Source organism: Actinomadura napierensis (assembly GCF_039529375.1).
Lineage (GTDB): Bacteria > Actinomycetota > Actinomycetes > Streptosporangiales > Streptosporangiaceae > Spirillospora > Spirillospora napierensis.
Genome location: NZ_BAAAMR010000074.1, coordinates 1 through 51640, shown reverse-complemented (window position 1 = coordinate 51640; position 51640 = coordinate 1). Strand labels below are relative to the sequence as shown.

Annotated in this window: 55 protein-coding genes, 1 tRNA gene, 1 pseudogene and 2 riboswitches; of the genes and pseudogenes, 30 read left to right on the top strand and 27 right to left on the bottom strand. The window is 72.9% G+C overall.

Annotated elements, in window-relative coordinates; all coding sequences use genetic code 11:
• A pseudogene (locus ABD296_RS33315) lies at window positions 1-788 on the bottom strand (hypothetical protein); the annotation flags it as partial.
• A 756-nt stretch (window positions 789-1544) separates the two neighbouring features.
• On the opposite strand from ABD296_RS33315, the gene ABD296_RS33310 reads away from it, so the two are divergent.
• Window positions 1545-2348 carry an NAD-dependent epimerase/dehydratase family protein gene (locus ABD296_RS33310; RefSeq protein WP_344276441.1) on the top strand — a complete coding sequence of 268 codons (804 nt, stop codon included), beginning with the start codon at window positions 1545-1547 and terminating at the stop codon, window positions 2346-2348.
• A gap of 80 nt (window positions 2349-2428) precedes the next feature.
• A complete protein-coding gene (locus ABD296_RS33305) occupies window positions 2429-3076 on the top strand; it encodes a TetR/AcrR family transcriptional regulator (protein WP_344276439.1) in 648 nt (215 codons plus the stop codon).
• A 4-nt stretch (window positions 3077-3080) separates the two neighbouring features.
• Here ABD296_RS33305 and ABD296_RS33300 read toward each other — a convergent pair whose 3' ends face one another.
• On the bottom strand, window positions 3081-3461 hold the full coding sequence (locus tag ABD296_RS33300) for a nitroreductase family deazaflavin-dependent oxidoreductase (RefSeq protein ID WP_344276436.1): 381 nt from the start codon (window positions 3459-3461) through the stop codon (window positions 3081-3083).
• A 50-nt stretch (window positions 3462-3511) separates the two neighbouring features.
• Window positions 3512-4975, bottom strand: a complete 1464-nt coding sequence (locus ABD296_RS33295) for a flavin-containing monooxygenase (protein ID WP_344276433.1) — start codon at window positions 4973-4975, stop codon at window positions 3512-3514.
• Window positions 4976-5059: 84 nt separating this feature from the next.
• Here ABD296_RS33295 and ABD296_RS33290 point away from each other — a divergent pair, with 84 nt between their 5' ends.
• Complete coding sequence (locus ABD296_RS33290; RefSeq protein WP_344276430.1) at window positions 5060-5677, top strand: TetR/AcrR family transcriptional regulator; 618 nt, start codon at window positions 5060-5062, stop codon at window positions 5675-5677.
• A 21-nt stretch (window positions 5678-5698) separates the two neighbouring features.
• Here the strand turns inward: ABD296_RS33290 and ABD296_RS33285 are convergent, their stop codons facing one another.
• Window positions 5699-6373, bottom strand: a complete 675-nt coding sequence (locus ABD296_RS33285; protein ID WP_344276427.1) for a TetR/AcrR family transcriptional regulator — start codon at window positions 6371-6373, stop codon at window positions 5699-5701.
• A 108-nt stretch (window positions 6374-6481) separates the two neighbouring features.
• Here ABD296_RS33285 and ABD296_RS33280 point away from each other — a divergent pair, with 108 nt between their 5' ends.
• From ABD296_RS33280 to ABD296_RS33270, 3 genes are all read left to right on the top strand, one after another.
• Complete coding sequence (locus ABD296_RS33280) at window positions 6482-7588, top strand: ferritin-like domain-containing protein (RefSeq protein WP_344276424.1); 1107 nt, start codon at window positions 6482-6484, stop codon at window positions 7586-7588.
• 44 nt (window positions 7589-7632) lie between these two features.
• Window positions 7633-8490 (top strand): SDR family NAD(P)-dependent oxidoreductase, encoded by an 858-nt coding sequence (locus ABD296_RS33275; RefSeq protein ID WP_344276421.1) that lies wholly within the window; start codon window positions 7633-7635, stop codon window positions 8488-8490.
• A 71-nt stretch (window positions 8491-8561) separates the two neighbouring features.
• Window positions 8562-9527, top strand: a complete 966-nt coding sequence (locus ABD296_RS33270; RefSeq protein ID WP_344276418.1) for an AurF N-oxygenase family protein — start codon at window positions 8562-8564, stop codon at window positions 9525-9527.
• A 355-nt stretch (window positions 9528-9882) separates the two neighbouring features.
• On the opposite strand, the gene ABD296_RS33265 is transcribed toward ABD296_RS33270, so the two are convergent.
• Window positions 9883-10641, bottom strand: a complete 759-nt coding sequence (locus ABD296_RS33265; protein ID WP_344276415.1) for a hypothetical protein — start codon at window positions 10639-10641, stop codon at window positions 9883-9885.
• 122 nt (window positions 10642-10763) lie between these two features.
• Here ABD296_RS33265 and ABD296_RS33260 point away from each other — a divergent pair, with 122 nt between their 5' ends.
• Entirely contained in the window at window positions 10764-12287 is a 1524-nt protein-coding gene (locus ABD296_RS33260) for an ATP-dependent DNA ligase (RefSeq protein ID WP_344276413.1), read from the top strand.
• On the opposite strand, the gene ABD296_RS33255 is transcribed toward ABD296_RS33260, so the two are convergent.
• On the bottom strand, window positions 12284-13330 hold the full coding sequence (locus ABD296_RS33255) for a hypothetical protein (protein ID WP_344276410.1): 1047 nt from the start codon (window positions 13328-13330) through the stop codon (window positions 12284-12286). The two genes, ABD296_RS33260 and ABD296_RS33255, sit on opposite strands and share 4 nt — an antisense overlap.
• Before the next feature lie 89 nt (window positions 13331-13419).
• On the opposite strand from ABD296_RS33255, the gene ABD296_RS33250 reads away from it, so the two are divergent.
• Window positions 13420-14517 (top strand): L-cysteine desulfhydrase Cds1, encoded by a 1098-nt coding sequence (locus tag ABD296_RS33250; protein WP_344276407.1) that lies wholly within the window; start codon window positions 13420-13422, stop codon window positions 14515-14517.
• 18 nt (window positions 14518-14535) lie between these two features.
• On the opposite strand, the gene ABD296_RS33245 is transcribed toward ABD296_RS33250, so the two are convergent.
• A complete protein-coding gene (locus ABD296_RS33245) occupies window positions 14536-15834 on the bottom strand; it encodes a M50 family metallopeptidase (protein WP_344276404.1) in 1299 nt (432 codons plus the stop codon).
• Between the two features lie 91 nt (window positions 15835-15925).
• On the bottom strand, window positions 15926-16672 hold the full coding sequence (locus ABD296_RS33240) for a FadR/GntR family transcriptional regulator (RefSeq protein ID WP_344276401.1): 747 nt from the start codon (window positions 16670-16672) through the stop codon (window positions 15926-15928).
• A gap of 193 nt (window positions 16673-16865) precedes the next feature.
• Here ABD296_RS33240 and ABD296_RS33235 point away from each other — a divergent pair, with 193 nt between their 5' ends.
• From ABD296_RS33235 to ABD296_RS33195, 9 genes are all read left to right on the top strand, one after another.
• The gene (locus tag ABD296_RS33235) at window positions 16866-18359 is read left to right on the top strand and encodes an amino acid permease (RefSeq protein ID WP_344276398.1); all 1494 of its coding nucleotides are present in this window, start codon (window positions 16866-16868) and stop codon (window positions 18357-18359) included.
• A 22-nt stretch (window positions 18360-18381) separates the two neighbouring features.
• Window positions 18382-19737: a glutamine synthetase family protein gene (locus ABD296_RS33230; RefSeq protein WP_344276395.1), complete on the top strand. Its 1356-nt coding sequence runs from the start codon at window positions 18382-18384 to the stop codon at window positions 19735-19737.
• A 115-nt stretch (window positions 19738-19852) separates the two neighbouring features.
• Window positions 19853-21217 (top strand): aldehyde dehydrogenase family protein, encoded by a 1365-nt coding sequence (locus tag ABD296_RS33225; protein ID WP_344276392.1) that lies wholly within the window; start codon window positions 19853-19855, stop codon window positions 21215-21217.
• Between the two features lie 39 nt (window positions 21218-21256).
• Window positions 21257-22021: a 3-oxoacyl-ACP reductase gene (locus tag ABD296_RS33220; protein ID WP_344276389.1), complete on the top strand. Its 765-nt coding sequence runs from the start codon at window positions 21257-21259 to the stop codon at window positions 22019-22021.
• 125 nt (window positions 22022-22146) lie between these two features.
• Window positions 22147-22521: a hypothetical protein gene (locus ABD296_RS33215; RefSeq protein WP_344276386.1), complete on the top strand. Its 375-nt coding sequence runs from the start codon at window positions 22147-22149 to the stop codon at window positions 22519-22521.
• A 192-nt stretch (window positions 22522-22713) separates the two neighbouring features.
• A riboswitch (glycine riboswitch) is annotated at window positions 22714-22809 on the top strand.
• A 4-nt stretch (window positions 22810-22813) separates the two neighbouring features.
• Window positions 22814-22914: riboswitch (glycine riboswitch) on the top strand.
• Window positions 22915-22987: 73 nt separating this feature from the next.
• On the top strand, window positions 22988-24091 hold the full coding sequence (gene gcvT, locus ABD296_RS33210; RefSeq protein ID WP_344276383.1) for a glycine cleavage system aminomethyltransferase GcvT: 1104 nt from the start codon (window positions 22988-22990) through the stop codon (window positions 24089-24091).
• A gap of 15 nt (window positions 24092-24106) precedes the next feature.
• Entirely contained in the window at window positions 24107-24511 is a 405-nt protein-coding gene (gcvH, locus tag ABD296_RS33205; protein ID WP_344276381.1) for a glycine cleavage system protein GcvH, read from the top strand.
• A gap of 1 nt (window position 24512) precedes the next feature.
• On the top strand, window positions 24513-25769 hold the full coding sequence (locus ABD296_RS33200) for a serine hydroxymethyltransferase (protein WP_344276379.1): 1257 nt from the start codon (window positions 24513-24515) through the stop codon (window positions 25767-25769).
• A 59-nt stretch (window positions 25770-25828) separates the two neighbouring features.
• On the top strand, window positions 25829-27202 hold the full coding sequence (locus ABD296_RS33195) for an L-serine ammonia-lyase (RefSeq protein WP_344276376.1): 1374 nt from the start codon (window positions 25829-25831) through the stop codon (window positions 27200-27202).
• Window positions 27203-27224: 22 nt separating this feature from the next.
• On the opposite strand, the gene ABD296_RS33190 is transcribed toward ABD296_RS33195, so the two are convergent.
• The 14 genes from ABD296_RS33190 to purU form a co-directional block, all read right to left on the bottom strand.
• Entirely contained in the window at window positions 27225-27671 is a 447-nt protein-coding gene (locus tag ABD296_RS33190; protein WP_344276373.1) for a winged helix-turn-helix transcriptional regulator, read from the bottom strand.
• Window positions 27672-27710: 39 nt separating this feature from the next.
• Window positions 27711-28874, bottom strand: coding sequence for a thiolase family protein (locus tag ABD296_RS33185; RefSeq protein ID WP_344276370.1), 1164 nt, complete (start codon window positions 28872-28874; stop codon window positions 27711-27713).
• 324 nt (window positions 28875-29198) lie between these two features.
• The gene (locus ABD296_RS33180; protein WP_344276367.1) at window positions 29199-29777 is read right to left on the bottom strand and encodes an Asp23/Gls24 family envelope stress response protein; all 579 of its coding nucleotides are present in this window, start codon (window positions 29775-29777) and stop codon (window positions 29199-29201) included.
• Window positions 29778-30383 (bottom strand): DUF6286 domain-containing protein, encoded by a 606-nt coding sequence (locus tag ABD296_RS33175; RefSeq protein ID WP_344276364.1) that lies wholly within the window; start codon window positions 30381-30383, stop codon window positions 29778-29780.
• Entirely contained in the window at window positions 30380-30727 is a 348-nt protein-coding gene (locus ABD296_RS33170) for an Asp23/Gls24 family envelope stress response protein (protein WP_344276361.1), read from the bottom strand. Before ABD296_RS33170 ends, ABD296_RS33175 begins: the two co-directional genes overlap by 4 nt.
• Window positions 30724-30918, bottom strand: a complete 195-nt coding sequence (locus tag ABD296_RS33165) for a hypothetical protein (protein ID WP_407061541.1) — start codon at window positions 30916-30918, stop codon at window positions 30724-30726. The genes ABD296_RS33170 and ABD296_RS33165 overlap by 4 nt, the downstream gene beginning before the upstream one ends.
• The gene (locus ABD296_RS33160; protein WP_344276358.1) at window positions 30915-31253 is read right to left on the bottom strand and encodes a hypothetical protein; all 339 of its coding nucleotides are present in this window, start codon (window positions 31251-31253) and stop codon (window positions 30915-30917) included. Before ABD296_RS33160 ends, ABD296_RS33165 begins: the two co-directional genes overlap by 4 nt.
• Window positions 31254-31645: 392 nt before the next feature.
• A complete protein-coding gene (locus ABD296_RS33155) occupies window positions 31646-32080 on the bottom strand; it encodes an Asp23/Gls24 family envelope stress response protein (RefSeq protein ID WP_344276444.1) in 435 nt (144 codons plus the stop codon).
• 214 nt (window positions 32081-32294) lie between these two features.
• A complete protein-coding gene (locus ABD296_RS33150; RefSeq protein WP_344276355.1) occupies window positions 32295-32480 on the bottom strand; it encodes a hypothetical protein in 186 nt (61 codons plus the stop codon).
• A 62-nt stretch (window positions 32481-32542) separates the two neighbouring features.
• Complete coding sequence (locus ABD296_RS33145) at window positions 32543-33214, bottom strand: response regulator (RefSeq protein ID WP_344276352.1); 672 nt, start codon at window positions 33212-33214, stop codon at window positions 32543-32545.
• The gene (locus tag ABD296_RS33140) at window positions 33211-34824 is read right to left on the bottom strand and encodes a sensor histidine kinase (RefSeq protein WP_344276349.1); all 1614 of its coding nucleotides are present in this window, start codon (window positions 34822-34824) and stop codon (window positions 33211-33213) included. Before ABD296_RS33140 ends, ABD296_RS33145 begins: the two co-directional genes overlap by 4 nt.
• A 255-nt stretch (window positions 34825-35079) precedes the next feature.
• On the bottom strand, window positions 35080-35637 hold the full coding sequence (locus tag ABD296_RS33135; protein WP_344276346.1) for a hypothetical protein: 558 nt from the start codon (window positions 35635-35637) through the stop codon (window positions 35080-35082).
• 2 nt (window positions 35638-35639) lie between these two features.
• A complete protein-coding gene (locus ABD296_RS33130) occupies window positions 35640-36254 on the bottom strand; it encodes a DUF6286 domain-containing protein (protein ID WP_344276343.1) in 615 nt (204 codons plus the stop codon).
• A 163-nt stretch (window positions 36255-36417) separates the two neighbouring features.
• Window positions 36418-37275: a formyltetrahydrofolate deformylase gene (gene purU, locus ABD296_RS33125; RefSeq protein ID WP_344276340.1), complete on the bottom strand. Its 858-nt coding sequence runs from the start codon at window positions 37273-37275 to the stop codon at window positions 36418-36420.
• A gap of 210 nt (window positions 37276-37485) precedes the next feature.
• Here purU and ABD296_RS33120 point away from each other — a divergent pair, with 210 nt between their 5' ends.
• The 4 genes from ABD296_RS33120 (at window position 37486) to ABD296_RS33105 (ending at window position 40745) form a co-directional block, all read left to right on the top strand.
• Window positions 37486-38427, top strand: coding sequence for an alpha/beta hydrolase family esterase (locus ABD296_RS33120; protein WP_344276338.1), 942 nt, complete (start codon window positions 37486-37488; stop codon window positions 38425-38427).
• A 74-nt stretch (window positions 38428-38501) separates the two neighbouring features.
• A complete protein-coding gene (locus ABD296_RS33115) occupies window positions 38502-39686 on the top strand; it encodes an amino acid deaminase/aldolase (RefSeq protein ID WP_344276336.1) in 1185 nt (394 codons plus the stop codon).
• 37 nt (window positions 39687-39723) lie between these two features.
• Entirely contained in the window at window positions 39724-40392 is a 669-nt protein-coding gene (locus ABD296_RS33110; protein WP_344276333.1) for an SIMPL domain-containing protein, read from the top strand.
• Between the two features lie 32 nt (window positions 40393-40424).
• Window positions 40425-40745 carry a zf-HC2 domain-containing protein gene (locus tag ABD296_RS33105; protein WP_344276331.1) on the top strand — a complete coding sequence of 107 codons (321 nt, stop codon included), beginning with the start codon at window positions 40425-40427 and terminating at the stop codon, window positions 40743-40745.
• On the opposite strand, the gene ABD296_RS33100 is transcribed toward ABD296_RS33105, so the two are convergent.
• Window positions 40696-40995 carry a DUF3618 domain-containing protein gene (locus ABD296_RS33100; RefSeq protein WP_344276328.1) on the bottom strand — a complete coding sequence of 100 codons (300 nt, stop codon included), beginning with the start codon at window positions 40993-40995 and terminating at the stop codon, window positions 40696-40698. The genes ABD296_RS33105 and ABD296_RS33100 overlap by 50 nt on opposite strands.
• A 138-nt stretch (window positions 40996-41133) precedes the next feature.
• Between ABD296_RS33100 and bcp the strand changes: the two genes are divergently transcribed.
• A complete protein-coding gene (bcp, locus tag ABD296_RS33095) occupies window positions 41134-41601 on the top strand; it encodes a thioredoxin-dependent thiol peroxidase (RefSeq protein WP_344276325.1) in 468 nt (155 codons plus the stop codon).
• A gap of 52 nt (window positions 41602-41653) precedes the next feature.
• On the opposite strand, the gene ABD296_RS33090 is transcribed toward bcp, so the two are convergent.
• Window positions 41654-41737, bottom strand: a tRNA-Leu gene (locus ABD296_RS33090).
• Between the two features lie 337 nt (window positions 41738-42074).
• Between ABD296_RS33090 and ABD296_RS33085 the strand changes: the two genes are divergently transcribed.
• From ABD296_RS33085 to ABD296_RS33075, 3 genes are all read left to right on the top strand, one after another.
• Window positions 42075-42833 carry a GntR family transcriptional regulator gene (locus ABD296_RS33085; protein WP_344276322.1) on the top strand — a complete coding sequence of 253 codons (759 nt, stop codon included), beginning with the start codon at window positions 42075-42077 and terminating at the stop codon, window positions 42831-42833.
• A gap of 110 nt (window positions 42834-42943) precedes the next feature.
• Window positions 42944-44350, top strand: a complete 1407-nt coding sequence (locus tag ABD296_RS33080) for an amidase (RefSeq protein ID WP_344276319.1) — start codon at window positions 42944-42946, stop codon at window positions 44348-44350.
• A gap of 82 nt (window positions 44351-44432) precedes the next feature.
• On the top strand, window positions 44433-44675 hold the full coding sequence (locus ABD296_RS33075) for a hypothetical protein (RefSeq protein WP_344276316.1): 243 nt from the start codon (window positions 44433-44435) through the stop codon (window positions 44673-44675).
• A 79-nt stretch (window positions 44676-44754) separates the two neighbouring features.
• On the opposite strand, the gene ABD296_RS33070 is transcribed toward ABD296_RS33075, so the two are convergent.
• Entirely contained in the window at window positions 44755-46293 is a 1539-nt protein-coding gene (locus tag ABD296_RS33070) for an MFS transporter (protein WP_344276313.1), read from the bottom strand.
• 74 nt (window positions 46294-46367) lie between these two features.
• Between ABD296_RS33070 and ABD296_RS33065 the strand changes: the two genes are divergently transcribed.
• The 5 genes from ABD296_RS33065 to ABD296_RS33045 all read left to right on the top strand — a co-directional run bounded on the left by ABD296_RS33065 (window position 46368) and on the right by ABD296_RS33045 (window position 50374).
• Window positions 46368-47006, top strand: coding sequence for a TetR/AcrR family transcriptional regulator (locus ABD296_RS33065; RefSeq protein WP_344276310.1), 639 nt, complete (start codon window positions 46368-46370; stop codon window positions 47004-47006).
• Window positions 47007-47132: 126 nt separating this feature from the next.
• A complete protein-coding gene (locus ABD296_RS33060) occupies window positions 47133-48128 on the top strand; it encodes a sensor histidine kinase (protein WP_344276307.1) in 996 nt (331 codons plus the stop codon).
• A gap of 80 nt (window positions 48129-48208) precedes the next feature.
• The gene (locus ABD296_RS33055) at window positions 48209-49123 is read left to right on the top strand and encodes an MEDS domain-containing protein (RefSeq protein ID WP_344276304.1); all 915 of its coding nucleotides are present in this window, start codon (window positions 48209-48211) and stop codon (window positions 49121-49123) included.
• Complete coding sequence (locus tag ABD296_RS33050) at window positions 49123-50040, top strand: anti-sigma factor RsbA family regulatory protein (protein ID WP_344276301.1); 918 nt, start codon at window positions 49123-49125, stop codon at window positions 50038-50040. The genes ABD296_RS33055 and ABD296_RS33050 overlap by 1 nt, the downstream gene beginning before the upstream one ends.
• 7 nt (window positions 50041-50047) lie before the next feature.
• Entirely contained in the window at window positions 50048-50374 is a 327-nt protein-coding gene (locus ABD296_RS33045; RefSeq protein WP_344276298.1) for an STAS domain-containing protein, read from the top strand.
• 83 nt (window positions 50375-50457) lie between these two features.
• On the opposite strand, the gene ABD296_RS33040 is transcribed toward ABD296_RS33045, so the two are convergent.
• Window positions 50458-50961, bottom strand: a complete 504-nt coding sequence (locus ABD296_RS33040; RefSeq protein WP_344276295.1) for a hypothetical protein — start codon at window positions 50959-50961, stop codon at window positions 50458-50460.
• Entirely contained in the window at window positions 50958-51470 is a 513-nt protein-coding gene (locus ABD296_RS33035; protein WP_344276293.1) for a SigE family RNA polymerase sigma factor, read from the bottom strand. The genes ABD296_RS33040 and ABD296_RS33035 overlap by 4 nt, the downstream gene beginning before the upstream one ends.
• Window positions 51471-51640: the final 170 nt, after the last annotated feature.

The following is a 51640-nucleotide window of genomic DNA, read 5'->3' as shown; positions in this document are numbered from 1 at the left end:
GCCCAGGACGCGGCCGTCCACGCCACCGCGGGTCTCGTCGCGGCGGGCGCCGGCCTCGGCCGCACCGGCTGCGGCGGGACGGGCCTCACCGGTCGCGCGGCGGGGCCGCTCCCCGCGCCGTGGAGCCGGGCGCGGCGGAGGTGGAAGCGGCCGGACCGCCGGGGCGAGACGCTCTCCCGGCGGGCCAGCCGCAGTCTGAGCAGCAGCAAGGCCACCGAGGAGGCCATCGCCGCCAGCACGCCGGCCTGCAGCGCGGTCAGGTCGTCGAGGTCGGAGCCGTCACCGGGCAGCGTCCGCAGGTTGGACATCGGGACCGGTGCGATCGGCGCGGGCGCGGTCTGCGGCCCGGCGACCGGCGGCAGCACGACGTCGGCACCGCCCGGCCCGCCCGGCAGGCCCGGCACGCCCGCGGCGGTGACGGGCGGGACGCCGGGCGGCAGCGTGCCCGCCGTGATCCCGGGCGGCAGCGCGCCGGACGGTTCGGTGACGACGAGCGTGTACGTCCGGGACCGGGTGGCCGCGTGGGACGCCGAGGCGCGGACGGTGAGCCGGACGGTGCCGGACGCGGCGCCGGACGGAACCCGAACCGTCACGGTCGCCGACGCGCCGCCGGAGCCGACACTGCCGAGGCCCTGCTCGGACGGGGCGACGGTGGCGCCGCCGGTCACCGACGCCCGCAGCACGGTGCCGGACGCGGTCGCGCCGGACGCCGACACCCGGACGGTGGCGGTGATCGACCCGCCGGGCCGCACCGTCGCCGACGACACCGTGACCCCGACCGACAGCACCGGCCTCGCCGGCCGGCCCGGATCGTCCGGAGTCGTCGGCGTGGGCGTGGGCGTCGGAGTCGGCGTAGGTGTCGGGGTCGGCGTGGGCGTCGGCGTGGGCGTGGGCGTGGGGGTCGGGGTGGGCGTCGGAGTCGGAGTCGGGGTGGGCGTCGGAGTGGGAGTGGGCGTCGGCGTCGGTGTGGGGCTGTCCGTGGGAGCCGGCGACCCGTCCGTCGGGGTGGGCGTCGGTTCCGCGATCACCGGGGCCGCGCCGGAGACGGCGAGCACCGCCGCCACGCCGAGTCCCGCGAACACCGCACCGCCGGCCGACCGGGAGCGCACCTGTCCCCCACCTCCACCCTCCGAGACCCGTCAATGGTGCGATCGAATCAGGTCCCGAATGGCGCTTCAAGGCGTCCGGGAAAGCTTGTCAGCGAGCGACGAATTACCGTCCCCGGACATTGAGCCGGATTATCGGAGATTGCGTGCTTCGGAGCGGCACCGGCCGGGGCGCCCGGCGAGCGGCCCACCGCGGAAGTCGCCGTACGGCGGGGCTCGCGCCCCCTCCCTGACGCGGTGCGGCAGTCGGACGAGGGCCCGGACCGCCCGGCGCGCACCACGTCAGAGCCGGTCTCGCCCGCATTGCCGAAGCGCCAAAGAATGATCATGCGCAGCGGGAAATGCGCCGCACGAAAATCCACGGGTTCGCGGTTCGGCCGTCCGTGCGGCGGCGAACCTGCTGATCATGTGGACGCGGCCTGGTGCGAGACTGCTCGTATGACTCTCGGAAGGATCGTGCTGACCGGTGCGGCGGGACGGGTCGGCAGCGCCGTGCGCGCGCCGCTGCGCGAGGCGGCGGGGACGCTGGTGCTGGCCGACCGGGCGCCGCTGTCCGCCGAGGCGCCGAACGAGGAGGTGCGCCGCACCGACCTGTCGGACGCGGCGGAGATCATCGCGGGCGCGGACGCGGTCGTCCACCTCGCCGGGGTGCGGGACGAGGCGCCGTTCCCCGAACTGGTCGAGGGCAACATCCTGGGCGCGCAGCGGATGCTGGAGGCGGCGCGGGTGACCGGCGTCCGGCGGGTGGTGCTGGCCAGCAGCAACCGGGTGACCGGCCTCTATCCGTCCACGGAGACGGTGTCGCCCGAGATGCCGGCGCGCCCGGACGGCCTGTACGGCGTCAGCAAGGTCGCGGTCGAGGCGCTGGCCCGGCTGTACGTCGACAAGTTCGGGCTGGACGTGGTGTGCCTGCGCATCGGCAGCCTCGACGCGCGCCCGGACGAGCCGCGGCACCTGGCGACGTGGCTCAGCCACCGTGACTGCGCGGGGTTCGTGCTGGCGGCGCTGACCGTCCCGTCGCCGGGGTTCCTCGCCGCGTACGCGGTGTCGGCGAACGCGCGCCGGTTCTGGGAGCTGGACGACCGCCTCGGGTACACGCCGCAGGACGACGCCGCCGCCTACGGCGTTCCCGACACCTTCGTCGGGCCCGGCACCCCCCAGGGCGGCGACTTCGCGACCCCCGAGTTCACCCTCCGGTACCTGGAGCCCGCCGCGGGACGAGCCGACGACGCGCGAGGGTGACATTTGGTTCACACGAGAAGCGACGGACCGTTATCCTGACCTCCGGGTTACCGGTTCCTGACGGAAAGTCGAAGGGGTCCATGCCAACGTCCACGTGGTTCCGCCTCAACGTCGCCAAGCGGGAACGGGTCCTCGAAGTGGCGATGCGCGAGTTCGGGGAGCACGGGTACTCGACCGGCAGCCTGAACACCATCGCCCGCGAGGCCGGCATCGCCAAGGGCTCGCTGTTCCAGTACTTCAGCGACAAGCTGGAGTTCTTCGCCTTCGTCTGCGACGAGGCGTCCCGCCGGATCCGCGAGGAGATGGAGCGGCGCATCGCCCGCGTCGACTTCGACCAGTCCTTCGACGAGTGGCTGTTCGACGTGCTCTGCGACTGGACCGAGTACATGGCCGACCACCCGCTGGAGCGCGCGGTCACCGCCGCGACGAACTTCGAGCTGGACAACAGCGTCCGGTCGGTGGTCCGCGACACCGCGAACCAGCACTACCTGCAGGTCATCCACCCGACGCTGGAGTTGTGGAAGGCGCAGGGCGGCATCCGCGAGGACGCCGACCTGGAGGTCCTCGCCACGCTGATCCTGACGATGCTGCCGTTCCTGGCGCTGGCCCCCTACTACGACGGCCTCGACCCCATCCACGACCTGCGCGGCCGCACCCCCGCCGAGCAGCGCCCGGTGGTCCGCCAACTCGTCGCGGGCTTCCGCCCGATGTTCGCCCCGGAGAAGTAGCCCGTCAGGCGTCGAGGTCGGCGACCAGCAGGTCCATGCGGCGGGCGGCGTAGCGGGCGGGGGCCGGCAGGTCGCCGGTGTCGGCGGCCGACAGCACGCGCGGGTTGCTGATCCGGCGGACGCGGCCAAGCCGCTCCACGCCGCCGTGCTCCTCGGCGAGCAGGTTGCGCACCCAGTCGGTGTCGGTCCCGTACGGCAGGCCGATGATGATCCGGTCGCCGCTGCGGAACGCGGTGACGGGCGTGCGGTACTCGCGTCCGGACGTCCGCCCCTTGTGCACGATGACGGCGAGCGGCGGCAGGTAGGGCGCGTAGACGCCCTGCACGCGGTTCGTGAACGCCTTGTTGATCCGGCGCAGCCGCCGGGGCATCAGTGGTTTCGGCATGCTCCCTGCCTAACACGTCCGGGACGCGGGCGCGCCCCGGACGTCCCGCTTCACGGCGTGAGGAGGTACTCCTCGGGCTTGGCCTTGCGGTTGCCGGCCCAGAACTCGAAGGTGTGGCCGGGCCACAGCGTGCGGTTGACGCCCTGGTCGTCGAGGTACCAGCTGTTGCAGCCGCCCTCGTTCCAGACGGCGCGGCGCAGCCGGCGCTGCATCCGGTCGTTGAACCGGCGGGAGGCCTCGGGCTTCGGCTCGATCGCGTCGGCGCCGGACTCCTGGAGCAGCCGCAGGCAGCTGAGCACCTGCTGGATCTGCACCTCGATCATGAAGACGACCGAGTTGTGGCCGAGGCCGGTGTTCGGGCCGAGCAGCATGAAGAAGTTCGGCATGCCGGGGACCGTGGTGCCGCGGTGCGCCTCGATGCCGTCCGCCCAGATCTCCTGGAGCTTGACGCCGTTCCGGCCGGTGACGCGCAGCTCGTTCAGGGCGTCGACGACCTTGAAGCCGGTGCCGTAGACGATGCAGTCGACCTCGTACTCGCGGCCGTCCTGTGTGACGACGGAGTTCTCCCGCACCTCGGCGATCCCGGACGTCTCGACGGTCACATTCGGCCGGGTGAGCGCCGGGTAGTAGTCGTTGGACAGCAGGACGCGCTTGCAGCCGATGGTGTAGTCCGGCGTGACCTTGGCGCGCAGCTCCGGGTCGGGGATCTGCTTCTCCAGGTGCCGGCGGGCGAGCACCTCCTGCGGGAGCGACAGCCGCGGGTCGATGGTGAAGCCGACCGCGCGGGCCTCCAGCGCCCAGTAGATGCCGTTGCGGAACGCGCGGGCCACGCCGGGCACCTTGCCGAAGGCGGTGCGGACGGGCTTGGGGAAGGTGAAGTCGGGCTTCGGCTGGATCCACGGCGGCGTCCGCTGGAACAGCACCAGGTCCCCGGCCTTCTTCGCGACCTGCGGGACGAACTGGATGGCGGACGCGCCCGTCCCGATGACGGCGACGCGCTTGCCGGCGAGGTCGTAGGAGTGGTCCCACTCGGCGGAGTGGAACGCGGTGCCCTGGAACCGCTCGATGCCCGGCAGGTCGGGGAAGGAGGGGATGTGCAGGGCGCCGATGCCGGACACGACGGCCTTGGGGGTGAGGACGGTGCCGTCGCCGAGGGTGACGTTCCAGCGGCGGGCGTCGTCCTGGTACTCCATGCGGTCCACGGTGCTGCGGAACCGGATGTGGTCGCGGACGCGGTACTTGTCGGCGGTGCGCTCCATATAGGCGCGGATCTCGGGCTGCGGCGCGAACATCCGCGTCCAGCCCGGGTTGAGCTCGAAGGAGAAGGAGTACATGTGCGAGGGGACGTCGCAGGCGCACCCGGGATAGGTGTTGTCGTGCCACGTCCCGCCGAGGGCGTCGCTCTTCTCCAGGATCACGAAGTCGTCGAAGCCGGACTGCTTCAGCCGGATCGCCATGCCGAGCCCGGCGAAGCCGGACCCGATGATGACGATCGCCGGGGCACGCTCGCTCATTAGCCGTCCTCTCACGGTAACCTACTCGGGGTAAGTTACTATGAGTAGATTACTGACGGTAGGTCCAACAGAGAGGATTCTCCTGTGAGTGCCGCCACACCGCAGCCCCCGCCGCGCCGCCGCCGGATGTCGCGCGCGGACCGCGAACGGCAGATGCTGGACGTGGCGGAGGAGGTGTTCGGCGAGCGCGGCTACCAGGGCACCTCGATGGACGAGATCGCCGAGCGCTGCGGGGTGTCCAAGCCGATGCTGTACGAGTACTTCGGCTCCAAGGACGGCCTGCTCGTCGCGTGCGTCGGCCGCTCCAAGGCCGAGCTGCTGGACGTCACCCAGAAGGCCATGGCCGGCGCCGCCACCCCCGAGGACATCCTGTGGCGCGGGATGGTCGCCTACTTCTCCTTCATCGACGCGCACAGCAAGTCGTTCGCGATGCTGCTGCGCGAGCCGGCCGCCGCGTCCCAGGAGGCCGTCGACGCGGTGGAGGCGACCCGCCGCCAGCAGAGCGAGCTGATCTCCGGGGTGCTCGCGACGTTCGCCCCGTCCGCCGGCGAGCAGGCGATCGCCGCGTTCACCGAGATCATCATCGGCGCGAGCGAGCGGCTCGCGCAGTGGCGGACGTGGCATCCCGAGGTGAGCGTCGAGGACGCGGCGCGCCACATGACCGACTTCTGCTGGAAGGGACTCAGCCCCTACCTGGCCTGAGCCTTTCAACCCTCACGACTCTCACGACCGGGACGCGCGGGGCAGCGCGTCCAGCGCGCCGATGAGCAGGTCGAGGCCGAACTCGAAGTCGGTCTCCGGGTCGTGGCTGGCGAGTTCCGGAGCGAGCGCGACCACGTGCGGGAACTCGGCGGCGTCCAGCTTCGCCCACGCCTCGGCCTGGGTCTCGACGAGGTTGTCCAGCGTCTTCACCACGCCGGTCTCGCGCAGCTGCGCGCCCAGCGCGTACGCCATCAGCGCCCGCATGATCCGCACCGAGGTGGGGCCGTCGAACCCGGCGGCGTCGGCGAGCGCGAGCGCCCGCTCGGCCGGCCGCAGCCCCAGCTGCGTGTCGATCTTGTGGGTGAGGACGATCGTCATGCAGCGGGGATAGTCGTGCGCGACCTTCCGGAAGGCGCGGACGAGGGCGCGCGCCCGGTCCTGCCACGGCTCGCCGGGGTCGTCCTCCAGCTCCAGGCCGGCGACGACGTGCTCGGCGACGCCCTCCAGCAGCGCGCCCTTGTTCGGCACGTGGTTGTAGAGCGACATCACCGCGACGCCCAGCTCGGCCGCCACGCGGCGCATGGACAGCGCGTCCGCGCCCTCCCGCTCGATCAGCCCGACCGCCGCCTGCACGATCCGCGCCCTCGTCAGGACGGGGCGCGGCGCCGGCGTGTCGGACGTCACGTCGCCGTCCATCGGTCCCGCCCCTTCCCGCCGTTGACACCTGTAAGTGCACCGTGACACGGTACGTACAACGTACGTCTTACGTACATCGTACGTGAACGCCCTCGGGGAGGAACGCCCGTGTCGACCCATGACCTTTACACCGACCCCGCCGACAAGTCCACCTGGAACGTCCCGATGACCGGCGACGCCCGGTTCACCTGGGAGTACGACGACGGCCGCGACCGCCTTCTCGCCCTGTACCAGAAGGGCAAGGACAAGCAGTGGGACTCGGTCAAGCGCATCGACTGGGACCTGGAGGTCGACCCGCACAACGTCCTCGGCGTCCCCGACCAGTCCCTGGCCATCTACGGCACCAAGTACTGGGACAAGCTGACCGAGAAGCAGCGCGGCGAACTGCGGCAGCACTCCACGTCCTGGCAGTTCTCCCAGTTCATGCACGGCGAGCAGGGCGCCATGATCACCGCCGCGCGGATCGTGGAGTCGGTGCCCGACCTCGACTCCAAGTTCTACTCCGCCACCCAGACCATGGACGAGGCCCGGCACGTCGAGGTCTTCACCAAGTTCCTGCACGACAAGGTCGGGATGGTCTACCCGATCAACACCAAGCTGCAGGACCTGCTGAACGAGACCCTCACCGACTCCCGCTGGGACATGCCCTACCTCGGCATGCAGGTGCTCATCGAGGGCCTCGCGCTCGCCGCGTTCGGCGTCATCCGCGACATCACCACCAAGCCGCTGCCCAAGCAGATCCTCGCCTACGTCATGCAGGACGAGGCGCGGCACGTCGCGTTCGGGCGGCTCGCCCTGCGCGACTACTACAAGCAGCTCTCCGCGTCCGAGCTGAAGGAGCGCGAGGAGTTCGTCATCGAGGGCTGCTACCTGATGCGCGACCGCATCCGCGGCCGGGAGATCTGGACCAACTTCGGCATCGACCCCAAGGAGGTCGACGAGATGGTGGAGAACTCCCCCTACATGCAGATGTTCCAGAGCCTGCTGTTCAGCCGGATCGTCCCGTGCGTCAAGGACATCGGCCTGTGGAGCGAGCGCATCCAGCGGACCTACGACGACATGGGCGTGCTCGACATGTCCAAGGCCGACCTCGACGCCCTGATGAACCAGGACGAGGACATCGCCGAGAAGCTCGACACCGAGCGGTTCGCCGCCGAGGAGGCCGAGCGGAAGGCGGAGGTCGACGCCGTCATCGCCGACGCCGCGGCCGGCTGAGTACGGTTGGGGATCATTCCGCTCGGGACATCTCGGAGGTCTGCATGCCACTCGCGCACTTCGACGGGGCCCTCGCCGTCGTCACCGGAGCCGGCAGCGGGTTCGGCCGCGCCATCGCGCTGGCCCTCGCCGAACGCGGCGCGACCGTCCTCGCGGCCGACATCGACCTGCCGTCCGCCGAGCGCACCGTGACGCTCGCCAAGACCCTCGGCCCGGGCGGCGCCGCCTACGAGGTGGACGTCGCGGACGCCGCCGCGATGGAGGCGTTCGCCGCCGAGGTGAAGCAGGCCCACCGCGTCCCCGACGTCGTCGTCAACAACGCCGGCATCGCCGTCAGCGGCCCGTTCCTCGACCACGGCGTCGACGACTGGAACCGCATCCTCGGCGTCAACCTGTGGGGCGTCATCCACGGGTCCCGGCTGTTCGGCAAGCAGATGGTCGAGCGCGTCAACGCGCTGCCGAACAAGCCCGACAAGCCCAACTTCGGCGGGCACATCGTCAACATCGCGTCGGCCGCCGCGTTCGCGCCGACCCGCTCGCTGCCCGCCTACTGCACCACCAAAGCCGGGGTGCTGATGCTCAGCGAGTGCCTGCGCGCCGAGCTGGCGTCCTCGCGCATCGGCGTCACCGCCGTGTGCCCCGGCTTCGCCACCACCAACATCGTCAAGAACGGCACGTTCGTCGGCGGCGACGCGGCGCAGCGCGAGCGGATCCGCACGCGCGGCCAGAAGGCGCTCAAGCTCCGCAACTACCCGCCGGAGAAGGTCGCCGAGCGGGTCGTCAACGCCATCATCAAGAACAAGGCCGTCGTCCCGGTCAACTTCGAGGGCCACCTGCTGCACGCCCTGTCCCGGGTCTCCCCCGCGTCGACGCGCCTGCTCGCCAGAATCCCCGTGCAATAAGGGCGGGCCCCGCCGTGCGGTGCACGGCCGCGCGCCGCCCTCCTCGACTCCCCAGGAGAGGAGAAGGACCGATGCCCCCCGAACTGCTCACCGACCGTCCGACGACATGGACCGCGCGGATCCGCTGCAAGGACGGCGACCACGCGCTGGAGCTCACCGACCGGGAGGTCGTCGCCGAGCGGCTGCTGCGGACGTCCCGCAAGCACTCCTTCGACCCGGACGTGGACGTCGACTGGGACGCGCCGCAGGATCCCGACGTCTGGTACGCCCCGCCGCAGCTGGTGTCGATCTACGAGACGCCGCTGTGGGACGGCCTGACGCACCGGCAGCGCGTCGAGCTGACCAAGCGGGAGATGTGCAGCATCGCCTCCTTCGGCATCTGGTCGGAGATGCTGCTGATGCAGGCGCTCGTCCAGCACGCCTACCGGCGCCGCTACGACAGCGAGCACGTCGCCTACGCGCTGACGGAGATCGCCGACGAGTGCCGGCACTCGAAGATGTTCGGCCGGATGGTGCGGACGTGCGGGCTGCGCACGCACCGGCCGCGGGCCCTGGAGTACCACTCCGCCAAGCTGTTCGGCACCGTGTACGACCCGATGCCGATGTTCGCGGGGACGCTGGTGGTGGAGGAGTTCACCGACGCGTTCCAGCGGCTAACGTTCCCCGACGAGGGCGTGCAGCCGGTGATCCGGCAGGTCACCCGGATCCACGTCATCGAGGAGGCGCGGCACATCAGGTACGCGCGCGAGGAGCTGAAGCGGCTCGTCGCGCACGCCTCCCCGGTGCGGCGGCGGGCGGCGGCGTACGCGCTGGCGCAGGCCACCCGGCTGATGGCGACGCAGGTCGTCCATCCGTCGTGCTACACGGCGGTCGGGCTGGACCCGAAGCTCGCCCGCCGGGTCGCGGCGCGCAGCGAGCACCGCCGGGAGACGATGACGTGGGCGTTCCGCAAGTGCACCGCGTTCTTCGACGAGGTCGGATTCCTGGACGGACGGGCCCGTGACGTGTGGGTTCGTGCGGGACTACTGAAACCATAACCGGTTCTACATCGCAGCCCTTTATCTCGGCGTCGAAACGGGTTCCCGCACAATGGCCGCGGCCGAATACCGCACGGTTTTCCAATGGTCCCGGGAACGGGAACGCGAAGGGCCGTGGAGTGGGGTCCACTCCACGCCCCACTCGACGGGGACGGGCTGCTGACCTGGAGATCACCTCACCCAGGACACTCCAACCGCTTGCACGATCACGTCGTCGACCTCCTCCTCCCCATGCACCGCAAAGCACGCCGGCCGCCGGATGCGAGTGGGAGCACGACCGGTGCACTTCCTCCCCTTTACCGGAAACACCTTAGAAGGTCCTGACAGAAAATAAGCCATGATCGGCCGATTCAGGTCAGAAATGCGTCAACGTGCTCAGCACTTCGCGGGCGACGCCCTCGGCCGTGCCGAGGCACGCCCCCTCCCGGGCGTCCGCGCGGCCGGCGGCCGCCTGCTCGCTGTAGCTGACCGTCACCAGCACGTTCCGCAGCCGCGCCGTCACCTCGCCGACGACCGTCGGCTGGCCGTCGTCGGCCTTGAACCACCGGTACGCCTCGTCGCCGATGCCCCCCTGCCGCCGCAGGCTGATCGTCCGGACGAGGGGCGCGTTGTGCGCCTGCGTCCAGGACGCCCGGTAGTCGCCCTCCGCGTCCTGCACCGGCGTCGGCGTCTTCGCGGGCGCGTGCAGGTTCACCTCGACGCGCAGCCAGCGGAACCGCGGCCCCCGCGCCGTGTACGTGCACGTGGTGAACGTCGAGTTGGCGCTCTCCGCCCGCTTGGCCTCCGGGATCGTCCGGCGGACGGTCCGGTCGGACACCATCGCGCACGGCTTGGGCAGCGAGGCGATCGTCTGCTCCTGCATGGGCGTGGTGGACGGGCTCGTCGGCCCCGCCGTCCGGCCCGGCGTCCCCGCCGGCGTGCTCGCTCCGGGCGGCGCCGGCTTCGGCCCCGCCTCGTCCTTGCCGTGCCCCGGCACCAGCAGGAACACCGCCACCGCGGCAATCCCGAACGCCACCAGCGCGACCAGCAGCGCCAGCAGCCGCGGCCGGCGCGACGGCGACGGCGGCTCCGGCGCCGAGTACACCCGGTGGAACGGCTCGCGCTGCAGCCCCACGCCCCGCTCCTCACTCCCCCGCGCGTCTTCGACCCGCCACTCGTCAACGTAGTCAGGGCCGCCGTCGCTGACCAGGGGTCCCGGCCCGCCCGATCGTCGGACCCGCTGGTCACAATGGGGAGATGCTGATAGCGGAGATCGCGCGGACGTCGGCGGCGGTGGCGGGCACGTCCGGCCGCAAGGCCAAGGTCGCGGCACTCGCGGAGTGCCTGCGCGCCGCCGAGCCCGGCGAGGCCGCGACCGTGGTCGCCTACCTGTCCGGGGAACTGCCGCAGCGGCAGATCGGCGTGGGGTACGCGGCGCTGCGCGACGTCCCGCCGCCCGCCGCCGAGCCGTCGCTGACCGTCCCCGAGGTGGACGCCGCGTTCACCGGCATCGGCGCGGTGTCCGGGGCCGGGTCGGTCGCGCGGCGGCGCGACCTCGTCGCCGCGCTGCTCGGCCGCGCCACCGGCGACGAGCAGGGCTTCCTGATCCGGCTGCTGTCCGGCGAGCTGCGCCAGGGCGCCCTCGACGGGGTGATGGCCGAGGCGATCGCCGCGGCGGCCGGGGTGCCGTCCGCGGAGGTGCGGCGCGCCTTCATGCTGCGCGGCTCCCTCGGCCCCGTCGCCACCGCCGCGCTCGCCGGCGGCGTCGACGCCCTGCGCGAGTTCACGCTGGAGGTCGGCCGCCCGGTCAAGCCGATGCTCGCCGCGTCCGCGCCGTCGGTGGAGGAGGCGTTCGCCAAGCTGAAGGCCGAGGCCGCCGTGGAGTGGAAGCTCGACGGCGTCCGCGCCCAGATCCACGTCCGAGACGGCGAGGTGCGGGTGTTCACCCGGACCCTCGACGACATCACCGCGCGGCTGCCCGAGGTCGTCGCGGCCGTGCGCGACCTGCCCGTCCGCGAGGCCGTGTTCGACGGCGAGGTGATCGCGCTGCGCCCCGACGGCGCACCGCACCCGTTCCAGGTCACCGCCGCCCGCACCGCGACCCGCACCGCCAAGACCACCGACCCCGTCCCGCTCACGGTGTTCCTGTTCGACGTCATGCACCTTGACGGCGACGACCTGCTCGACGCGCCCGGCGCCGAGCGCAACGCGGCGCTCGTCCGGGCCGTCCCGGAGAACCTGCGGATACCGCGCATCGTCACCGCCGACCCCGCCGCCGCCAAGGACTTCTTCGACGACGCCGTGGCGCGCGGCCACGAGGGCGTCCTGGTCAAGTCGCTCGACACCCCCTACACCGCCGGCCGCCGCGGCGCCGGCTGGATCAAGGTGAAGCCGCGGCACACCCTCGACCTCGTCGTCCTCGCCGTCGAGTGGGGCCACGGCCGCCGCCAGGGCCTGCTGTCCAACCTGCACCTCGGCGCCCGCGACCCCGAGACCGGCGGCTTCGTGATGCTCGGCAAAACCTTCAAGGGCCTCACCGACGAGCTGCTCGCCTGGCAGACCGAGAAGCTCCGCGAGCTCGCCGTCCGCGAGGACGGCTGGACGGTGCACGTCCGGCCCGAGCTCGTCGTCGAGATCGCCTTCGACGGCGTCCAGCAGAGCCCCCGCTACCCCGGCGGCATTGCCCTCCGCTTCGCCCGCGTCCTGCGCTACCGCCCCGACAAAACGGCAGCCGAAGCCGACACCATCGAAACCGTCCGCGCAGTGGCTCCCGTGCTCTAGCGGCGGGAGGTGGGGAGTTTTCGGCGGGGGCGCGGAGTGGGGGTGGGGGTGGGCGGGGGCTGCTCGGTGGTGAGGCGGCGGGTCCAGCGGCGGGCGGCGGCGCGGGTGCGCAGGCGCGAGACGGTGCGGCCGCGCGCGAACGCGCGGCGCTGGAGGCGGTCGGCGACGCTCCGGCGGGTGCGGGCCGCGGCCCTGCGCTGGTCCCGGGCGGCCGCCTTGCGGGCCGCGCGGGCCAGCCTGCGGCGGCGGGCGCGGTCGGCGGCGTCGGCGGCGCGCGGCAGCAACTCGGGCGGGATGAGGTCGTGCCGGCCCGCGATGAACTCCTGCACCCAGATCTTCGCCCGGATCAGCGGGCGCCGGAAGCGGACCTCGCGGCGGACGGCCCGCTGGTACTTGCGCGAGTCCGGGTCATAGCGCCAGCGCGACCACGGCGAGCCCGGACGCGCCACGCGGATCGCGCCGACCACCAGCAGGACGGGCAGGAACAGCCCGATCAGGCCCGTCCAGATCTTGCCCTTCAGCAGGGCGATCACGGCGAGGACGAGGTCGGCGACGGTCGAGGCGAAGTACGCCTGGGCGAGCACGCTGCCGGCCGGGTCGGGGACGGCGTCGGCGAACCCGAACGGGCGGATGCCGAGCAGCAGCAGCCCGGTGACGGCGATGGCGACGAAGACGGCGTCGACGGACGCGCGGCCCTTCTCCGTCCAGTAGACGTCGCTGAGGTGCAGCAGCAGCGCGAACTCGTCCAGGACGAGCGCGGAGCCCGCCCCGAACACGACGGCCGCGATGCAGTCGAGCGCGACGTAGGCGTCCGGGGTGGCGAGGCTCGCGATGCCGCCGACCAGCATCAGCACGACGCCGAACACCACGTGGTGGACGTGGGTGTCGCCGGCCCGCACGTTGCCGAACCACCCGCTCACGTTCGCCCGGATCAGCCGCACGACCACGCGCGTCAGCACGAACGTCACGATGAACGCGGTGAAGAAGCCGAACAGCGGCAGCCGTCCGGTCTCCACGATGCGCTGCCGGAAAAGGTCGATCATGTGTCCCCCTGCCGTGCACCATAATGCCCGGTGACATGCGGGGATATCGTGGGACCCGGCCGATCGACGAGGATCGAGGGGAACATCACGTGAGCCGTATCGCCGACCGCTGCGACCCGGGGTGCCGGGCCTGGATCGCCGAGGCGATCCGCAAGGTCGAGGCCGACGCCAACCGCAGCGCCGACACGCACCTGCACGTGTTCCCGCTGCCGCCCGAATGGGGCATCGACCTGTACCTGAAGGACGAGTCGGTGCATCCGACCGGGTCGCTGAAGCACCGGCTGGCGCGGTCGCTGTTCCTGTACGGGCTGGCGAACGGCTGGATCCGCGAGGGCACCGTGATCATCGAGGCGTCCAGCGGGTCGACGGCGGTGTCGGAGGCGTACTTCGCGCGGCTGCTCGGGCTGCCGTTCGTCGCGGTGATGCCGGCGTCCACGAGCCCGGAGAAGATCGGCCTCATCGAGTTCTACGGCGGCCGGTGCCACCTGGTGGACGACCCGTCCTCGATCTACGACGAGTCGCGGCGGCTCGCGGCCGAGTGCGGCGGCCACTTCATGGACCAGTTCACCTACGCGGAACGGGCGACGGACTGGCGCGGCAACAACAACATCGCCGAGTCGATCTTCGAGCAGATGGGACTGGAGCGCTTCCCCGAGCCCGCGTGGGTCGTGGTCGGCGCGGGCACCGGCGGGACGTCCGCGACGATCGGCCGGTACGCGCGGTACCGGCGGTTCCAGACACGGCTCGCGGTGGTCGACCCGGAGGGCTCGGCGTTCTTCGGCTCGTTCGCCGACGGCGACCCGGAGCGGACCGCGGCGGGCTCGCGGATCGAGGGCATCGGCCGGCCGCGGGTCGAGCCGTCGTTCCTGCCGACGGTGATCGACCGGATGATCCAGGTGCCGGACGCGGCGTCCGTCGCGGCGATGCGCTGGACGAGCCGCGTCAGCGGCCGGGACGTGGGCGGCTCCACCGGCACCAACATGTGGGGCGCGGCGGAGCTGATCGCGCAGATGCGGGCGCGCGGGGAGCGCGGCAGCGTGGTGACGCTGATCTGCGACGGCGGCGAGCGCTACGCGGGCACCTACGGGTCGGACGTGTGGCTGGCGGCGCAGGGCCTGGACATCGCCCCCTACGAGGCGGCGCTGGACGCGTTCCTCAAGACCGGCGAGATGCCGGTCGCCGTCTGACCAGCCCTCGAAGCCCGATCAGCCCTTGAAGCGGATCGGGTTGAAGACGTCGGCGTAGATGAGCAGTCCGCCCATGACGATCAGGACGGCCGCCATCACGTAGGTGACGGGCAGTGCCTTGGCGACGTCGACGTAGCCGGGGTCGGGCTTGCGGAACACCCGGGCGAACGCCTTCTTCACGGCCTCCAGCAGGGCGCCGGCCATGTGGCCGCCGTCCAGCGGGAGCAGCGGGACGAGGTTGAACAGCCCGACCGCGAGGTTCAGCGAGCCGAGCAGCATCACGAAGTACCAGACCTTCTCGGTGGTCGAGAGGGCCTTGGAGGACGCGACGTCGCCGCCGATGCGGCTGACGCCGACCACGCCGACCGGGCCGTTCGGGTCGCGCTTCTCGCCGCCGAACGCGGCGTTCCAGACGCCGACCATCTTCTGCGGCATCCGGACGAGCGCACCCGCGGTGTGCTTGGTCATGGACCCCATGGCGTCGGCGACGGCGCCGGGGCCCTGCCGCTCCATCGCCTCGGTGGGCGTGATGCCGAGGAAGCCCACGTTGACGATCTTCGTGTCGTCCTGGAGGTCGTGCATCTGGTTGCGGACGATCGGGACGTTCAGCGTCATGTCGCGGCCGTCGCGCCGGATCGTCATGGCGACGGTCTGCCCGCCGGAGTCGCGGATCAGCTTCTGCAGCCGGTCGTAGTCGCCGATCTTGTGCCCCTGGTAGGACACGATCCGGTCGCCGGGCTGCAGCCCTGCCTGGTGCGCGGGCGTCGGCACGGCGCCGGCCGGGCACTTGGTCAGGTCGGACTGGCTCGCCGGGACGATGCACTCCGACACCTGCTGGATGACCGGCTGCGGGGTCTGCTGCCCGATGCCCATCAGCAGGATCGAGAAGAAGACGACCGCCAGCACCAGGTTCATCGCCGGGCCGGCGAACATGATGATCAGCTTCTGCCACCACGGCTTGGCGTAGAACACGCGGTCGCCGTCGTCCGGCCGCACCTCCTCCAGCGCCGCGCCGCGCGCGGACTCGATGAGGCCCTGCCACGGGCCGGTGCTGATCTGCCGCACGGTGCCGGGGGCGTCGCCCTTGCGCGGCGGCAGCATCCCGATCATGCGGATGTAGCCGCCGAGCGGGATCCACTTGACGCCGTACTCGGTCTCACCCTTGCGCTTGGACCACATCGTCGGGCCGAACCCGACCATGAACTGCGTCGTGCGGACCCGGAAGAGCTTGGCGAAGCTGAAGTGCCCGAGCTCGTGCAGCGCGATCGACGCCAGCAGGCCGAAGAACAGGATCAGTACTCCCGCCAGCCAGCCCATGCGTCATGCCCCTCCGTCGTGCACCCCGCGCACCGAGGGGTGGCCACCAGCAACCACCTCAGAGTACGTCAACGCGCCGGGTTTGGTTGAGCTAGCCGAGGAAGCCCCGCAGGAGGGCGGCGGTGCCCTCGAGGTGCTCGGCGACGGCGCGGCGGGCGGCCTCGGCGTCGCCCGCCAGGATCGCCTCGGCGATCGCGGCGTGCTGGACGGCGGCGTGCTCGATGTTGCGGCCGAGGACGGGGATGGCGTTGAGCAGGTCGGTGACCCGCATCCGGGCGTCGGCGCAGGCGGCCGACAGCAGCGCGGAGCCGGTCATCTCGGCGATCGACAGGTGGAACAGGGTGTCGAGGCGGCGGTACTCGTCGGGGCCGGCGGCGTTCAGCTCGGCGAGGCGGGCGCGCAGCCCGGCCCGCTGGTCCTGCGTCAGCCGGGTGGTGGCGAGGATCTGGGCGGCCCCGGTCTCGACGGCCATCCGGAAGGTGAGGGTGTCGTTGAGGCCGTCGCCCATCTCGGCGAGCGCCCGTCTCAGGTCGGACTGGCGGGGCCGCGGGCGCTCGTAGGTGACGAACGTGCCGCCGAACCGGCCGCGCCTCGACTCGACGTAGCCCTCCTGCTGGACGGCCCGGATCGCCTCGCGGAGCGTGACGCGGCTCACGCCGAGCAGCGGGGCCAGCTCGCGTTCGGGCGGGAGCCGGTCGCCGCGGTCGACGACGCCCAGCTTGATCGCCTGGAGGAGGCGCTCGACGGTCTCCTCGAAGGCGTTGCCGGTCCGGACGGGCCGGAACACCGCCGCGGCCGCCAGGTCGGGGACGCCGGGGCCGGGCTCGGGTGCGGGCATGACCGTCCTTCGGTCCGCGGGGGCTTCGGGCTCCACGTTACATGTGCGTTTCGTCGGGGTCCGGGGGGTTGACGCGGCCCCCTCCGCAAACATTAATGGTCTGTCATTAGCCCATTGCGGCTGTGTCGAAACCCCCCGTGGCACGCGAGGAGGTGCTCGTGAGCATCGACGAGCACAAGGCATCCCCGACCCCATGTCCGACGACGAGAAACGGCTGCACGAGCTGGGCTACGCCCAGGAACTCAGCCGGTCCATGTCCGGCTTCTCCAACTTCGCGGTCTCCTTCACCATCATCTCGGTGCTGTCGGGCTGCCTGACCTCCTACACCATCGGCCTCAAGGGCGGCGGCCCCGTCGTCATCACGTGGGGCTGGCTCGGCGTCGGCGCGATGACGCTGCTGGTCGCGCTGGCGATGGCCGAGGTGTGCTCCAGCTACCCGACCGCCGGCGGCCTGTACTACTGGTCCGCCAAGCTCGCCCGGACGAACGGGGCGGCGTGGTCGTGGTTCACCGGCTGGTTCAACTTCATCGGCCAGGTCGCGGTGACCGCCGCGATCGTCTACGGGTCGGCGGCGTTCCTGAACCCGCTGCTGGACCTGCAGTTCGGCTACTCGGTGACGCTCGGCCACACGTTCCTGCTGTTCGCGGTCCTGCTGGTCGTGCACGCGCTGCTGAACCAGTTCGGCGTGAAGATCGTCTCGATCCTGAGCAGCGTGAGCGTGTGGTGGCACGTGCTCGGCGTCGCGTTCGTGGTCGGGGTGCTGGCGTTCAAGCCGTCGCACCACCAGTCGGCCGGGTTCGTGTTCAGCAAGTTCGTCAACGAGACGGGCTGGCAGTACGGCGCGTACGCGGCGCTGATCGGCCTGCTGCTGTCGCAGTACACGCTGACCGGGTACGACGCGTCCGCGCACATGACCGAGGAGACGCACGACGCGGCGCGGTCCGGGCCGAAGGGCATCGTGAACTCGGTGCTGATCTCGGTCGTGGCGGGCTGGGTGCTGCTGCTCGGCGTCACCTTCGCCATCCAGGACTACGGCAAGGCGGTCGCGGGCGGGCCCGCGGAGATCTTCATCGCGGCGACCGGCGACACGATGGGCAAGCTGCTGATCCTGGTGTCGTTCGGCGCGCAGTTCTTCTGCGGGATGTCCTCGGTGACGGCGAACTCCCGGATGATCTACGCGTTCTCCCGGGACGGGGCGCTGCCGCTCTCGTCCTTCTGGCACCGCATCAACAAGCGCAGCCGGACGCCCACCAACGCGATCTGGCTGGCCGCCGGCGGCGCGTTCGTGCTGGCCCTGCCGGCGATCTGGAACCTGACCGCGTACCTGGCGGTGACGTCGGTCGCGGTGATCGGCCTCTACATCGCCTACGTGATCCCGACGTTCCTGCGGCTGCGGCAGGGCAAGGACTTCAGGCCCGGCCCGTGGAACCTCGGCCGGTGGAGCAGGCCGGTCGGGATCCTCGCGGTCGCCTGGGTCGTCGTCATCTCGGTGCTGTTCATGCTGCCGCCGGCGAACCCGATCACCAAAGACAGCTTCAACTACTCCCCCATCGCGATCCTGATCGTCCTCGGCGGCGCGGGGCTGTGGTGGGTGCTGTCGGCCCGCAAGTGGTTCACCGGCCCGAAGGTGCAGGGCAGCGCCGAGGAGCTGGCGGCCATCGAGCAGGAACTCCAGTCGCTGGGCTAGCGCCCGTTAGGAGACCGGGAACGTGACCACATCGCTCACCCTCGACGAACTGCGCGGGGAGGCGGCGGAGGGCCGGATCGACACCGTGATCGTGGCGATCGTCGACATGCAGGGGCGCCTGCAGGGCAAGCGGCTGTCGTCCCGCTACTTCCTGGAGGAGGTGGCCGGGCACGGCTCGGAGGGCTGCAACTACCTGCTGGCCGTCGACGTCGACATGAACACGGTGGACGGCTACGCGATGTCGTCCTGGGAGCGGGGCTACGGCGACTTCGTCATGCGCCCCGACCTCGGGACGCTCCGCCGGATCCCCTGGCAGGAGGGCGCGGCGCTGGTCCACGCCGACATCGTGTGGGAGGACGGCTCCGACGTGGCGCCCTCGCCCCGGCAGATCCTGCGGCGCCAGCTCGCCAGGCTGGCCGAGCGGGGCTGGGGCGCCTACGTCGGGACCGAACTGGAGTTCGTCGTCTACCAGGACTCCTACGAGGACGCCTGGCGGAAGGCGTACCGCGACCTCACCCCGGCCAACCAGTACAACGTGGACTACTCGCTGCTCGGGGGCGCCCGCGTCGAACCGCTGCTGCGCCGGATCCGCAACGGCATGACCGGCGCGGGGATGTACGTCGAGTCGGCCAAGGGCGAGTGCAACCTCGGCCAGCACGAGATCGCGTTCCGGTTCGACGAGGCGCTGCGGACGTGCGACAACCATGTCCTGTACAAGACCGGCGCGAAAGAGATCGCCGCCCAGGAGGGTATGTCGATCACCTTCATGGCCAAGCCGAACGAGCGGGAGGGCAACTCCTGCCACGTGCACATCTCGCTGCGCGACGCCGCCGGGACGCCGGTCCTGGCCGGGGACGGCCCGCACGGGCTGTCGAAGATCGGCGAGCACTTCATCGCGGGCCAGCAGGCGTGCCTGCGCGACTTCACCCTGCTGTACGCGCCGAACATCAACTCCTACAAGCGCTACCAGCCGGGCTCGTTCGCACCGACCGCGATCAAGTGGGGCGTGGACAACCGGACGTGCGCGCTGCGGCTCGTCGGGCACGGACCGTCGCTGCGCATCGAGAACCGGGTGCCGGGCGGCGACGTCAACCCGTACCTGGCGGTGTCGGCGCTGGTCGCGGCCGGTCTGCACGGCATCGAGAACGAGCTGCCGCTGGAGGAGCCGTACGCGGGCAACGCCTACGCGACCGACGCGGAGACCGTCGTCGCGACGCTCCGCGACGCCGCCGCCGACTGGGGGCGAAGCGCCCTGGCCGTGGACGCGTTCGGCAAGGAGGTCGTGGACCACTACGCCAACTACGCGGCCGTGGAACTGGCCGCCTACGACCGCGCGGTGACCGACTGGGAGCTCTACCGCGGCTTCGAGCGCCTATAGCCGCCCGCGGCCGGCCGCGCCGCCTGACCGAACCACGTTCACTTGCGGCGAGTCGTCGTTATGGCGCGGCTCATAACGACGACTCGCCGCAAGTCAACGACAGCATCGAGGGGACATGAGCGAGTTCGAGGTTCTGAATCCGGCGACCGAGGAGGTCGTGGAGGTCGTCGCGCTGGCGTCGGCGGACGAGGCCGACGCGGCCGTGGAGCGGGCCGGGCGGGCGTTCCCGGCGTGGCGGGACGTGGCGCCCGGCGACCGGGCCCGGCTGCTGCGGGCGTTCGCCGAGAAGGTCGACGCGCACCTGGACGAGCTGGCCGAGCTGGAGGTCCGCAACGCCGGGCATCCGATCGGGCAGGCGCGCTGGGAGGCGGGCAACCTGCGGGACGTCCTGCACTACTACGCCGCCGCGCCCGAACGGCTCACCGGGCGGCAGATCCCGGTGCCGGGCGGACTGAACGTGACGTTCGCCGAGCCGCTCGGGGTCGTCGGCGTGATCGTGCCGTGGAACTTCCCGATGCCGATCATGGGCTGGGGCATGGCGCCGGCGCTCGCCGCGGGCAACACGGTGATCGTCAAGCCGGCGGAGCTGACCCCGCTCACCGCGCGCCGCCTCGGAGAGCTGGCGCTGGAGGCGGGCCTCCCGGAACACGTGCTCCAGGTGCTGCCGGGCGCGGGGCCGGTGGCGGGACGGCGGCTGGTCGACCATCCGGACGTCCGCAAGATCGTCTTCACCGGCTCGACGCGGGTCGGCAAGGAGATCATGCAGGCGTGCGCGCCCGGCGTGAAGCGGCTGACGCTGGAGCTCGGCGGCAAGTCCGCGAACATCGTGTTCGCGGACGCCGACCTGGAGAAGGCCGCCGCGACCGCCCCGTACGCGGTGTTCGAGAACGCCGGCCAGGACTGCTGCGCCCGTTCCCGGATCCTGGTGGAACGTCCCGTCTACGACCGGTTCCTCGAACTGCTCGAACCGGCCGTGCACGGCGTCGCCGTCGGCGACCCGCGCGATGACAAGACCGAGGTCGGGCCGCTGATCAGCGCCGCGCACCGGGACCGGGTCGCCTCCTACGTGCCCGACGGCGCGCCCGTCGTGATCCGCGGTTCGGCGCCCGAGGGCCCCGGGTTCTGGTTCCCGCCGACCGTCCTCGCCTCCCCGGACTACGCGACCCTGCCGGCCTGGCACGACGAGGTGTTCGGGCCGGTCGTCGCCGTCGTCCCGTTCGAGGACGAGGCCGACGCGTACCGGATCGCCAACGACACCCCCTACGGGCTGTCCGGCTCCATCTGGACCCGCGACATCGGCCGCGCCCTGCGCGCCTCCCGCGCCGTCGAGGCCGGGAACCTGTCGGTGAACTCCCACTCGTCCGTGCGGTACTGGACGCCGTTCGGCGGGTTCAAGCAGTCCGGCCTCGGCCGCGAGCTGGGCCCGGACGCGCTCGGCGCGTTCACCGAGACCAAGAACGTCTTCATCGCGAGCGAGTAGCCCCCGCAAGTTTCGGTCAGTGACAGGAGAGAGAGCAGCATGCAGCGTCTGGAAGGCCGGGTGGCCGTCGTGACCGGCGGCGCCAGCGGCATCGGCCTGGCCACCGCGCGCCGTTTCACCGAAGAGGGCGCGAAGGTCGTCGTGGCCGACGTCGACGAGACCGCCGGCAAGAGCGCCGCCGAGGAGCTCGGCGGCCTGTTCGTCAAGGTGGACGTGACCGGCGAGGACGAGGTCAAGGCCCTCTACCGGACGGTCCGGGACGCCTACGGGCGCATCGACGTCGCGTTCAACAACGCCGGGATCTCCCCGCCCGACGACGACTCGATCCTGGAGACCGGCCTGGACGCCTGGAAGCGCGTCCAGGACGTCAACCTGACCAGCGTCTACCTGTGCTGCAAGCACGTCATCCCGTACATGCTGGAGCAGGGCAAGGGGTCGATCATCAACACGGCGTCGTTCGTGGCGGTGATGGGCGCGGCGACCTCGCAGATCTCCTACACCGCGTCCAAGGGCGGCGTCCTGGCGATGTCCCGGGAACTGGGCGTGCAGTTCGCGCGGCAGGGCGTCCGCGTGAACGCGCTGTGCCCCGGACCCGTGAACACCCCCCTCCTCCAGGAGCTGTTCGCCAAGGACCCGGAGCGGGCCGCGCGGCGCCTCGTCCACGTCCCGGTGGGGCGCTTCGCCGAGGCGTCGGAGATCGCGGCGGCGGTCGCGTTCCTGGCGTCGGACGACGCGTCGTTCATCACGGCGTCGGAGTTCCTGGTGGACGGCGGCATCTCCGGGGCCTATGTGACGCCGCTCTAGAGCGCCCGTTATGAGGTGCGGTGCTAAGCGAACCGCGTTTTCTTGGCATGCGCGTCGGTATGCGCGCGCACGGTTTTCTGCGCATCATGGCGCTTTCCATCCCGGTCCCTGGAGAAGTGATCCCTGTGAAGCGCAGTCTCGTGGCGGTCCTGGCGTTGTCGCTCGCGCTCGGCGGATGCGGCGGCTCGGACGGCAAGAAGGACTCGGCCGCGTCCGGTTCCCCGGCCTCCTCCCCGGCGACGGCACCGGCGCCGTCCGGGACGTCCGACGGGTCCGGCGGCTCGGCCGGCGGCGGCGCGAGCGCCGTGCCGACCGCCCCGGGCGGCGGGACGGCGGCGGCCGCCAAGAAGTTCAACGACTGCGTGCGCAAGCAGGGCGTGACGATGCCCAGCCCGCACCCGAGTTCTACGCCGTCCAAGGCCGAGCTGGCCAAGATCAAGGCGGCGCTGCAGACGTGCGTGAAGGCGATGTCCGGCACCCCCGCGGCGACGCCCAAATAGACACCCGCCCATTGCATCGCCCTCGGCGGTCGGGCCTGGGGGCTCGCTGCGCGATCAAGTCCTCGCAGGCTCGAACTTGGCTTCGCACGCGATCGCAACGCCTGAGGCCGGCACGCCGCCGAGCCCGCGTGCGGAGCCGGCGTCGGGCGCTGGTGGCATGGCGTTGCCGCTGCTAGCCTTGCGCGCAGCCGTTAATCCCGTGCGGGAGAGTCCTACGCAGCCGGTGTGGGACGCCGAAGGAGCAAATCCTCCCCGGAACCTCTCAGGCCCATGGACCGCACGGAGCAGGCGACCTCTGGAAAGCGGGGACGCGTTCCCCCGCCGAAGGTGAAAGCCCGCGCCGCGTCCCGTACCGGGGCGGCGGGTGAAGCTCTCAGGCGCCGATGACAGAGGGGGAGGCACCGATACGCCCGGTGCGCGAGTGGGACGATGGACCACGCGCGCCCGTGACGAAGGAGCCGAACCGATGTCCGCCGATCCGTCCTCGAAGGCCGCGAAGAAGACGCCGCTGCACGACGTCCACCAGGACCTCGGCGCGAATCTCGTCGACTTCGCCGGCCATCTGATGCCGCTGCGCTACGCGAGCGAGACCGCCGAGCACCAGGCCGTCCGCACCGGCGCGGGGCTGTTCGACCTGTCCCACATGGGAGAGATCTTCCTGTCCGGTCCGGGCGCGGCCAACGCGCTCGACTACGCGCTGGTCGGGAACCTGTCGCCGATGGCGGTGGGCAAGGCCCGCTACACGATGATCTGCGATCCGGACGGCGGCGTCCTGGACGACCTGATCGTCTACCGGCTGGCGGACGAGACGTGGATGGTCGTCGCGAACGCGTCGAACGTCGCGGTCGTCCGGGAGGCGCTGACCGAGCGGGCCGCGGGCTTCGAGGCCGCCGTGGACGACCGCTCCGACGCCTACGCGCTGATCGCCCTGCAGGGCCCGCGGGCGCAGGCGATCCTGGAGGGGTTCACCGGCGCGCCGCTCGCCGACCTGCGCTACTACGCGATCCTCGCCGACCGCGTCGCCGAGGTGGACGCCCTCATCGCCCGTACCGGCTACACCGGCGAGGACGGCTTCGAGCTGTTCGTCGACGCGTCCGACGCCGTCGCGCTGTGGAAGGCGCTGGCCGCGGTCGACGGGGTGGTGCCCGCCGGGCTGTCGGCGCGGGACACGCTGCGGCTGGAGGCGGGCATGCCGCTGTACGGCAACGAGCTGACCGCGGAGACCACCCCGTTCGAGGCCGGCCTCGGACGTGTCGTCAAACTCGAGAAGGCGGTCGACTTCGTCGGCAAGGCCGCCCTGGCGGCGCAGGCGCAGACCCCCGCGGGCCGTAGGCTCGTGGGACTGGTGGCGCGCGGGCGTCGCGCGCCCCGGAAGGGGTACCAGGTCGTCACGTCCGGCGGCACGCCGTGCGGTGTGGTGACGAGCGGTGCCCCGTCGCCCACACTGGGCAGGCCGATCGCCATGGCCTACCTCGACAGCGGCGTCGAGGAGACCGGCCTCGCCGTGGATGTGCGCGGCAGGCAGGAGCCGGTCGACGTGGTCGCACTGCCGTTCTACAAGCGTTCCTGAAAGAGAGAAAAAGACGTGAGCGTTCCGGAGCAGCTCCGCTACAGCGAAGAGCACGAGTGGGTGGCCGGCCTCGGCCCTGCTGGTTCAGAAGCAGAGGACGGCATCGTCACGGTCGGCATCACCGCGCACGCCGCCGACGCGCTCGGCGAGATCGTCTACCTCGAGCTGCAGCCCTCCGAGGGCGACAACGTCGAGGCCGGCGAGCCGTGCGGGGAGATCGAGTCGACCAAGTCGGTCAGCGACCTGTTCTCGCCGGTCAGCGGCGAGATCACCGCGATCAACGGCGCGGTGGTGGACGAGCCCAAGGTGATCAACGACGACCCGTACGGCGAGGGCTGGATCTTCAAGGTGCGGATCTCCGACGAGCCGGGCGACCTGCTGGACGCCGAGTCCTACGACAAGCTGATCGAGGAGAGCTGACGTGGGTCTGCATGACTCCCTCGCCGCGGCCGACCCGGAGGTCGCCGCGGCGGTGGACGCCGAGCTGCGCCGCCAGCAGTCCACCCTCGAGATGATCGCGTCGGAGAACTTCGCGCCGGTGTCGGTGCTGGAGGCGCAGGGCTCCGTCCTGACCAACAAGTACGCCGAGGGGTACCCGGGCCGGCGGTACTACGGCGGCTGCGAGTACGTGGACGTCACCGAGCAGCTCGCGATCGACCGGGCGAAGGCCCTGTTCGGCGCGGATCACGCGAACGTGCAGCCGCACAGCGGCGCGCAGGCCAACACCGCGGTCTACTTCGCGCTGCTGCAGCACGGCGACACCATCCTCGGCCTCGACCTCGCGCACGGCGGGCACCTCACCCACGGGATGCGGCTGAACTACTCCGGCAAGGTGCTGAACGTGGTGCCCTACCACGTCCGCGCCGAGGACGGCCTGGTCGACATGGACGAGGTCGCCTCGCTCGCCGCCGAGCACCGGCCGAAGATGATCGTGGCGGGCTGGTCGGCGTACCCGCGGCAGCTGGACTTCGCCGCGTTCCGCGAGATCGCCGACTCGGTCGGGGCTCTGCTGATGGTGGACATGGCGCACTTCGCCGGGCTGGTCGCGGCGGGGCTGCACCCCTCCCCCGTCCCGCACGCCGACATCGTCACCACCACGACGCACAAGACGCTCGGCGGCCCGCGCGGCGGCCTGATCCTCGCCCGCGAGGAGTACGGCAAGAAGATCAACTCGGCGGTGTTCCCGGGCATGCAGGGCGGCCCGCTGGAGCACGTGATCGCCGCCAAGGCGGTCGCGCTGAAGATCGCCGCGTCGGACGAGTTCAAGGCCCGGCAGGCCGTCACGGTCGAGGGCGCGAAGATCCTCGCCGAGCGGCTGCTCGCCGAGGACTCGGCGAAGGCCGGCGTGAAGGTGCTGACCGGCGGCACGGACGTGCACCTCGTCCTGGTCGACCTGGTCGACTCCGAGCTGACCGGGCGCGACGCCGAGGACCGGCTGCACGAGATCGGCATCACCGTCAACCGGAACGCGGTCCCGAACGACCCGCGCCCGCCGATGGTGACGTCCGGCCTGCGCATCGGCACGCCCGCCCTCGCGACCCGCGGCTTCACCGCCGAGGACTTCGCCGAGGTCGCCGACGTCATCGCGCTGGCGCTGCAGCCGTCCTTCGACGCCGGCGCGCTGTCCGCGCGGGCGAAGGCGCTCGCCGACAAGCACCCGCTCTACCCCGACCTGTAACTCCTCCGCGCCCCCTTCCCTCGCGGGGAGGGGGCGCGCGCTACGACGAGGTGGCACCCATGGCCATCAGCGTTTTCGACCTCTTCAAGATCGGCATCGGCCCTTCGTCCTCGCACACGGGCGGCCCCATGGCGGCGGCCCACCGTTTCGCCCGCGGGTTGCGGCGGGACGGGCTGCTGGAGAAGACCGCGTCCGTCCAGGCGATCCTCTACGGCTCGCTCGGCCTCACCGGAAAGGGCCACGGCTCCGACAAGGCCGTCATCCTCGGCCTCGAAGGCGACAAGCCGGAGACCGTCGACGTCGACGGGGTGGACGAACGGCTCGCCGCCATTCGCGAACGCAAGGAACTGCGCCTGTTCGGCTCGCACGACGTCCCGTTCGCCGTCGGCGAGCACCTGGTGTTCGAGCGCAAGGAATCGCTGCCCGGCCACCCGAACGGAATGCGCTTCACCGCGTTCGACGCGTCCGGCGACGAACTGCGGTCCAGGGTCTACTACTCGGTCGGCGGCGGCTTCATCGTGGACGAGAACGCCACCGGCGCCGACCGCATCAAGCCGGACGACACCGTCCTGCCGCACCGTTTCGACACCGCCGCCGAACTCCTCGACCGCTGCCGCGAAACGGGCCTGTCCATTTCCGCGCTCATGCTGGAGAACGAGAAGGCGTTCGGCCGCACCGAGCAGGAGATCCGCGACGGTCTCCTCACGCTCTGGCAGGTCATGCGGGCCTGCGTCACCCGCGGCTGCACCCGCGAAGGGCTGCTGCCGGGCGGCCTGAAAGTGCGCCGCCGCGCCCCGCAGCTGCACCGCCAGCTGTCCGTCGAAAAGGCGTCCGACCCGCTGCACGCGATGGACTGGGTCACCCTTTTCGCCCTCGCCGTCAACGAGGAGAACGCCGCCGGCGGACGCATCGTCACCGCCCCCACCAACGGCGCCGCGGGCATCATCCCGGCCGTCCTGCACTACTACGACCGGTTCGTGCAGGGCGGCAATGACGAGAGCGTCGTCCGCTTCCTGCTCACGGCCGGCGCGATCGGCGTCCTGTTCAAGCAGAACGCCTCCATCTCCGGCGCCGAGGTCGGCTGCCAGGGCGAGGTCGGCTCCGCCTGCTCGATGGCCGCCGCCGGGCTCACCGAGGTCCTCGGCGGCACCCCCGAGCAGGTCGAGAACGCCGCCGAGATCGGCATCGAGCACAACCTCGGTCTCACCTGCGACCCCGTCGGCGGCCTCGTCCAGGTCCCCTGCATCGAGCGCAACGCCGTCGGCGCCATCAAGGCCATCAGCGCCGCCCGGATCTCCCTGCGGGGCGACGGCCGCCACTTCGTCTCCCTCGACAAGGCCATCAAGACCATGCGCGACACCGGCCGCGACATGCTCGAGAAGTACAAGGAGACGTCCCGCGGCGGCCTGGCCGTCAACGTCATCGAGTGCTGACAGGACGGCCTGGTGGCGCGGGTCAGCCGGTGAGGGCGCCTCGGCCGGTGGGCGAGTGGGCGCCGGGGCGGGCCTCGTTGCCGCACTGGCGGCAGACCACCAGGGGGTTGAGGGTCTCGCCGCAGGAGTGCCGCCAGCGGACGGGCGGGTCGTCGGGGTGCAGGTGCCGGTCCCCCCACGCCATCAGGACGATCAGGACGTCGCACAGCTCCCGCCCCGCCGCCGTGAGGTGGTACTCATGGCGGACGGGGTGGTCGCTGTAGCGTTCGCGCCGGACGATGCCGTTCGCCTCGAGCTTGCGGAGCCGGGCCGTGAGGATGTCGCGGGCCGCCCCGGTGTTGCGGACGATCTGGTCGAAGCGCCGCACCCCGTAGCTGAGCTCCCGGATCGCGAGCAGGCTCCAGCGCTCGCCGACGATGTCGAGGGTGTCGGCGATGGAGCACTCGCGGGGGTGGGCGTCCTTCGGCATACCGGGAAGCCTAGCCGCCGGTCCCGGGCGGCTCGTGCGTCACAGCCGCTCGATGACCGTGGCGTTGGCCAGGCCGCCGGCCTCGCACATGGTCTGCAGGCCGTACCGTCCGCCGCGGTCCTCCAGGGCGTGCAGCAGCGTGGTCATGATGCGGGCGCCGCTCGCGCCGAGCGGGTGGCCGATCGCGATCGCGCCGCCGCGGACGTTGACGCGGGCGAGGTCCGCGCCGGTCTCGCGCTGCCAGGCGAGCACCACCGGCGAGAACGCCTCGTTCACCTCGAACAGGTCGATGTCGTCCAGGGTCAGGCCGCCTCTGGCCAGCACCTTCTCCGTCGCCGGGATGATCGCCGTCAGCATGAGCAGCGGGTCGTCGCCGGTGACCGCGAACGCGTGGAAGCGGGCGCGGGGGCGCAGGCCGAGCCGCTCGGCGACGTCCGCGCCCATGACCAGGACGGCGGCGGCGCCGTCGTTGATCGGGGACGCGTTGCCGGCGGTGACCTTCCAGGCGATCTCCGGGAAGCGCGCCGCCATGCGCTCGTCGTAGTAGGCGGGCTTCAGGCCGGCGAGGACCTCCGGTGAGGTGCCGGGGCGGACGGTCTCGTCGCGCTGCCCGGCCCAGGCGACCTCGCGGTCGAACTCGCCGTTCTTCCACGCCTCGGCGGCGCGGCGGTGCGACTCGTAGGCGTAGGCGTCGAGCTCCTCGCGGGACAGGTCCCACTTCGCGGCGATGAGCTCGGCGCTGATGCCCTGCCCGACCAGGCCGCCGGGGTAGCGCTCCTTGAGCATCGTGCCGAACGGGTCGCTGCCCGGCAGCACGCTCGATCCCATCGGCACCCGCGACATCGACTCGACGCCGCAGGCGACGGCGATGTCGTACGCGCCGCTCCGCACGCCCTGCGCGGCGATGTGCAGGGCCTGCTGGGACGAGCCGCACTGCCGGTCGACGGTCATGGCGGGCACGGTCTCGGGGAACCCGGCGGCCAGGACGGCGGTCCGGGTGATGTTGACGGCCTGCTCGGCGACCTGGGTGACGACGCCGCCGACCACGTCGTCGACCAGCCCGGGGTCGATGCCGGCCCGGTCGACCAGCGTCTTCAGCGTCCGCGCCAGCAGGTCGGCCGGGTGGTCGGCGTGCAGCGCCCCGCCCGGCTTGCCCTTGCCGACCGGCGTCCGCACGGCCTCCACGATCACCGCGTCGCGCATGACCCACCACCTCCGTTTGATTCTCCAACTTACTGATCAGTATGGGACGAGCGAGTTGGAAAACACAACCCACCCCCGGTGAAAAAACCCGAGGGCGCGGCGAATGCGCCGCGCCCTCAGGTCTTCGGGCCGCTCAGCGGGAGGGGCCCATGCCGTGGTCCGTCTGTTCCTTCCATGCGTCGAAAGGCCCCTGGATGGAGCGGCCCGGAACCGGCAGGTCGGACAAGCGAGCCTCCTCAATCCCTCGACGTCATGTTCTACTGAGCACGCTAGTCGGACGACTCGGGACATATGCCCAACGAGCCTCAAAGATGGCGTCAAAGGTCAGAGCAGCGTCTCCGACCGGTCCCCGGGCACCAGCCGCAGCCGCACGACCGCCGGCACCGCGTCGCGGCCGAGGGCCGCCGCCAGCCGCGGCATCCCCTCCTCCTCGATCCGGCGGCGCAGCTCCGCCGGATCCGCGCGCCGCCCGTACGCCACGTTCAGCCGCAGCTCCGGCCGCCTCGACGAGCCGAGCAGCCGGGCCCGCACCGACCGCACCCCCGGGTACTCGCGGACCTCCGACTCCAGCGCGCCCGTCACCGCCCGCCCCGACAGGCGCGTCCGCCCGCCGGACGGGTCCGGCTCCATCACCAGGCCCGGCAGCCGCCCCGACCGGCCCTGCGCGAGCAGCCAAGCCAGCCCGAGCAGCGCCAGCACGATCAGCAGAGCGACCACCGCGGGCCAGAACCAGCCGTGGTCGTTCGCGTACCGCCGAACGGTGGTGCTGAACACCGGGCCCGTCGCCCGGTCGTCCCCGAACACCCCGAGTCCCCGCGCGAACCCCGCGCCGCCCGCGGCGACCATCAGTGCCCCGACCACGACCAAGCCCGTCCGGTTGAGATGAGCGGGACGCCGGTTCATCTAGGCCTCCTTACGCTTCATCCGCACCTTTACGCTGCGGGCGGGCAGCGGCCGGATCCGCTCCAGGCACTCGCGCACCGCGTCCGCGACCCCTTCGTCCAACCCCTGCGGATCGTGCGCCGGCGTCTCCGCGACGACCTTCACCCGCGTGGCTCCCAGCCGCACCCGCCGGACGCGCGACACCCCCGCCGCGTCCCCGGCCGCCGCCGCGACGGCGCTGCGCAGCCCGCGCCGGCTGACGCCCATCATCACCTCCGGCCGGCTGCCGTGCAGCGGCACGATCCGCGACCGCCCCGGCAGCAGCCCGGCCAGCAGGAACATCAGGCCGACCAGGCCCAGCCCGATGCAGATGCCCCGGGTGATCCAGCCGTCCCACCGCACGTCGATCAGCTCGCGGTAGGCGAAGACGCGCAGGGACGCGCCCGTCATGGCGGCGATGACGTCGATCGCGCCGATCACCGACGCCGCGGTCAGCAGCAGCGCCGCCACCGTCCCGACCGGCACCCGCCGCGACCGGAACGCGTGCCGCGCCGCCCGGTCGGCCCGCCGCTCGCCGGACGTCCGCGCCCGCGGCGCCGGCGCCCGCCGCCCCACATGCGCGATCACGAGACCGTCCTCCCGCCGGATCGCTCCAGCTCGGCCACGTCCACGTCCACCTGCCGGACGGTGAGGCCCGTCATCGCCTCCACTCGATCCCGCACGCTCTCGCGGACCTGCCGCGCCACGTCCCGCACCGGCATCGGGTACGCCACCGACAGCGCCACCTTCGCCGTGACGACCTCGCCGTTCACGTGCACGTCGGTGCGGGCCGCGCGGCGTCCCGGCATCCCCACCCCGAGCACCGACCGGCCGAGCCCGCCGGTCCCGGCCGTCTCCTGCGCAGCCTTCGCCACGATGCGCGCCACGGCCCGGTCGCTGATCGTCGTGCGGCCCCGCTCGGTCGCCGTCATCGCGGCCGCCTGTCCTGGTTGAACGAGAACAGCTCGCGGATGTCGAGCCGCCCCTCGACCGCCCGCCCGGTCAGGAACCCCAGGCAGCCGAGGAACAGCACGATGAAGAACGCGCCGAAACCGCCGAAGGCGCCCGCGAACCCGAGCGCCGCCCCGAACGCCAGCCCCACCAGCGGCCACAACGGAATCACTTCGCTCCCCCTTCGGCGATGTCCCCGATCAGCACGTGCACCGGACGCTCCCCGGCCAGCGGGCGCACCGCCCGCCGCACGTCCTCGGCCGTCTCCGCGAACGGACGCTCCGCTTCGGCCACCACCCCGACCTCGATCTCCGCGTCCCGCACGACCACCCCCGCGAAGGGCAGTCCCGCCCGGTACGTCACGATCCGCGCCCATGGCCCGGCCGTCAGCCCCGCCACGCACCGGCACCCGGCCGCGGCCTCCGCGACCCGCTCCACCAGCCCGTCCCCGCCACCGCCGAAACGCCCGCCCGCACGCCCCCCGCCCCGCTCCCCGGAACCCGGCACGACAGCAAGGCGAGCCCCCCGCACGCCCTCCCGCTCGGCCTCGGCCCCGGCAGGCCGACCAGACCCCCGAGGCGGCCGCTGCCCACCCCGGCCCCCGGCCTCTGACGCACCAGGCACCGGCCGCGGCCCAGCGGCACGGCGGGTGCCCTGCGCGGGCTCGCGCTCGGACTCCGCACCGGTGGGCCGGTCAGATCCCTGCGGCGTCGGGCGCCCGGAACCTGAAGCCGCGGACCTGCCGGCGCGGCGGGTGCCCTGCGCGGTCTCTGCGTCGGCGGGCCCGCCAGGTGGGTGCGGTGGGCGTTGGCCGGGCCGGTCGGCGGAGGGTGGCGTGGTGCCTTGGGAGACGGGCTCCGGTTCCTGGCCCGCGTTGGTGGGGCGGCGGGTGCGGGCGGTCATAGCACGCGGGGGCCCGTGGGCTGCTCGGGCTCGGCGCGGTCGTCGTCCGGAAGGTGGATGTCGTCGACGGTGATGTCGACCTCGACCACCTCCAGGCCGCACATGTGCTCGACCTGGCCGATCACGTTGGAGCGGACGGCGTTGGCGAGATCGGGGATCGAGGCACCGTAGTCGACCACGAGGTCGATGTCGATGGCGGCCTGGCGCTCCCCCACCTGGACGCCGACGCCCTGGGTGGGGTCGGCGGCGACCCCCGGCAGGCGCTCCTTGACCGAGCCGATCGTGCGGGACATGCCCGCGCCCATCTCGTGCACGCCGCCCACCTCGCGGGCGGCCATGCTGGCGATCTTCGCGACGACGACGTCGGCGATCGCGGTGCGGCCGCCGGGCGTGACGAGCTCGCTCGCCCCGCCGCCGCGGGCGCGGCGCATGCCGTCGTCGGACCGGTCCCGCGTGGCGACCGAGCCGTCCCTGTGTCCGTCGTCCTGGCTCACGGTGTCCCCCCGATGCGTCGGCGATGTGCCATTGATGCTCATCGGGGCCCGGGTCAAACCCGCCGAGGACGGACGAACGGCCAGGTCAAGCGGGTTTTACATGCGGAGCGGGGGGCGGCGGCACGCGCCGCCGGCCCCCGCTCCGCGGGCGCTAGCCCTTGAACATCGCGCGCATCTTGCGGGCGGCGTCGCCCGGCTTGACCTTCCGCGGCCGGTCCCCCGCGCGTCCGGCGTCGTCGGCGGCCTCCCCGGTGCGGGCCGAGCGGGCCTCGCCCGGCTCGTTCCCCCGCTCCGGCTCGGCGGTCCTGCGGTCCACCTTGTCGTTCAGGTCACCCACGACAACTCCCCCGATGTCGCTGACGGATCGTTCGTCCCTTAGGTACCCCGCGACTTGCGCGTCTACCCCGGGTAGAAGCGGACCTCCGGTCTGCCGACCTGCCCGTAGTGGGGACGGCGCGTGGCGAGCCCGTTCTCGGCAAGGTACTCCAGGTAGCGGCGCGCCGTGACCCGGGACACGCCGGTGAGGTCGGCGGCCGCGGCGGCGGACACGCCCTCCGGCGCGCGGGTCAGCACCTCGGTGATCGCCTGGAGGGTCTCGCCGCTCATCCCCTTCGGCAGCGACCGGTGGTCGGGGGTGCGCAGGGTCGCGAGCATGCCGTCCACGTCGGCCTGGCCGGATACCTTCCCCGGACCGCCGAGCTGCTCCCGGTACCGGGCGTACCGGACGAGCTTGTCGCGCAGCGAGGCGAACGTGAACGGCTTGAGCAGGTACTGCACGACGCCGACCGACACGGCCGAGCGGATCACCGCGAGGTCCCGCGCGGAGGTCACCGCGATGACGTCGACCTCGCTGCCGCCCGCGCGCAGCGCCCGGCAGACGGTGAGGCCGTGGGTGTCGGGGAGGTAGAAGTCGAGCAGGACGACGTCGACGGGCGCCCGCTCGCAGAACCGCAGCGCGTCCGCCCCGGAGTGCACGACGCCGGCGACCGCGAACCCGGCGACCTGCTCGACGTAGGCGCGGTGCGCCTCGGCCGCGACCGGGTCGTCCTCGACCACCAGCACCGTGATCATCGGGCGTCCAGGGGCAGCCGGACGGTGAACACCGCGCCGTCGTCGCCGCCGTCGCCGCCGACCTCCACGGTGCCGGCGTGCCGGCGGACGGCCCGGCCGACCAGCGCGAGGCCGAGCCCGTGCCCGACCGGGCCGCCGGACGACTTGGTCGTCCAGCCGCGGCGGAACATCTCCGGGACGGCCGCGGGGTCGACGCCGGGGCCGCTGTCGGCGACCCGCAGCACCAGCCGTCCGCCGTCGCGGCGGACGCTCACCCGCACCCGCGGCGGGCGCACGGCGGCGTTCTCGACCGCCGCGTCCACCGCGTTGTCGATCAGGTTGCCGAGGATCGTGACCAGGTCGCGGGCCTCGACGACGCCGTCGATCGCGGTGTCCTCGGCGATCTCCAGCTCGACGCCGCGCTCGGCGGCCTCCGCGGACTTGCCGAGCAGCAGCGCCGCCAGCACCGGCTCGGCGACCGACCCGACGACCCGGTCGGTGAGCCGCTGCGCCGTCGCGAGCTCGGCGGTCGCGAACTCCACGGCCTGCTCCGGGCGGCCGAGCTCCACCAGCGACACCACGGTGTGCAGCCGGTTCGCGGCCTCGTGCGCCTGCGACCGCAGCGACTCGGCGAACCCGCGGACCGTGTCGAGCTCGCCCGTCAGCCCCTGCAGCTCGGTGTGGTCGCGCAGCGTCACGACGGTGCCCATGGCCCGGTCCCGGGACCGGACGGGCGAGGTGTTGACGACCAGGACGCGGGTGTCCCCGACGTGGATCTCGTCGGCGCGCGGCTCCGCCGACGTCAGCGTGGCGACCAGCTCGTCCGGCAGCCCGAGGCCGCCGACGTGCCGGCCGCGCGGCCCGTCCGGCGGCAGGTCGAGCAGCTCGCGGGCCGCGTCGTTGCACAGGACGACGCGGCCGCCGCGGTCCAGCAGCACCAGGCCCTCGCGGACGGCGTGCAGGATCGCCTCGTAGTACTCGAACATCTCCCGCAGCTCGCCGGGCGCGACGCCGCGGGTCTGGCGGCGCAGCCGGGCCGCCACCAGGCAGCTCCCGCCGATGCCGATGGCCAGCACCATGACCGCGACGCCGACCACGACCAGCAGCCGGCGCCGCAGCTCGGCGGAGATCGTCCGGACGGTGATGCCGACCGCGACGAGCGCCACGACCCGGTGCCCGTCCCCGAACACCGGCGCGACGGTCCGCACCGACGGGCCGAGCGTGCCGGTGTAGGTCTCGGTGAAGGCGTGCCCGGCGAGGGCGGGCGCGATGGTCCCGATGAAGGTCCCGCCGATCTGCCGCGGGTTCGGGTGGGTGTAGCGCAGGCCGTCCGGGCTCATGATCGTGATGAAGTCGACGCCGGTGTCGCGGCGGATCCGCTCGGCGTACGGCTGCAGGATCAGGGTGGGGGACGGCGCGGACACCGCGGCCCGCACGTCCGGCGCGTCCGCGATGCTCTCGGCCAGCGCCCGCACCGTGTGCGCCGCCCGCTCGTCGGTCGCGCGGCGCGCGTCGAGGTAGGCGAGGGTCGCGCCGACCGCCACCAGCAGCGCGACGATCGCCGCTTGCAGCGCCAGCAGCTGCCGGGCCAGGCTCCAGCGTCCGGGCGCCGCCCATCCGGGACGCCGCATCCCACCCGTACCTTTCGTCTCGGCCGTTCCTTACGGATCTGCCGTGAACGAAATGTACACAACCGTGACCGTTACCAGAAGATCGCGCATAGTGACGGGTGCAACGCCTCCGACCTGTGCGGCTTTCCTGTGCGCGGGCGCCCATCGTGTGCATGCGACCGCTCCGCGGCGCATGGGCGCCGGCCCGAGCGCGGGCCCCCGTCCGGGGCGCCGACCCCCGCCCGGCGCCCCGGACGGGGTCCGTGTCCCGCCGGGTCAGGCGGTCTCGGGCTGCGGCTTGCGCGGCCGCGGACGCTTCGGTTGCTGCGGGAACGCCAGCCGGAAGCGGACGACCGCCTTCAGGTCGGGCATGCCGAGGGCTCGGCGGTAGCGCTCGATGGGCCCCGCGCCGAGTTCGCCGTAGACCTCGCTGAGCAGCGCGTCGCCCGCGCACGTCACGTGCATGACGAGGCGGGGCCGGTTGGCGGTGCCGGTGAGGCGGATCCGGACGTCCTGGACGTCCGGGAGCTCCTCGGCGTCCTTGACGAGGACGTCGGCGGCGGCGCGGGCGTGCGCCCGGGTCCGCGGGTCGAGGTCGGGCCAGCGCAGGTGGACGACGGTGCGGCCCTGCACGACCAGCCACAGCTGGCCGGCGAGCGCCAGCACCTCGGCGACGCCGGCCGCGGCGGGCAGGAACCACGGGCCGCCGCCGGCGAAGCGCACCAGCACCGGGTCGAGCGGCGGGCGTCCGGCCAGGCCGGACGCGCCGAGGGCGAGGGCGGACGCGCCGCACAGCAGCAGCAGGGCGCCGGTCGCCGCGATCGGGATCCTCATCGTCAGTCCTTCCGCCAGCCCAGCCGGACGTCGACCAGAGGACGGTGCATCGGCTCGATCCGGTCGAGCCGCGCGGTGACCGCGGCGTGCACCAGTTCCTCCAGGTTCGCGGGATTGCGGTACTGCGTGGCGGCGCGGACGACCAGCCGCCGCCGGAGCACGCCGAGGCCGAGGGCCCGGGCGCGTTCGATGCCCGGGACGGTCAGCGCCGCCTCCGCGGCGGCCCGGCGCAGCGCGGAGCGGCGGACGACGCCCGCCAGGCGCGGGTCGGCGCCGTCCAGCGGGACGCCGCGCAGCCGTCCGAGCAGCGCGGCGAGCAGGAGCAGCAGCCCGCAGCCGGCCAGCGCGGCGGCGACCTCGCGGACGTGCCCGTCGCGCCACGGGCGGTGCCGCAGCGCGTGCACGAGCGCGCCCATGCCCGGTACCGGGTGGACGCCGGAGTGCAGCGCGGCGGCGAGCAGTTCGATGGCGGCGATCCCGCCGGCGGCGGTGACCAGCAGCGCCGCCGCCAGCCCGGCGAGCGCGCGCCGCGGGCGGAACTCGCGGACGGCCAGGCGCCGCGCCTGCCGCCTGCTGCGCTCTTCCTCGATCAGGTCCTTGACCAGAGCCTCGGCCATAGCCACCCCCGTGAGCCACGAGCACGTCCGGACACTACTCATGGTGAGGCATTGTCACGCGGAGTGAAACACGCCATGCCGACATCTCACGCTTTCACCTGCGCGATCGGTCAGCGGGGCCGGCGAGGGGTCGGCGAGAGGCGGCGAGGGGTCGGTCAGCGGGTCAGCGGAAGACGACCGTGCGGTCCCCGTTGAGGAGCACTCGGTGCTCGGCGTGCCAGCGGACGGCGCGGGCCAGCGCGAGGCATTCGACGTCGCGGCCGACCGCCGCCAGCTCCTCGGGGCTGTGGGTGTGGTCGACGCGGGCGACCTCCTGCTCGATGATCGGCCCCTCGTCCAGGTCGGCGGTGACGTAGTGGGCGGTGGCGCCGATCAGCTTGACGCCGCGCTCGTGCGCGCGGTGGTAGGGGCGGGCGCCCTTGAAGCTCGGCAGGAACGAGTGGTGGATGTTGATGATCGCGCCGGGCAGCTTGGCGCAGAAGTCGTCGGAGAGGATCTGCATGTACCGGGCCAGGACGACGAGGTCGGCGCGGTAGTGCTCGACCAGCGCGAGGATCTCCGCCTCCTGCGCGGCCTTCCCGCCGGGGCCGGCCGGCAGGTGGTGGTAGTCGATCCCGTACGACTGGGTGAGCGGCCGCAGGTCGGGGTGGTTGGAGGCGACCGCGGCGACGTCGATGTCGAGCAGCCCGGAGCGCTGCCGGTAGAGCAGGTCGTTCAGGCAGTGCCCGCCCTTCGACACCATGATCAGCACGCGCGGGCGTTCGGACAGGTCGTGCAGCCGCCACTGCAGCCCGAGCTCGGGCACCAGGGACGCGAACGCGCCGCGCAGCTCGTCGGCGTCGGTGTCCGGCAGGGCGGCGAACTGGACCCGCATGAAGAAGGTGCCGGACCCGGGGTCGCCGAACTGCTGGCTCTCCACGATGTTGCATCCGCGCTCGGCCAGCAGCCCGGAGACGGCGGCGACGATGCCCGGCCGGTCGGGGCACGACAGGGTCAGCACGTACGGGTCGGCTCGGTCCACGTCTCGGTCTCACTCTCGCCGCGAAGCACCAGCTCACATGCGGATACGGGGCTCCGAGCCTACTCGGCGCCCGGCCGTGGCGCGGCCGTGCCGCGCCACGGCGTCACCCTCGGTGGTCCCGCGCTGACGCACGCGGCCGTTCCGGTCCCGGAACCGACTTGCTTACTAGTGAGTAGTTTGAGGGCGGCCGTTGAGGTTACTTTTGCACGCATGCGGCGAATCCTGGTGCTGGCGCTCGCGGTCGCTCTCGTCCTCGCGGGCTGTACGAGCAAGGGCGGCGGCGGCAAGGGCGGCGGCGAGAAGGGCGGGAAGCGGCCCGCGACGGCCGACGGCATCCCGACGGGCGCGGGCACGCACAAGCAGAAGCTCGACGTAGGTACGCCCGGCCACCGCGAATACCTGCTGCACATCCCGTCCAAGGTGTCGGGCGGGAAGTGGAAGGACGGCAAGCCCGCCGACGCGCCCGCACTGGTGATCGCACTGCACGGCGGCCTGGCCAACATGAACAAGATGGAGTCGCTGACCGGGTTCGACAAGATCTCCGACGACAAGGGGTTCGTGGTCGCCTACCCGGACGGGTTCATGACGACCTGGAACGCGGGGAGCTGCTGCGGCGCCGCGAAGATCGGCCACATCGACGACGTCGGGTTCCTGAGCAAGCTCATCGACAAGCTGACCGGCGCGGGGCTGGCCGACCCGGACCGGGTGTTCGTCACCGGGTTCTCCAACGGCGCGGGGATGGCGTACAAGCTGGCCTGCGAGAAGGCCGGCAAGGTCGCCGCGATCGGGGTGGTCGAGGGGTCGCTGGTGACCAAGTGCGACCCGTCCCGCCCGGTGTCGGCGATGATCTTCCACGGGACGGCGGACCAGAACGTCCCGTTCAACGGCGGCGGGAACCGCGACATCAACGACAAGCGGCCGTTCCCGCCCGTCTCGGACGCGGTGGACTTCTGGCGCAAGGTCGCCGACCTGCCGAAGCCGCACGAGGACGTGAAGGCGCTCAGTGGCAACACCGACTGCCAGGGGACGGGCGACGGCTCGAAGGGCGTCGAGGTGACGTTCTGCAAGATCCAGGGCGGTAAGCACGCCTGGCCGTCCGAGGCGAGTGAGATGCTGTGGAAGTTCTTCGACGCGCATCCGCGCAAGGGGTGAGCGCGCCGCACAGTGGCCCCTGACGGTATGTGAGAGCTTTTCACATTTACCGTTATTGTGGCAGTGTGGCAGACATGAACCTCCGGGACCGCTACGACGCCGCGACCGCCGGCCTCGAGGCGCCGTTCGCGGCCGTCGACCTCGCGGCCTTCCGCGCCAACGCCGCCGACCTGGTGCGCCGCGCCGCCGGCAAGCCCATCAGGATCGCCAGCAAGTCGGTGCGGTGCCGCGCCCTCCTGGAGGAGGCGCTCGCCATGGACGGCTTCGCGGGCGTCATGGCGTTCACCCTTCCCGAGGCGCTCTGGCTCGCCGCCGAGGGCGTCGGCGACGACATCCTCGTCGCCTACCCGACCGCCGACCGCACCGCGATCGCCGCCCTCGCCGCCGACCCCGGCGCCGCCCGCGCGATCACCCTGATGGTCGACTGCCCCGAGCACCTCGACCTGATCGAGGGCGCCGCCGGCGACGCCCGCATCCGGGTCTGCGTCGACATCGACGCCTCCTACCGCCCCCTCGCCGGACGGGTCCGGATCGGCGCGCTGCGCTCCCCGCTGCGCACCCCCGCCGACGTCGCCGCGTTCGCGGAGCGGATCCTCAAGCGCCCCGGCCTGCACCTGGCCGGGCTGATGGCCTACGAGTCGCAGATCGCCGGCGTGGGCGACCTGCCGCCCGGACGCCCCACCCGCGGCCGGGTGATCCGCGCGATGCAGCAGCGGTCCCGGATGGAGCTGGCCCGGCGCCGCGCCGCGATCGTCCGGGCCGTCCGCGAGCTGACCGAGCTGGAGTTCGTCAACGGCGGCGGCACCGGCAGCGTGGAGAAGACCGCCGCCGAGCGCGCCGTCACCGAGATCGCCGCCGGGTCCGGGCTGTACCAGCCGCACCTGTTCGACTACTACTCCAACTTCACCGGACGGCCCGCCGCGCTGTTCGCGCTGCCCGTCGTCCGCCGCCCCGGCCCCGGCGTCGCGACCTGCCTCGGCGGCGGCTACCTCGCCTCCGGGCCCGCCGACGACGTCCGGCTGCCCCGGCCCTACCTGCCCGCCGGCCTGTCCTTCGACCCCAACGAGGGCGCGGGCGAGGTGCAGACGCCGCTGCTCGGCCGTGCCGCCGACGACCTGCGGATCGGCGACCGGGTCTGGTTCCGGCACACCAAGGCCGGCGAACTGTGCGAGCGGTTCGCCGAGCTGCACCTGATCGACGGCGACCGGTTCGTCCGGACCGTCCCGACCTACCGGGGCGAGGGCCGGACCTTCCTGTAGCCGGGTGGCCCGTCCCGCCAGCGGCTAGGTTGGCGGTATGAGCGACGCTCCGATCATCAGTGTGCGCGGCGAGGCGGTGCTGGAGGCCGAGCCGGAGATCGCCCGGCTGTCGGTGCAGGTCCAGTCGCAGGAGTCCGACCGGCGCAAGGCGCTGGACCGGCTCACCGAACGCAACCGGGCCGCACTCGACCTGATCGGGTCCTACGGCGAGGCGGTCGAGAAGCTGGAGACCGGCGGGCTGGTCATCACCCCGCTGATCAAGTACCGGCGGCGCGAGGGCGACGTCCGCGCCTACCAGGGCACCGTGCTGATCAAGGTGACGGTCGCCGACTTCACCGTGCTCGGCGAGCTGGTCGCCCGGCTCGGCGACCTGGAGCGCACCCGCGTGGACGGCCCCGACTGGGACCTGCGCCGCGACAGCGTCGTCTTCCGGCGGGCCGCCGAGCAGGCCGCGCAGGAGGCCGTCGCGCGCGCCCGCCGGTACGCGGACGCGCTCGGCGCCCGGCTCACCGGGCTGGTCGAGCTGTCCGACGAGGGCCTCGGACGCGCCGAGGGCATGACCGGGCCCGTCGCGCTGGCGGGCGCGTTCAGCCGCGCCCCCGGCGACGCGGGAGAGCCGGAGCCGATCGACCTGGAACCGGAGGTGCAGATCGTCCGCGCCGCCGTGGAGGCCCGCTTCACCACCACCGCCCCCGACCTCGGCTGAACGGGCCGCCGCCCGCCGCCGTACTGGTGGACGTGGAAGCACCCGGCTGCGGCGAGTACCGGTACGGCCTCGGCGTCTACGCCCTCGGGCGGCTGGCCGGGCCCGAGGCCGACGCGCTCTCGGCGCACCTGCGCGGCTGCCCGCCCTGCCGGGCCGAGCTGGCCGAGCTGCGCCGCGTCGCCGACCTCCTCACCCGGGCGGCGCGCACCGCCGCCCTCCAGGCGCCCCGTCCCCGGGCCATCGGGCCCCGCGAACGCGAAAGCGCCGGCCGCGGGTCGCGGTCCGGCGCCTTCGGAGGCGGTTTCAGCGGCGCTTGCGCTTACGGCGCCAGAGGACGTAAGCGGTCAGGGTGACCGCGGCGGCCGCGCCCGCGTACACGACGCGCCTGTCGAGCCGGCCGGGTTCGCCGTCCTCGCCCTCCGGCCGCACCATCGCGTTCACGGCCTGGACGAGCTGCCCGGCCTCCTCCTTGATCCGCTCACTGCCCTTGTGCGCGAGGTTCTTCGGGTTGACCCGCTCGGCGAGCTCGTCGATCGTGCGGGCGAGTTCCTGGCGGGTGCGCTCGATCTCCCGCTCCAGCGCCTCCGGGTCGCGGTCAGCCATGCCGTTGTCCTTGTCGTGTCAGCGAAGTGGTATCGAGCGGAGCATGATCCGAACAGTGTCGCAGGTCTTCCCGCCGGGCGTCCGGCGGACCCCGAGCGGTACCGTTGGACCCACCATCCGAGCGAAAGGCGGCACAGGGTGTCACAGCGGCTAGAGCCGGGCGATGCAGCCCCCGATTTCGAGCTTCCGGACGCCGACGCGTCCCCGGTCTCGCTGGCCTCGTTCCGCGGCAGGCGGGTGATCCTCTACTTCTACCCCGCGGCCATGACCCCCGGCTGCACCAAGGAGTCCGTCGACTTCCAGAGCAGCCTGGCGGAGCTGGAGGCGGCGGGCGTCGCCGTCGTCGGCGTCTCCCCCGACAAGCCCGCCAAGCTCGCGAAGTTCCGCGAGAAGGAGGGCCTGGCCTTCCCGCTGCTGTCCGACCCGGACGCCGAGGTCCTGCAGGCGTACGGCGCCTACGGCGAGAAGAAGCTGTACGGCAAGGTCGTCGTCGGGGTGATCCGCTCGACGTTCATCATCGACACCGACGGGAAGATCGAGAAGGCCTACTACAACGTGAAGGCCACCGGCCACGTCGAGCGGCTGCGCCGCGACCTGTCGCTCTGACCCCGCCGGGCCCGGCGGCGGACGGGCGGGGGAACAGGTGCGGCGGAACGGGTGCGGGCGGGGGGACTCGAACCCCCACGGTGTCTCCACCAACAGGACCTAAACCTGCCGCGTATGCCTACTTCGCCACGCCCGCCGGTGCTCCGTGAAGGAGCGCGTTCAGCTTAGCGTCCCCGGTGGTCGGCATGTCAGCGGATTACCGGCGCCCGGGCCCAAGGACGGCGTTGCCGGGCGCAACTCGGCGAATCGCCGCGCCGTCCCCGCGTTCCCGCAGGCCGGGGCGCCGGGACGGCCGCGCGGCATGGCGTAACGCGGCGCAATCGCGGCGACATCCTCCCGCAACGGGCCCTTCCTAACGTCCTGGACGTGAACAAGGCCGGGGCGCGGGAGGTGCGATGACGGTCGTGGAACGTAACACGCCGGCAACGACCGGAACATGCGGGGGCAACGGCGGCTCCCTAACGTCGCGTCCCATGACGGCGACCAGGCGGCGCCCGGCGGACGGCCGTCCCGCACACGCCGCCGCACGTGCCGGCGCGGACGTGCGGCGGCTGCGCGACCTGCTGCGTTCGGCGATCCTCCGGGGCGCCTACCCCGGCGGGTCGCTGCCCGGCGAGCCGGAACTGATGGCCGCGCACGGCGTCACCCGGGCGACGGTGCGCGAGGCGCTCGCACTGCTGCGCGCGGAAGGGCTCGTCAGCCGCCGGCAGGGCATCGGCACGCACGCCGTCGGCGAGGCCGTACGCACGCCGCTCGCCGAGGCGCACGGCGCCGCCGCCCCCGTCGCGGGCGGCGTCTTCGACCGGCGGATGCGCCCCCGCGTCCTGGACCGTTCCGTCATCGCGCTGCCGGCCGTCGCCGCCGAGCGGCTCGGCGCCCGGGCGGGCGAGCCCTGCCTGCGGCTGGAGTACGTCGCGCTCCTCGGCGAGGAGCCGGTGGCGATGGCGACCAACTACGTGCTGTTCCCGGAGGCCGAGCGGCTCGGGGCGATGCCGTTCGTCTCGGACTGGTACGCGCTGCTCGCCGAGGCGGGCCTGACCGTCGGCGCGTCGGAGTTCGTGCTCGGCTGCCTGCCCGCCGACGCCGCCACGGCCGGGCCGCTCGGCCTGGCCGAGGGCGCTCCCGTCGTGACCCTGGAGCAGGTCATCCGCGACCCCGGCGGGCGGCCGTTCGACCTCGCCCACATCCACCTGCGGGCGGACCGCTTCCAGTTGGTCTCCCGCGTCCCGTGACCGCGCATCGCTGACGCGCACCGCTGACCGCCCCTCACCTCGCCGATCCGGCGTCCGCACGGCCCCCGCCGTCCGGACGTCCCCGCGGCATGCCCTTCCGAAGGAGAACCATGGAGACACCCCTGACCCTGACCGAGGCCGCCGAGGCGCTGCGCGCCGGCGCGGTGACGAGCGTCCGGCTGACCGAGGACGCCCTGGCCGCGGCCGACCGGCACGACGGCGAGATCGGCACCTACCTGGCCCGGTTCGACGACCACGCGCTGGAGCAGGCCGGGCGCGCCGACCGCGAGCTGGCCGAGGGGACCGACCGGGGTCCGCTGCAGGGCGTCCCGTTCGGCGTCAAGGACATCATCGCGATGGCCGAGGGGCCGACGACGGCGCAGAGCCTGGTCCTCGACCCGGCCTGGGCGGCCGGCCGGGACGCGCCGGTGGTCTCCCGGCTGAAGGCGGCGGGCGCGGTGATCACCGGCAAGGTCACCACGATGGAGTTCGCGTGCGGGATGCCGGACCCGTCCAAGCCGTTCCCGATGCCGCGCAACCCCTGGGACACCGCGACGTGGCCGGGCGGCTCCAGCTCCGGGACGGGCAACGGCGTCGCCGCCGGGCTGTTCTTCGCCGGGCTCGGCACCGACACGGCCGGCAGCATCCGCATCCCGTCGGCGTTCTGCGGCGTCACCGGGCTGATGCCGACCTTCGGCCGGGTGCCGAAGTCGGGCGTGGCGCCGCTCGGCTACAGCCTCGACCACGTCGGCCCGCTGGCGCGCAGCGCCCGCGACTGCGCGGCCGTCCTCGACGTCATCGCCGGGCCGCACGAGAGCGACCCCGACAGCGTCGACCTGCCGTACGGCGGACCGGTGCTCGACGGGTCGCTGGAGGGGGTGCGGATCGGGGTCGTCCGGGCCGGGCACTTCCCGGACGAGGCCGACCCGGCGCTCGCCCCCGCCTTCGACGCGGCGCTCGGCGCCCTCACCGGGCTCGGCGCGACGCTCGTGGACGCCGAGTTGCCGTACTGGACGGAGATGCTCACCGCCAACCTCGTCACGATGTGCGCCGAGGCGTTCGCCTACCACCGCAACGACCTGGTGGGGCGCTGGGACGACTACTTCGCGGCGACCCGTCTCATGCTGGCGCGCGGCGCGCTGGTCACCGGCGCCGACTACGTGCAGGCGCAGCGGGTGCGGCGGGTCGCACAGGACGCGGTGGCGCGGATGTTCGACGACCTCGACGTGATCGTCTGCCCCACCGCGGCCATCGGCGCACCGCGCTACGACGACCTGACCGACGGCGCGGGCCGGATCGACATCGAGGGCCTGTTCCGCACCATCTTCACCCAGTACTGGGACTGCGTCGGCAACCCCGTGCTGGCCGCCCCCATGGGCGCCACCGTCGCCGGGCTGCCGCTGTCGATCCAGTTCGCCGGCCCGGCGTTCGGAGAGGCCGGCGTGCTGCGCGCGGCGGACGCCTTCCAGCAGGTCACGGACTGGCACCGCCGCGTCCCCGCCCTCGTCGCCGCCTGACCGCCGGCATGCGTCCGCTGCCGTCCCGAGGACGTCCCGGCCCGCCCGGGTCGTCCGAGTCGTCCGAACCCCTGGAGGAACCATGACCGAGACCGCCCTGTCCCCCGCGCCGTCCCCCGACGACCCGCGCGTCATCGCCGAGGTCGGCCTGCTGATGTCGCGCGCCGCCCTGCCGCTGTCGGCGGCCGAGCTGGCGGAACTCGCCGCCTCGTACCCGCTGCAGCAGGCGGGTGTGGAGGCGCTGTACGCCGTCCCGGAGGCCCGCTACACCGACCCCGCGCTCCGGTTCCGGGCCGACGCGCGCATCACCGACTGGGCCGGCTGAGCCCGCGAACGCGGAACGGACCCCCGCACCTGGCGGGGGTCCGTTCTCCGTGCCGTCGCCTCGTCCGGGCGGCGGGCCGTCAATTCGCCGCTTCCTTCGCCGCGGCCTCCTGACCGGTGTGCACCGCCGCAGGCGCCTGGTCGGGGCGGCGGTAGAGGGCGCCGACCACCACGGCGGTGACCGCCAGCACGATCGCGGCCGACAGCAGCGCGGTGTGCAGGCCGTCCGCGAAGGCCGCCTGCGCCTGCCGCATCACCTGCGGTCCGGCGTGCGCCGCCATGGCCAGCGACGTGCGGGCCTGCTCGGCGGCCGGCCCCGGCAGGGCCGAGGTGTCCAGGTTCGAGCGGTAGCCGGACTGCAGGAGGCTGCCGAGCACCGCGATGCCGAGGGCGCCGCCGAGCTCGCGGGCCAGGTCGTTCATCGCCGAGCCGACGCCCTGCTTCTCCGGCGGGAGCGCGTCGGTGATGGACGCGGTGGCGGGCGTCATCGCCAGGCCCATTCCGGCGCCGAGCGGGATGAGGCCGCCGAGCATCACCCAGTAGCTGGTACCGGTGTCCAGCAGCGACAGCACCAGCAGCCCGACGGAGACCAGGATCAGCCCGGCGACGATGACGCGGCGCGGCCCGACCTTCGCGGCGGCGCGGGGCGCGATGCCGCGGGCGGACGGCATCATCGCGGCGGCCATCGGCAGCAGGCAGGTCGCGGCGAGCAGCGGGCCGTGCCCCTTCACCAGCTGCAGGTACTGCAGGACGATGAAGACGAAGCCGAAGAAGGCGAAGAACTGCACGGTGATCGACAGGGTGCCGGCGGAGAAGGCGCGGTGCCGGAACAGCCGGGGGTCCAGCAGCGGGTTCCGCCGGGTCATCTCCCAGCCGACGAACCCGGCGAGCACGACGACGGCGGCGGCGAGGCCGATCAGCGTGCGGGCGCTCGCCCAGCCCTCGGTGGGCGCCTCGATGATCGAGTAGACGCCGGCGCCGAGCCCGACGACGGTGATGAGCGCGCCGGTGACGTCCAGCCGCGGCGCGTCCGGTTCGGCCGACTCGGGGACGACCGCGAGCGTCGCGACGAGGGCGATCACCGCGAGCACGATGTTCAGCAGGAACACCGACCGCCACGACCACTGCTCCAGCAGGCTGCCGGAGACCAGCAGGCCGAAGATCGCGCTGGCCCCGGCGACGCCGGCCCAGGCGCCGACCGCGCGGGTCCGCTGCTGCGGCGGGAACGTGGAGGTGATCGTGGACAGCGTCGCGGGCATCACCAGCGCCGCGCCGACGCCGAGGACGCCGCGCATCGCGATCAGCCATTCCGGGTCGCTCGCCAGCATCGCCGCGACGGACCCGGCGCCGAAGACCACGAGCCCGGCGGCGAGCGCGCGGCGGCGGCCGTACCGGTCCCCGATCGCGCCGCCGAGCAGCAGCAGCGCCGCGAACACCAGCGCGTAGGCGTCGATGATCCAGGCGAGCTGGGTCTGGGTCGCGCGGGTGTCGCGGGCGATGGACGGGATGGCGGTGTTGAGCGACGCGACCGCCGACACGACGGTGGCGAGGGCGAGCATGACGGCCGGCAGCACGGCCCGGTGGACCTGCCCTCCGGTCGCCGGTTCGGTGGTGGCCATCGAAGCCTCCTGGGGTCGGATCCTCTTCGCTGTGACACCTCGAATCTGGCCTCCGCGGCCACTACATTTCAACCATGATGAATAAATCCGGGCCGGCGCCCGGGCGCACCGGGCGCGGGCGCCGGCGCGGCAGCCCCGACACCCGCGCGCAGATCCTCGCGGTCGCCCGCCGCCGCTTCCTCGCCGACGGCTACGCGAAGGTCACGCTGCGCTCCATCGCCGCCGAGGCGGACGTGGACGCCGCGCTGATCAGCTACTTCTTCGGCTCCAAGAAGGGGCTGTTCGGCGCCGTGCTCGGGCTGCTGGCCAACCCGCCCGACGTGCTGGCCTCCGCGCTCCCCGGCGACCCCGCCACGCTGCCCGAACGCGTCCTGCGCGCGATGCTCGGGACCTGGGACGACCCCGAGCGCGGCCGGCCGCTGATGGTCATGGTCCGCGCGGCGACACAGGACGCCGAGCTGACCAGGCTGCTGCGGGACGTCCTGGGCCGCGAGATGATCGACCGGACCGCCGAGCACGTGGGCGGGCCGGACGCGGGCCACCGCGCCGCCGCGTTCAATGCCCAGCTCGCCGGAGTGATCTTCAGCCGGTACATCTTCGCGCTGGAACCCATGGCGTCGATGACGGCCGATGAAATAATCGCCGCCCTCGCCCCGGGCATGCGCGCCGTCCTCTACCGCCGCCCCCGGCCCTCACCTCGTCGCACTATGTGAAAAACCCGGCGCGGTATTTGCGTCACCGGATCGGCGCGGCGGCGGGCGCGCGGCCTACCCTTGATGGGTCTGCCGGCGCCGCGGCAGGCGGGGAACGCCGGGAACGAAGACGAACCTGGGGCCGCCGTGAGCGAATCCTTCACCCATTGCGTGCTGCCGTACGACGGGGTGGACGACTTCCTCGGCGGGGCCCTGCCCTTCCTGCGGGACGGCGCCGAGGCGGGCGACCGCGTCATGGCCGTCTGCGGGGTCGCCCGCGAGATGCTGCTGCGCGAGGCGCTCGGCCCGGCCGCCGGAGACGTCGAGTTCGTCGAGTCCGCGACCTGGTACTCCCACCCCGCGCGGACCCTCGCCGACTGCCTGAGCGACGCCGACGCCACCGCGTGGCGGGGCCGCCGGCTGCGCATCCTCGGCGAGCCGGTGGTGTGGGCGTCGCGCCCGCCGCTGGAGGTGCTGGAGTGGCAGCGGGTCGAGGCGATGCTGAACATCGCCTTCCGCGGCACCGGCGCCGCCATCATGTGCCCCTACTCCTCGTCGCTGCCCGCGGGCGTGGTCGCCGCCGGGCGCCGCACCCACCCCGAGACGGTGCGCGGCGCCAGGTCCATGGCCAACCCGCTCTACATGGACCCGTGGGCCTACAGCGCGCGGTGCGACGGCGAGCCGCTCCCGCCGCCGCCCGAGGACGCCGACGAGCTGGAGCTCGGCCTTCCCGACCTGTACTGGCTGCGCGCGTACGTCACCGACTACGCGCGCCGCACGCCGCTGCCCGAGGAGGACCTGCAGCGGCTGCTGGTCGCGGTCACCGAGGTCCTCACGAACGCGCACCGGCACGGCGCGCCCCCGATCACGCTGCGGATGTGGACCGAGGCGCCCGGCGCCGACCCGGCCCTGGTGTGCGAGGTCGCCGACCGGGGCCGCTGGGCCTCCGGCTCCGCCTACGGGCTCGTCCCGCCGCGCCCGTCCGGCACCGGGTCCGGCGGCCGGTTCGGGCTGTGGGCGGTGCGGCTGCTGTGCACGATCGTCCAGATCCGCACCGGACCCGGCGGGACCACGGTGCGGCTGCGGCTGCGGCTGCCCGCCGTACCGGCCCTGCTCAACGGGGAGCGGGTGAACGGAGGGTGAGGAACTCGATGCGTTGGGCTTCCAAAGCCCTCCCAGGGGCGTACGCTGAACCAATCCGCACCGACCTCGATGGGCAGGCCATGGAGACACCCTGGTTCGCCAAGCGACCCGTCAAAGACATCCGGCCCGGCGACCACAGCTGGCTGGCCTACAGCGGCTTCGAGGAGCGCGACCGGGTCATCGGCCCCTTCGTCCGGGAGGGGCTGGACACCAACGAGAAGGTCGTCTACGTGACCGACGCCCCCGCCGAGCACCTGCCCGGCCTCGGCCCGCGGCACCGCGTGGACGTGCACGCCTACAGCAGGACGGGCCAGCTGCGGGTGATCTCCCGCCGCGACGCCTGCCTCGACCGGCGGGGCGGCTTCGAGCCCGCCCGGATGCTGGAGACGATCGGCCAGGAGGTGGACGCGGCGTTCGGCGAGGGCTTCCGCGCCGTCCGGCTGACCACCGACTACAGCTGGCTGCTCAGCGAGCCGGGGGGCTCGGACATCGCCGAGATGCTCGGCTGCGAGCACCGGGTCGGCGACGCCGTCTCGCCCAGCACCATGGCGATGGCGATCTGCCAGATCGACCGGCACGCCTGCCCGCACGACGAGCTGATCGCCCTGCGCGACACCCATGAGGTCCTCGTGGAAGTGAACCCCGAGTTCGACGACGGGATCCTGAAGATAGTCCGCACCTTCGAGCCCAACGGCCTGCGCGTCGAGGGCGAGCTGGACGCGGCCCGGCACCAGGTGTTCGCCGAGAAGCTGGCGCAGGTGTGCCTGGCCCGGCGGCCCGTCCACCTCGACTTCGCCGACCTCGGCTTCATCGACCTCGGCGGCCTGAACCTGCTGGCGCAGCAGGCCACCGGGCTGCCGGCCGACGAGGCGCTGGTGCTCGACCACCTGCCGGCCGACGTGGAGAACGTCATCGAGATGGTCGGCTGGCACCGGCTGCCCGGTCTCGAACGCGGCCGCGAACGCGCGTTCACGGAGACGGAAGGCATCGCCTGATGAGCTTGGAGCACAGGGCGTTCGTGTACGGCGGCACGGACCACTTCCTGGCGGTGACCGAGCCGTTCCTGCGATCGGGGCTGGAGGCCGGGCAGGCCGTGGTCGCGGTCGTCCGGGAGCCGAACCTGTCGGCGCTGCGGGACCTGTTCTCGGACGGCGACGGCATCGAGTGGGTCGACGCGGACGGCTTCTACCTGCATCCCGTCCGTACCCTGCGCGACTACCAGGCGCTGGTGAACAAGTTCGCGCCGCGCCCGGTGTGCGCGCTGGCCGAGCCGGTCTGGGCGGGCTGGGACGAGCGGCAGACGCTGGAGTGGATCCGCTACGAGTCGCTGATCAACGAGGTGTTCAAGGACTCCGGGGCCCGCGCGCTGTGCCCCTACGACCGCGAGACGCTGCCGCCCCGGATCGTCGAGCAGGCGCGGCGCACCCACCCGGTGCTGCTGTCCGACGGGCCGGCCATGACCAGCGGCGACTACGTCGACCCGGTGACGTTCGGCGCGCACTGCGACCGGAGCCGCCGCTTCGGCCGACCGGCCGACGCCGAGTACTTCGCCGTCCAGGACGACGACCTGCACGCGCTGCGCTCGTTCGTCGCCGAGCGGGCGCTGCTGCACGGGCTCGCCAAGCGGCCCTCGCAGAACCTCGTCACCGCGGCGAACGAGGTCGCGGCGAACGCGCTCCAGCACGGGCTGCCCCCGGTGGGGATGTGGATCTGGCGGGACGGCCCGAAGCTGCTCTGCGAGATCGGCGACAACGGGCTGTGGCGCCCCGCGCCGGACCCGCTCACCGGCTTCATCCCGCCCGACTCGGCGCTGCAGCAGGGCTTCGGGCTGTGGACGGTGCGGCTGCTGGTCGACCTGATGGAGCTGCGGGCCGGGTGGGACGGCACGTTCGTCCGGCTGCACGTCAGGTAGCCGCCCCGTGGAGCCGCTGAGGATCGTCCGGACGGCGGACCCCGCCGGGCTCGCGCTCACCGGCGAGCTGGACGCCGCCCGGCACGCGATGTTCGCGCGGGCGCTGGAGTCCGCGATGGCCGAGCTGCCGCCCGACCGCGAGTTCCATCTCGACCTCGGCGGGCTCGACTTCATCGACCTCGGTGGCATCTGCATGCTCGGCGACGCCGCGTGGAGCCGCGTGTGCGGCGCGCCCGTCGTGCTCGACCGCACGCCGCCGCAGGTCCGCGCCGTCCTGGAGACGGTCGGCTGGGGCAGCCTGCCGGGCCTGTGCTTCGGCGACCCCGCCACCTGACCCGGGCCTCCCGCATTCACCACCCCACGTTCACCCTTAACGACGCGCACCCCCGGCGGACGCATGGCCGGGGGCGCGCGGCGTCAGGAGCGCGTCGGGGTCGGCGCGGGTGCCTTCGACGTCGGGACGGGCCGGTTCGAGGGGGCCGTGCCGGTGGGCGAGGGCGTGGCCGTGGTCGGGCCGGGCCGGCCCTGCGGATGGCGCGTCGCCCCCGGAGCACTCCGGCTCTGGGGCGGGACGCCGTTCTCAGGGGGACGCGACGGCGACGGCCGCGCCTCCGGGGCCTCCGTCGGGCCCGGCACCGGCACCCCCGGCGCGGGGAGGGACGGGGAGGCGGGCGGCGCCATCGGGTGCGGCTTCGCCGGCGTCCCGCCGCCGGGCCACAGGAACACCGCGATCGTCACCAGGACCGCCGCCGTCACCGCCGCCGCCAGCGCCGGGAACGCCCACCGCCACCGGCTGCGTTCCGGCAGGGGGGCCGTCCGGCCCGCCTCCTGGAACCTGCGGACCGTGCCGGGGCCCACGGTGATCTGGTCGGCGGCCGCGCGGTAGTGGTCGCGCAGCAGGGCTTCGAGCTCGTCGTTCACGCCCGGCCCTCCTTCATGTGCTCCCGCAGCGCCGCCATGGCCCGCGCGGTATGGCTCTTCACCGTCCCCCGGGAGATCCCGAGCGTCTCGGCGATCTCCTGTTCCCCGAGGTCGCACCAGTAGCGCAGCACGACCACCGCGCGCTGCTTGGCGGGCAGCGCGCGGAGCACCTCGTCCAGGTCTCCCCCGGCGGCCCCCGGGGCCGGGGACGGCCCGGCGAGGCGCTCCACGTCCGCCACCGACCCGACCGGGGTGTCCCGCCGGCGGGCGCGCCGCTTGTTCTCGTCGATGGCGAGGTTGACCAGCACCCGGCGCGCGTACGCCTCCGGGTTGCCGGACGACACCCGCTTCCATTTCCGGGCGACCCGCTCGTAGGCGGTCTGCAGCAGGTCCTCGGCGAGGTGGCGGTCGTAGACCAGGAACGCGGCGGTGCGCAGCAGCCGGCCCGCGGTGGCGGTCACGAACTCGTCGAACGTGATCTCCGCTCCGCGGATCTCCTGGGCGCTCATCGTGGACAGGCGGCTACCTCCGGGGCGCCGAGGGGACGGCCGACGGCGTCACCGTCTGCCCGGGAGGCGCCGGCCGCGCCGACGGGGGCGCGGACGGCACCGGCCGCGGCGGCACCGTCCGGGTCGGGCGCGGCTCGCCCGGCCGCGGGCCGCAGTCGGTCGGGCTCGGC

Bases quoted from the DNA above. Each gene is read 5' to 3' on its own strand.
- ABD296_RS33310 (WP_344276441.1), top strand. From the start codon at position 1,545: ATGACTCTCGGAAGGATCGTGCTGACCGGTGCGGCGGGACGGGTCGGC.
- ABD296_RS33305 (WP_344276439.1), top strand. From the start codon at position 2,429: ATGCCAACGTCCACGTGGTTCCGCCTCAACGTCGCCAAGCGGGAACGG.
- ABD296_RS33300 (WP_344276436.1), bottom strand. From the start codon at position 3,461: ATGCCGAAACCACTGATGCCCCGGCGGCTGCGCCGGATCAACAAGGCG.
- ABD296_RS33295 (WP_344276433.1), bottom strand. From the start codon at position 4,975: ATGAGCGAGCGTGCCCCGGCGATCGTCATCATCGGGTCCGGCTTCGCC.
- ABD296_RS33285 (WP_344276427.1), bottom strand. From the start codon at position 6,373: ATGGACGGCGACGTGACGTCCGACACGCCGGCGCCGCGCCCCGTCCTG.
- ABD296_RS33275 (WP_344276421.1), top strand. From the start codon at position 7,633: ATGCCACTCGCGCACTTCGACGGGGCCCTCGCCGTCGTCACCGGAGCC.
- ABD296_RS33270 (WP_344276418.1), top strand. From the start codon at position 8,562: ATGCCCCCCGAACTGCTCACCGACCGTCCGACGACATGGACCGCGCGG.
- ABD296_RS33260 (WP_344276413.1), top strand. From the start codon at position 10,764: ATGCTGATAGCGGAGATCGCGCGGACGTCGGCGGCGGTGGCGGGCACG.
- ABD296_RS33255 (WP_344276410.1), bottom strand. From the start codon at position 13,330: ATGATCGACCTTTTCCGGCAGCGCATCGTGGAGACCGGACGGCTGCCG.
- ABD296_RS33245 (WP_344276404.1), bottom strand. From the start codon at position 15,834: ATGGGCTGGCTGGCGGGAGTACTGATCCTGTTCTTCGGCCTGCTGGCG.
- ABD296_RS33240 (WP_344276401.1), bottom strand. From the start codon at position 16,672: ATGCCCGCACCCGAGCCCGGCCCCGGCGTCCCCGACCTGGCGGCCGCG.
- ABD296_RS33235 (WP_344276398.1), top strand. From the start codon at position 16,866: ATGTCCGACGACGAGAAACGGCTGCACGAGCTGGGCTACGCCCAGGAA.
- ABD296_RS33225 (WP_344276392.1), top strand. From the start codon at position 19,853: ATGAGCGAGTTCGAGGTTCTGAATCCGGCGACCGAGGAGGTCGTGGAG.
- ABD296_RS33220 (WP_344276389.1), top strand. From the start codon at position 21,257: ATGCAGCGTCTGGAAGGCCGGGTGGCCGTCGTGACCGGCGGCGCCAGC.
- gcvT (WP_344276383.1), top strand. From the start codon at position 22,988: ATGTCCGCCGATCCGTCCTCGAAGGCCGCGAAGAAGACGCCGCTGCAC.
- ABD296_RS33195 (WP_344276376.1), top strand. From the start codon at position 25,829: ATGGCCATCAGCGTTTTCGACCTCTTCAAGATCGGCATCGGCCCTTCG.
- ABD296_RS33190 (WP_344276373.1), bottom strand. From the start codon at position 27,671: ATGCCGAAGGACGCCCACCCCCGCGAGTGCTCCATCGCCGACACCCTC.
- ABD296_RS33185 (WP_344276370.1), bottom strand. From the start codon at position 28,874: ATGCGCGACGCGGTGATCGTGGAGGCCGTGCGGACGCCGGTCGGCAAG.
- ABD296_RS33180 (WP_344276367.1), bottom strand. From the start codon at position 29,777: ATGAACCGGCGTCCCGCTCATCTCAACCGGACGGGCTTGGTCGTGGTC.
- ABD296_RS33170 (WP_344276361.1), bottom strand. From the start codon at position 30,727: ATGACGGCGACCGAGCGGGGCCGCACGACGATCAGCGACCGGGCCGTG.
- ABD296_RS33155 (WP_344276444.1), bottom strand. From the start codon at position 32,080: ATGCGCCGCGCCCGCGGCGGCGGGGCGAGCGAGCTCGTCACGCCCGGC.
- ABD296_RS33145 (WP_344276352.1), bottom strand. From the start codon at position 33,214: ATGATCACGGTGCTGGTGGTCGAGGACGACCCGGTCGCGGCCGAGGCG.
- ABD296_RS33140 (WP_344276349.1), bottom strand. From the start codon at position 34,824: ATGCGGCGTCCCGGATGGGCGGCGCCCGGACGCTGGAGCCTGGCCCGG.
- ABD296_RS33135 (WP_344276346.1), bottom strand. From the start codon at position 35,637: ATGAGGATCCCGATCGCGGCGACCGGCGCCCTGCTGCTGCTGTGCGGC.
- ABD296_RS33130 (WP_344276343.1), bottom strand. From the start codon at position 36,254: ATGGCCGAGGCTCTGGTCAAGGACCTGATCGAGGAAGAGCGCAGCAGG.
- ABD296_RS33120 (WP_344276338.1), top strand. From the start codon at position 37,486: ATGCGGCGAATCCTGGTGCTGGCGCTCGCGGTCGCTCTCGTCCTCGCG.
- ABD296_RS33115 (WP_344276336.1), top strand. From the start codon at position 38,502: ATGAACCTCCGGGACCGCTACGACGCCGCGACCGCCGGCCTCGAGGCG.
- ABD296_RS33110 (WP_344276333.1), top strand. From the start codon at position 39,724: ATGAGCGACGCTCCGATCATCAGTGTGCGCGGCGAGGCGGTGCTGGAG.
- ABD296_RS33100 (WP_344276328.1), bottom strand. From the start codon at position 40,995: ATGGCTGACCGCGACCCGGAGGCGCTGGAGCGGGAGATCGAGCGCACC.
- ABD296_RS33085 (WP_344276322.1), top strand. From the start codon at position 42,075: ATGACGGCGACCAGGCGGCGCCCGGCGGACGGCCGTCCCGCACACGCC.
- ABD296_RS33080 (WP_344276319.1), top strand. From the start codon at position 42,944: ATGGAGACACCCCTGACCCTGACCGAGGCCGCCGAGGCGCTGCGCGCC.
- ABD296_RS33075 (WP_344276316.1), top strand. From the start codon at position 44,433: ATGACCGAGACCGCCCTGTCCCCCGCGCCGTCCCCCGACGACCCGCGC.
- ABD296_RS33070 (WP_344276313.1), bottom strand. From the start codon at position 46,293: ATGGCCACCACCGAACCGGCGACCGGAGGGCAGGTCCACCGGGCCGTG.
- ABD296_RS33065 (WP_344276310.1), top strand. From the start codon at position 46,368: ATGATGAATAAATCCGGGCCGGCGCCCGGGCGCACCGGGCGCGGGCGC.
- ABD296_RS33055 (WP_344276304.1), top strand. From the start codon at position 48,209: ATGGAGACACCCTGGTTCGCCAAGCGACCCGTCAAAGACATCCGGCCC.
- ABD296_RS33050 (WP_344276301.1), top strand. From the start codon at position 49,123: ATGAGCTTGGAGCACAGGGCGTTCGTGTACGGCGGCACGGACCACTTC.
- ABD296_RS33035 (WP_344276293.1), bottom strand. From the start codon at position 51,470: ATGAGCGCCCAGGAGATCCGCGGAGCGGAGATCACGTTCGACGAGTTC.